The organism is Oribacterium sp. oral taxon 078 str. F0262 (genome assembly GCF_000160135.1).
In the GTDB taxonomy this organism is placed as follows: Bacteria; Bacillota; Clostridia; order Lachnospirales; family Lachnospiraceae; genus Oribacterium.
The window spans coordinates 139823-185361 of record NZ_GG729933.1 but is presented as its reverse complement, the minus strand read 5'-3'; the positions used below and the strand labels follow the sequence as shown (position 1 = coordinate 185361).

Annotated in this window: 35 protein-coding genes, 2 pseudogenes and 1 CRISPR repeat array (1 of these 38 cut by a window edge); of the genes and pseudogenes, 5 read left to right on the top strand and 32 right to left on the bottom strand. The window is 54.7% G+C overall.

Annotated elements, in window-relative coordinates; translation table 11 throughout:
• Positions 1 to 479 (top strand): annotated as a pseudogene (locus GCWU000341_RS00795) (transposase); the annotation flags it as partial.
• Positions 480 to 533: 54 nt separating this feature from the next.
• On the opposite strand, the gene GCWU000341_RS13360 reads toward GCWU000341_RS00795, so the two are convergent.
• The 4 genes from GCWU000341_RS13360 to GCWU000341_RS14425 form a co-directional block, all read right to left on the bottom strand.
• A complete protein-coding gene (locus GCWU000341_RS13360) occupies positions 534 to 701 on the bottom strand; it encodes a hypothetical protein (protein WP_155812539.1) in 168 nt (55 codons plus the stop codon).
• Positions 702 to 1798: 1097 nt separating this feature from the next.
• The gene (locus tag GCWU000341_RS00785) at positions 1799 to 2437 is read right to left on the bottom strand and encodes a helix-turn-helix transcriptional regulator (protein WP_009213726.1); all 639 of its coding nucleotides are present in this window, start codon (positions 2435 to 2437) and stop codon (positions 1799 to 1801) included.
• Positions 2403 to 3095 carry a DUF3990 domain-containing protein gene (locus GCWU000341_RS00780; protein ID WP_009213725.1) on the bottom strand — a complete coding sequence of 231 codons (693 nt, stop codon included), beginning with the start codon at positions 3093 to 3095 and terminating at the stop codon, positions 2403 to 2405. Before GCWU000341_RS00780 ends, GCWU000341_RS00785 begins: the two co-directional genes overlap by 35 nt.
• Before the next feature lie 117 nt (positions 3096 to 3212).
• Positions 3213 to 3437, bottom strand: a complete 225-nt coding sequence (locus GCWU000341_RS14425; protein WP_442852096.1) for an IS3 family transposase — start codon at positions 3435 to 3437, stop codon at positions 3213 to 3215.
• A 335-nt stretch (positions 3438 to 3772) separates the two neighbouring features.
• On the opposite strand from GCWU000341_RS14425, the gene GCWU000341_RS00775 reads away from it, so the two are divergent.
• The gene (locus GCWU000341_RS00775) at positions 3773 to 5338 is read left to right on the top strand and encodes a transposase (protein WP_009213723.1); all 1566 of its coding nucleotides are present in this window, start codon (positions 3773 to 3775) and stop codon (positions 5336 to 5338) included.
• Here GCWU000341_RS00775 and GCWU000341_RS00770 read toward each other — a convergent pair whose 3' ends face one another.
• The 9 genes and pseudogenes from GCWU000341_RS00770 to cas3 form a co-directional block, all read right to left on the bottom strand.
• A complete protein-coding gene (locus tag GCWU000341_RS00770) occupies positions 5339 to 6073 on the bottom strand; it encodes an IS3 family transposase (RefSeq protein WP_196794776.1) in 735 nt (244 codons plus the stop codon).
• The gene (locus GCWU000341_RS14420) at positions 6070 to 6252 is read right to left on the bottom strand and encodes a transposase (protein WP_442852095.1); all 183 of its coding nucleotides are present in this window, start codon (positions 6250 to 6252) and stop codon (positions 6070 to 6072) included. The genes GCWU000341_RS00770 and GCWU000341_RS14420 overlap by 4 nt, the downstream gene beginning before the upstream one ends.
• Positions 6253 to 6605: 353 nt before the next feature.
• A CRISPR array of direct repeats spans positions 6606 to 12409; the repeat unit is 33 nt; unit sequence ATTTCAATCCACGCTCCCCTCGCGGGGAGCGAC.
• A gap of 184 nt (positions 12410 to 12593) precedes the next feature.
• Positions 12594 to 12884 carry a CRISPR-associated endonuclease Cas2 gene (gene cas2 / locus GCWU000341_RS00765; protein WP_009213705.1) on the bottom strand — a complete coding sequence of 97 codons (291 nt, stop codon included), beginning with the start codon at positions 12882 to 12884 and terminating at the stop codon, positions 12594 to 12596.
• 139 nt (positions 12885 to 13023) lie between these two features.
• Positions 13024 to 14052, bottom strand: coding sequence for a type I-C CRISPR-associated endonuclease Cas1c (cas1c, locus tag GCWU000341_RS00760; RefSeq protein WP_009213703.1), 1029 nt, complete (start codon positions 14050 to 14052; stop codon positions 13024 to 13026).
• Positions 14049 to 14714, bottom strand: coding sequence for a CRISPR-associated protein Cas4 (gene cas4, locus GCWU000341_RS00755; RefSeq protein WP_009213702.1), 666 nt, complete (start codon positions 14712 to 14714; stop codon positions 14049 to 14051). Before cas4 ends, cas1c begins: the two co-directional genes overlap by 4 nt.
• Positions 14714 to 15607 carry a type I-C CRISPR-associated protein Cas7/Csd2 gene (gene cas7c / locus GCWU000341_RS00750; RefSeq protein WP_009213701.1) on the bottom strand — a complete coding sequence of 298 codons (894 nt, stop codon included), beginning with the start codon at positions 15605 to 15607 and terminating at the stop codon, positions 14714 to 14716. The genes cas4 and cas7c overlap by 1 nt, the downstream gene beginning before the upstream one ends.
• Positions 15604 to 17385, bottom strand: coding sequence for a type I-C CRISPR-associated protein Cas8c/Csd1 (cas8c, locus tag GCWU000341_RS00745; RefSeq protein WP_009213700.1), 1782 nt, complete (start codon positions 17383 to 17385; stop codon positions 15604 to 15606). The genes cas7c and cas8c overlap by 4 nt, the downstream gene beginning before the upstream one ends.
• Entirely contained in the window at positions 17382 to 18038 is a 657-nt protein-coding gene (cas5c, locus tag GCWU000341_RS14290; RefSeq protein WP_242651607.1) for a type I-C CRISPR-associated protein Cas5c, read from the bottom strand. Before cas5c ends, cas8c begins: the two co-directional genes overlap by 4 nt.
• Before the next feature lie 570 nt (positions 18039 to 18608).
• A pseudogene (gene cas3, locus GCWU000341_RS00740) lies at positions 18609 to 20279 on the bottom strand (CRISPR-associated helicase Cas3'); the annotation flags it as partial.
• A gap of 542 nt (positions 20280 to 20821) precedes the next feature.
• Between cas3 and GCWU000341_RS00735 the strand changes: the two are divergent.
• Positions 20822 to 21349 carry a cysteine hydrolase family protein gene (locus GCWU000341_RS00735; RefSeq protein WP_009213696.1) on the top strand — a complete coding sequence of 176 codons (528 nt, stop codon included), beginning with the start codon at positions 20822 to 20824 and terminating at the stop codon, positions 21347 to 21349.
• 127 nt (positions 21350 to 21476) lie between these two features.
• Here GCWU000341_RS00735 and GCWU000341_RS00730 read toward each other — a convergent pair whose 3' ends face one another.
• The 14 genes from GCWU000341_RS00730 to GCWU000341_RS00660 form a co-directional block, all read right to left on the bottom strand.
• Positions 21477 to 22043, bottom strand: coding sequence for a biotin transporter BioY (locus GCWU000341_RS00730; RefSeq protein ID WP_040653123.1), 567 nt, complete (start codon positions 22041 to 22043; stop codon positions 21477 to 21479).
• 567 nt (positions 22044 to 22610) lie between these two features.
• On the bottom strand, positions 22611 to 22880 hold the full coding sequence (locus GCWU000341_RS00725) for a DUF3343 domain-containing protein (protein ID WP_009213692.1): 270 nt from the start codon (positions 22878 to 22880) through the stop codon (positions 22611 to 22613).
• Positions 22873 to 24147, bottom strand: a complete 1275-nt coding sequence (locus tag GCWU000341_RS00720) for a double-cubane-cluster-containing anaerobic reductase (RefSeq protein ID WP_009213691.1) — start codon at positions 24145 to 24147, stop codon at positions 22873 to 22875. Before GCWU000341_RS00720 ends, GCWU000341_RS00725 begins: the two co-directional genes overlap by 8 nt.
• A 61-nt stretch (positions 24148 to 24208) precedes the next feature.
• Positions 24209 to 25339 carry an aminotransferase class V-fold PLP-dependent enzyme gene (locus tag GCWU000341_RS00715; RefSeq protein ID WP_009213690.1) on the bottom strand — a complete coding sequence of 377 codons (1131 nt, stop codon included), beginning with the start codon at positions 25337 to 25339 and terminating at the stop codon, positions 24209 to 24211.
• Positions 25336 to 26103, bottom strand: a complete 768-nt coding sequence (locus GCWU000341_RS00710; protein ID WP_009213689.1) for an acyl-CoA dehydratase activase — start codon at positions 26101 to 26103, stop codon at positions 25336 to 25338. The genes GCWU000341_RS00715 and GCWU000341_RS00710 overlap by 4 nt, the downstream gene beginning before the upstream one ends.
• Before the next feature lie 300 nt (positions 26104 to 26403).
• On the bottom strand, positions 26404 to 29187 hold the full coding sequence (locus GCWU000341_RS00705) for a transglycosylase domain-containing protein (protein ID WP_009213687.1): 2784 nt from the start codon (positions 29185 to 29187) through the stop codon (positions 26404 to 26406).
• Between the two features lie 260 nt (positions 29188 to 29447).
• Positions 29448 to 30992, bottom strand: coding sequence for a ribonuclease Y (gene rny / locus GCWU000341_RS00695; protein ID WP_009213685.1), 1545 nt, complete (start codon positions 30990 to 30992; stop codon positions 29448 to 29450).
• Positions 30993 to 31481: 489 nt separating this feature from the next.
• Positions 31482 to 31928, bottom strand: a complete 447-nt coding sequence (locus GCWU000341_RS00690) for a MarR family winged helix-turn-helix transcriptional regulator (protein ID WP_009213683.1) — start codon at positions 31926 to 31928, stop codon at positions 31482 to 31484.
• Between the two features lie 92 nt (positions 31929 to 32020).
• Complete coding sequence (locus tag GCWU000341_RS00685) at positions 32021 to 32935, bottom strand: NAD(P)/FAD-dependent oxidoreductase (RefSeq protein WP_009213681.1); 915 nt, start codon at positions 32933 to 32935, stop codon at positions 32021 to 32023.
• Between the two features lie 27 nt (positions 32936 to 32962).
• Positions 32963 to 33271: a thioredoxin gene (gene trxA, locus GCWU000341_RS00680; RefSeq protein ID WP_009213680.1), complete on the bottom strand. Its 309-nt coding sequence runs from the start codon at positions 33269 to 33271 to the stop codon at positions 32963 to 32965.
• Positions 33272 to 33489: 218 nt separating this feature from the next.
• Positions 33490 to 34020, bottom strand: a complete 531-nt coding sequence (locus GCWU000341_RS00675) for a regulatory protein RecX (protein ID WP_009213679.1) — start codon at positions 34018 to 34020, stop codon at positions 33490 to 33492.
• Positions 34007 to 35125: a recombinase RecA gene (gene recA / locus GCWU000341_RS00670; protein WP_009213678.1), complete on the bottom strand. Its 1119-nt coding sequence runs from the start codon at positions 35123 to 35125 to the stop codon at positions 34007 to 34009. Before recA ends, GCWU000341_RS00675 begins: the two co-directional genes overlap by 14 nt.
• Before the next feature lie 102 nt (positions 35126 to 35227).
• Positions 35228 to 36478, bottom strand: coding sequence for a hypothetical protein (locus GCWU000341_RS00665; protein ID WP_009213677.1), 1251 nt, complete (start codon positions 36476 to 36478; stop codon positions 35228 to 35230).
• Positions 36479 to 36744: 266 nt separating this feature from the next.
• The gene (locus tag GCWU000341_RS00660; RefSeq protein ID WP_040653120.1) at positions 36745 to 37968 is read right to left on the bottom strand and encodes a TolC family protein; all 1224 of its coding nucleotides are present in this window, start codon (positions 37966 to 37968) and stop codon (positions 36745 to 36747) included.
• Positions 37969 to 38296: 328 nt separating this feature from the next.
• Here GCWU000341_RS00660 and ispE point away from each other — a divergent pair, with 328 nt between their 5' ends.
• Both ispE and GCWU000341_RS00650 read left to right on the top strand, forming a co-directional pair.
• Positions 38297 to 39247 (top strand): 4-(cytidine 5'-diphospho)-2-C-methyl-D-erythritol kinase, encoded by a 951-nt coding sequence (gene ispE / locus GCWU000341_RS00655; RefSeq protein ID WP_009213674.1) that lies wholly within the window; start codon positions 38297 to 38299, stop codon positions 39245 to 39247.
• Complete coding sequence (locus GCWU000341_RS00650; protein ID WP_009213673.1) at positions 39240 to 39947, top strand: GntR family transcriptional regulator; 708 nt, start codon at positions 39240 to 39242, stop codon at positions 39945 to 39947. The genes ispE and GCWU000341_RS00650 overlap by 8 nt, the downstream gene beginning before the upstream one ends.
• 345 nt (positions 39948 to 40292) lie before the next feature.
• Here the strand turns inward: GCWU000341_RS00650 and GCWU000341_RS00645 are convergent, their stop codons facing one another.
• From GCWU000341_RS00645 to GCWU000341_RS00615, 5 genes are all read right to left on the bottom strand, one after another.
• Positions 40293 to 40787, bottom strand: a complete 495-nt coding sequence (locus tag GCWU000341_RS00645) for a hypothetical protein (protein ID WP_009213671.1) — start codon at positions 40785 to 40787, stop codon at positions 40293 to 40295.
• A gap of 344 nt (positions 40788 to 41131) precedes the next feature.
• Entirely contained in the window at positions 41132 to 41425 is a 294-nt protein-coding gene (locus GCWU000341_RS00635; RefSeq protein WP_009213669.1) for a hypothetical protein, read from the bottom strand.
• Between the two features lie 35 nt (positions 41426 to 41460).
• On the bottom strand, positions 41461 to 42306 hold the full coding sequence (locus GCWU000341_RS00630) for an Rpn family recombination-promoting nuclease/putative transposase (protein ID WP_009213668.1): 846 nt from the start codon (positions 42304 to 42306) through the stop codon (positions 41461 to 41463).
• Between the two features lie 174 nt (positions 42307 to 42480).
• Positions 42481 to 43350 carry an Rpn family recombination-promoting nuclease/putative transposase gene (locus GCWU000341_RS00625; RefSeq protein ID WP_009213666.1) on the bottom strand — a complete coding sequence of 290 codons (870 nt, stop codon included), beginning with the start codon at positions 43348 to 43350 and terminating at the stop codon, positions 42481 to 42483.
• Positions 43351 to 43617: 267 nt separating this feature from the next.
• On the bottom strand, positions 43618 to 45539 hold the 3' portion of the coding sequence (locus tag GCWU000341_RS00615; RefSeq protein WP_009213664.1) for an N-acetylmuramoyl-L-alanine amidase family protein. 2959 nt of this gene lie beyond the right edge of the window; 1922 of the gene's 4881 nt are visible here — the last part of the coding sequence; its start codon lies beyond the right edge, outside the window — the gene reads right to left on this strand; its stop codon occupies positions 43618 to 43620.

Genomic DNA, 45539 nt, shown 5'->3' with positions numbered 1-45539 from the left:
CTTATAAGGCTTACAGCAAGCGGTGGGAGATCGAGATCGTCATGCGGTTCTATAAATCCGCCTGCGATTTCGATGAGACCAGGGTCCATGATGGCTACTCCGTCATTGGCAGCGAGTTCTGCGATTTCCTTGCTGCCGTCCTGACCTTCCGCCTGCTGAAGACCTTCGGCCAGGCGGGACTGCTGGAACGCTGCACTCATAAGAAACTGCTTTCTATCCTGGTCCGGGCCAAGAAAGCCCGCCTGGATCAGAGGGACTGGCAGTTGATCCGGATCACCCCTTCCCATACGGTGATCTTTCAGACACTGGGACTACTTCCCAAGCCGGAAGAACCGCCCAAGAAGAAGCGTGGCCGCCCGAAAGGAAGTAAGAATCAGCCCAAGTCCCCGAAAGAGAAATCGGAGCAGCCGGTCGTAAAGCGGAGACCCGTCAGGCCCAAGGGAAGTAAAAACAGACCCAAGTCTACAGGGCAATCATAGTCGACTACATGCCCCCTTGGAGATGTATAGTCTCATTGATTGGGAAAGTTGTAATCAATGGTTTTTATCAAAAAACTTATATCTGTTCAGGAGGATTAAGTGGCAAACTCCGGAGGGACAGATCCCGCAGATCGTGTCGCTGTCGATCTGGTCCCGGGAGCTCAGAAGAGCGGAGCTTCCGCCGTCCGCATAGACGCCGTGATCCGGATAGAGAATCTGCATGGGTTTGCAGCTTCCGTTCCTCTCCTGGCAATACTTGCGCCCCGCTCACGAGGTAATCGGAGCCCCCGGGCGGGTGTTCCTGATAGTATTCATTCACAAGCCGGCAGATTTCCCTCTTCTCCTCATCACTGAGAGGGGGGATGGGTTCTCTCTCTTCGAAAAAGCTGTCGATTAGGGTCTGGGAGAACTGCAGCTCAGGAGCTGTGGAGTCCACGGAGCGGCGTCCTGCGTTTTTCCGCTTTTCGCCTTTTCCGCCCTGGCTCTGACTTGCTTTTCGCTGATCCCGCTCCTTTTCTTTCTGCCCCCGGTATTTTGCGCCCTCTTTTTTCGCCTTATCGAGCTGCGCGATGCGGGGGAGCCCGTGCTTTGGAGCCTCCCATTGAGGCTGGGAAGGAAGGGAGGAAGTGGATCTAGCAGCATCAGAAGTCGAGAAACCCGCCTCCGAGATTTTTCCCCTCCCGGCGGAATCCTGCCTTTTGTTTTTTGCGGTATCCGACAGCGACAATTTTCCGTTCTTCGAGGGTTTTCGGCTGGACATAATGATCTCCAAAAATGCACAGGGCGGGCTCCCCGGGTGAGATGGAAATCCTGAGCTCCTGCCGCCCTGTGCAAAAGAAAGAATGGTTTTAAGCAATCGGGAAAGCGGCTTCCTCACTCTCCGAAGATCTCGAGGAGACGCGGCCCGAAGCTCGGCCGGGAAGACGGAAAAGCTCCGTCTGTTTTGGGACTTTCAGACTGTCCCGAAGGAAAGCCGATATCAAAAAACAAGGGGGAAGCGGCAAAGGACCGGATGAAAAAGGACCGTACCGGAGACCCCGGCATTACAGATCGAAAAGCTTTAAAAAGCTCCCGGGAGATATCGGCTCCAAAAGCTGCCGTCGACAGTGAAAAACGAATTCGTTATCCCTAGTATAAGGGATGGAAAGAGCTAAAGCAAGTGCTGAAATTATTTTCGTGAAAACAGCGTTTTTTCAGGTATTTTGCCATGGGAAAAGCACAATTTCTCTTCCGGAGTGGTAGAGAATCACCGACAGCGGCACAGACGATAAGCCGATCTTACTTCAGGCTGATATCCACCCTGACTGTTTTGAACTTTCTTACTTTTCTATCAGGTCCTCCATGCTGCAGCCCAGTGTCTTTGCAATGCGGTACAGTGTTTCCGCACCGGCCTTGTTGATGTCCTTTCGGCGCTGCTCGTACATCTGGATGGAGCGGAGCGTTGAACCGGACTGCTCCGCAAGGGCGGCCTGTGTGCAGCCGTAGGCTCTGCGGATGCGTTTCAGATTGGTATCCTTGAAATGTTCTCTGATCCTCTCATCCGCAATGTCCGCGAATTTAGAAATATCGGCTTCATGGAGCGTATAGTACATTCTCTGAAGCTCATCAAAGGATAGTGCTTTGAATATTTCGGAATAGCTTCTCGCCGAATACCATTGGTAATAGGCCACGGCCCAGCCGATCCAGTATTCCCTTGAGCAGCCGAGCTTCCCCGCAGGCTCTGCGCCAAGGCTTTTTCCTGTAGTCTCAAGCATCACGTCCAAAGCAAGCTCTATCCCGCTTTTACCCGCAAGAACGGACGGCTCGCCGTTTTCCATGCGTCGGCTTATCGTGCTTGTGATAAAGAGCTTAACGAAATCCTCACCGGGTATTCCGCAGGCGTTCACAGCGTAGTCGAAGGCATCGCCCAAGGCGGCCTGTGCCTTACTCAGATAGATTTCTCGGTATGCGCGGGTCATCGTTCGCAACGCCTCCTCTCATGATATCCTGTATATACAGACCGTCCGCCTCTTCCTCAAGAATATTCAGATAGGCCTGATTGGCATCGTCACCCCTTGCCTTCCGAAGGACGTAATAGGCATCCTTTTCCGCAGCCTCAAAGCCCTCATACTTGATTTTTGAAAAAGCGAATTTTGACTTGATCACGATCTGCTCCCCCAGCTTTCCGAGGCGCATGGCGCACGAAAGCTGCTCCACAGTGATTGCGTTGTTTAAAAACGCTTCTGCGTAATCAAAATAGGAATCATCGGCTCTGTATCCCGTGATTAGATCGTAAGCATTGACGTCGACTCCAAAATTGTCGATCAGATAGGATTTAGCTCTTCTCGCTACGGGTGTCTTAATGGAAAACAGTCGGTGTGCAACAAGGACTGCCATCCAGTTGAGTATGGTATAATCCGGGCTGTTTAGCTTAAGAATGTTCAGAAACTCCGTGTCCAGCGTATATCGGTTGGAAAATCCGTCTCTCAGAGAAGAAACCGCCCATTCCTTGGCAAGGTCGTTGCTTTCGGTGCAGTAAAAGCCAAGCCCGAAATCATTATTCTTTCGCCCTTCTCCGAAGGTCGGTATTTCTACGATCTGCTTTGAGCCGTGGTATATCGTCAGCAGTTTATCCATTTTAAATCCCTCCGCTTTTTTAATTATATCACTACAGTGATATAATTAAAAGAACGATGGATGCATTACGCCAAAATAACGATCTCCAAGGTGATGCTTAGGGGGTGCGGACATTTTTTAGACAGCCGCCCCCAACTCCTTTCTATACTGAAGAGGACTGAGTCCTCCGAGTGTTGATTTGATTCGATCTGTGCAGTACCAGCGAATATAACTGTCGATCTCATATTTTAACTCAGCAATCGAACAGCCTTCCCAACTGCGGTTATAGAACATCTTGTTTTTTAGATGTCCGAAGAAGCCTTCACAGGCAGCGCTGTCTGGGGAACAGCCTTTTCTCGACATAGATCTTGGGAGTCCTGCGTCATTAACTATTTTGATCCATTCCGGCCATCGGTAATGACATCCGCGATCTGAATGGATCATGGGTTTCTCTTCCGGATCCAGTGTATTAATACTTCCCCAAAATTCCGGACTATAGGAACAGGTCCGAAATCCGGGATTTGCTAACGATTATAGCCGAAATTCAGGCGCCGGACGAAAAAGGTGTCCGGCAAATCGCTGCTTTTCGACTGTTTGAGGAGCCTTGTACCCCAAAGTTCTTTGACAAAATGTGTATAAAAGCCTTCAATATATAGTCCGTATATGATATTATAGGACTATATTCAGGAGGCAGTTTTATGGCTGTTCCTGCTGAGATCCGGGCCGTGCCAAGACCGGTCAATACTGTCGTCGATGATAATGGCAAAGACGGCCCAAAGCGTTATGCAGTCCGCCAGAGAGGTGTTTCAAAATACGTCTCCGGCGGAAACCCGCAGCCTCACAATGGTAAAGTGATCGGACACATCATTGACTTTAAGTTTGTCCCGATCGAATCCAATGTGAGAGACAGGGAAGCTTCTCCATCAATGCTTTCCTATGGAGCATCAGCGCTGGTCAAATCCGTCACCGGAGACATTTTTGAGGATCTACTGAAGGTCTATGATCCATCGGATGTCTATGCGATGATGTCCATCGCAACGCTCCGCGTGATCCGGCCCTCCATCGCATCCAACAGGTTCTCGACGCATTACAACCGCACTTTTGTATGCAGGGATTATCCTGGTGCGGCGCTTTCAAAGAATTCTGTCGGCAGTCTGTTCCAGCGGATCGGCATCGACGGCAGCAAGCGGAAAAAGTTTTATCAGCTCCGCTTGCTTCGGACCGTCAAGGATCACCACATCGCTATTGATGGGATGCTGAAGCAGGACAACAGCATCGTTAATGATCTGTCTGCTTACTCCCGTAAAGCGAGAGTACGCAGCTGCCGTGAGGTCTCTGTTCTCTATGCCTATGACATTGAGAAGATGGAACCGGTATGCGCCGAGGTGTTCCCCGGAAACAGCATCGATGCCAGTTCCTATCCGGCCTTTATCCGTGACAATGATATCCGCAAGGGGATCATCGTTGCCGACAAAGGCTTTCCGCCCAGCAAGATAAGGGATGAGCTTCGGGAGCGCCCGGATCTTCACTTCCTTACTCCAATCAAGCGGAATGACGTACGCATTTCTGACAATGGAATGCTTTCTTTTGAAGGCATCCTTGATGGAATCGATGCGCATGTCGTCTACAAAAAGAAACCGATCAAGGGCGGGCGGTTCCTGTATGCCTTCAAGGACACAAAGAAAGCAGGCTGCGAAGAGGCTTCTTACCTGGCAAACGCCCAGAAGAAAAATACCTTTTCCCCCGAGAAGTACGCCATCAAGAAGGACCTCTTTGGCGTGATCGTCTTGGAATCCGATCAGGACCTTGATCCAAAGACCGCCTACCTTTGCTATGATGATCGGTGGCTTCTGGAAGTGGTATTCAACCGTTACAAGAACGATGAATGCCTGGACCACACCGACTGCCGGGGCGACTTTTCTGTGATGGGAAGCGAGTTCATCAACTTCCTCTCTACAGTTGCCACCTGCAGGATCATCAGGAAGGCAGGGAAAGCCGGCCTTCTCGATAACATGTCCTATGCAGAACTGATGGACGACCTTTCCTCTGCATGGAGACGGATAGATTCCCCGGCCGAACCAGCAACAGACGACGGCTGCTGGGTGCATACCCTCAAGACCGTATTTGCTGAGCTGGAGGCTCTTGGATTATCCAAACCGGTTCCAAAACCAGAACCTAAGAAGCGTGGGCGCAAGCCCAAGCCGAAGGACCCGGCAACTATGAAGCCGAAACGTCCGCGGAAGAATCCATTACCTGCCGGCTAGCTATAGTCCGGCAGATCGGGAAACTATTAGTGTATTGACAGCATCTCTCAGCATTGCGTTTACCAGATTGCCATTAGGAGAGACTTCCATCCTCCAACTGACAGGCATTCCATCAAAACAGTCAATGACAGGGGACAGATATCCCTTCCCGGACGGAATGGAAAACTCCGTGATATCCGTGAGCCACTTTTCATTCGGTTTATCCGCATGAAAATCACGATTGAAGAGATTCTCCGGGGCCATGCTGAGTTCACCCTGATAAGAGTTGTATTTACGTCTCCTGCGTATCTTGACAACAAGGGATTCCTCCTTCATGATTCTGCGGACGATCTTTTCGGAAACAATTGTTCCCTTCTGCCTCAGAGGCTGATGGATTTTTCTGTATCCATAAACACATCCGTTGTCCTGAAAAGCCTTGATGATTCGGCTCCGCAGTTCGCGGTATTTATCATCTGCCCGTAATGCAGCCTTCTGATAATAATAGCTGCTTCCAGGGATTTCCAACTTAAAGCAGAGTTTTGGCAGTGAGTATTTATTCTTCAGGGCGCCGATGATCACTGCCTTCTCTCTGTTCCTGAGAACTGTCTGATCGACGCCGGGGTCTTTTTTTAAGACATGGATTGTCTCCTTTAGGATATCGATCTCCATCTGCATATCAAGCATTTTTTCTTTCAGATCCTCGATATTGTCCACCGCCTGAAGATCGGAGGGAGTCGTTTTCTTTGCTTTTTTCATGTTGAAGCAGATTCCTTTTCTCTGTAAGACCGCAGCCATTGATATACAATGGACTCAGTGTATCCGATATCTTCTGCTATTGATCTTACAGGCTCGCCATCAAGCAGGCAACGACGAATTGCCTGCTCCTTCCATTCGGCTGTTGCTTGCTTATAGTGTCGAACATGTGGCTTAGATATAAAGCATTGGATTTGAAAGATATCCCAGTGTTTGTTTGACCGTATTTGCCGAGCCCGCTATGCTATATAATGTCAGTGCGACGATAATCTGCTCCTTGGTGTACCTCATCTGTTCTCACAAGGGTATCAGGTATCATGGTGTCCAGGTTTTTGTCCGCACCCCCATCCCCTCGCGGGGAGCGACGTAAGCTCCCCCACCTCGATGATCCACTGCCCCTATTTCAATCCACGCTCCCCTCGCGGGGAGCGACGGGCCCCCGTTTCCTGAGAGAGCGAATAAAAACCGATTTCAATCCACCTCCCCTCGCGGGGAGCGACTCTTAAAGAGGATATACAATCATACTTGCAACAAAATTTCAATCCACGCTCCCCTCGCGGGGAGCGACGATCCGCACGACACACTCGACGCGGTGCAGCTTAAATTTCAATCCACGCTCCCCTCGCGGGGAGCGACCAAGTTCTCGCTTTCCTGATACTCTCCATCTCCAATTTCAATCCACGCTCCCCTCGCGGGGAGCGACCACCGCTGCAGATCGTCCGTAGGAGCACCGGACAATTTCAATCCACGCTCCCCTCGCGGGGAGCGACGAGACTTCCTGTCACATCGATTCCGAATTTTCAATTTCAATCCACGCTCCCCTCGCGGGGAGCGACTCTTCCGTCGGCCGTCCTTTTGTTAAATCATCCATGATTTCAATCCACGCTCCCCTCGCGGGGAGCGACTTCATGACTTTCAAGATTGCATCATCGTTGTATTATTTCAATCCACGCTCCCCTCGCGGGGAGCGACGGGATATTTTGCCAATACCGCTTCCGCTGGATATATTTCAATCCACGCTCCCCTCGCGGGGAGCGACAATCCTCTCCCTTAAGATTCCTCGCGGAGGCAAATATTTCAATCCACGCTCCCCTCGCGGGGAGCGACGAAAGCTATCGAGGCTTCTATTAGTCAATAAATACATTTCAATCCACGCTCCCCTCGCGGGGAGCGACTCGCGGCAGCACTCCTTGCAAAGACGGAGGACCTATTTCAATCCACGCTCCCCTCGCGGGGAGCGACTTGCAGGGGATGAAGGCCGCAAAGGCAGAAAGGAATTTCAATCCACGCTCCCCTCGCGGGGAGCGACTAGGCTGTCCTATGGGGAGTTACTGGGGGAAGAATTTCAATCCACGCTCCCCTCGCGGGGAGCGACAGTCGTCAAGATATCCTGCAGCTTGCTCTTGATCTATTTCAATCCACGCTCCCCTCGCGGGGAGCGACGGGAAGACGATGCACAAGTGGCGTCGGAGATCACAATTTCAATCCACGCTCCCCTCGCGGGGAGCGACCGAAGAGATGAGAAAATGGATTAGCTGTAAGGAATTTCAATCCACGCTCCCCTCGCGGGGAGCGACATATACGGCCCTTGAATGGGATCCGAATAATCTAAATTTCAATCCACGCTCCCCTCGCGGGGAGCGACGGTATTCCTCATGGTAAGAGAGTACAATACTTTGCTATTTCAATCCACGCTCCCCTCGCGGGGAGCGACCTCAATAAAAAATTAGACAAGGCATCGCTGTCTGTTATTTCAATCCACGCTCCCCTCGCGGGGAGCGACGCGAAGAGATGAGAAAATGGATTAGCTGTAAGGAATTTCAATCCACGCTCCCCTCGCGGGGAGCGACAGTTCTACGCGCTTCATTAAAACTTTCCTGCGGTATTTCAATCCACGCTCCCCTCGCGGGGAGCGACATTCGGATCTCAAAGCCTTCATCGGCAAAAAAGGTATTTCAATCCACGCTCCCCTCGCGGGGAGCGACTTGCGGGGGATATTCTTGAAAACATGCGTTCATGGATTTCAATCCACGCTCCCCTCGCGGGGAGCGACATGGGCGCTTCCCTGAAGCTGGAAGTCCTCTATGAATTTCAATCCACGCTCCCCTCGCGGGGAGCGACGCTATGCTTTGGCTTCGGAACTGGAAGCAGAAACATTTCAATCCACGCTCCCCTCGCGGGGAGCGACGGGCTACGGTAAAACACAGTACCCCTATCAGTGGATTTCAATCCACGCTCCCCTCGCGGGGAGCGACAGCTATTATGATGACGGGGATATCCGCATTGTGATTTCAATCCACGCTCCCCTCGCGGGGAGCGACTTAAATATTCACAAGTTTAGTGATAAATATATCCATTTCAATCCACGCTCCCCTCGCGGGGAGCGACATTTACGGAATACCTATATTGCGGGAGATATCCTTATTTCAATCCACGCTCCCCTCGCGGGGAGCGACATCGGCCCATATTTATTCTTTTTACAAAACGATAATTTCAATCCACGCTCCCCTCGCGGGGAGCGACAAATATAAAGTAACATTCAAGGAAATAAAGGATGTTATTTCAATCCACGCTCCCCTCGCGGGGAGCGACTCACAGAAGCTTATCCCACTATACGAAGGGTATTATTTCAATCCACGCTCCCCTCGCGGGGAGCGACTCTGATTGAGCTTGCTACACGCCTGAAGGAGGAGATTTCAATCCACGCTCCCCTCGCGGGGAGCGACCCAGTGCTAGTTTTGACGATGGATGGGTATGTTTATTTCAATCCACGCTCCCCTCGCGGGGAGCGACGATATTACAAATTCGGTCTATGGACATGCACTCTTAATTTCAATCCACGCTCCCCTCGCGGGGAGCGACGGGATTCGCTTCTGATGGATGCCATGAGCGGAGAATTTCAATCCACGCTCCCCTCGCGGGGAGCGACTGAGGCCGGTCTCTATACCTTAGTCCTCAGTTCCATTTCAATCCACGCTCCCCTCGCGGGGAGCGACGGATCGGTAAGGATCTGATCTGCGAGGTACTTGAATTTCAATCCACGCTCCCCTCGCGGGGAGCGACAAATTTGCTCCCCCTAATTGCCTTAACGACTTGATATTTCAATCCACGCTCCCCTCGCGGGGAGCGACTGCGGGGGATATTCTTGAAAACATGCGTTCTTGGATTTCAATCCACGCTCCCCTCGCGGGGAGCGACGCGAAGAGATGAGAAAATGGATTAGCTGTAAGGAATTTCAATCCACGCTCCCCTCGCGGGGAGCGACATATGACGATATATGCGAAGACTGGGAGACACGGATTTCAATCCACGCTCCCCTCGCGGGGAGCGACCAGGAGCGGATTTCCCCGTACTTTAGTCCTCCGCGATTTCAATCCACGCTCCCCTCGCGGGGAGCGACGTTGATGCAGAGATTTATTGATCGCGAAGGAATCTATTTCAATCCACGCTCCCCTCGCGGGGAGCGACCCTACAAAAAACGGATCGAGGTCCAGAATCGGGAATTTCAATCCACGCTCCCCTCGCGGGGAGCGACAAAGGAAATCGAAAAGACCTATCCGAAGGAATTTATTTCAATCCACGCTCCCCTCGCGGGGAGCGACGAGGTGCACAATGTTATCAAATTGCGGACATGATATTTCAATCCACGCTCCCCTCGCGGGGAGCGACGAGGTGCACAATGTTATCAAATTGCGGACATGATATTTCAATCCACGCTCCCCTCGCGGGGAGCGACGAAACACTTATGATTTTAACCAGTTCGGACTTCAATTTCAATCCACGCTCCCCTCGCGGGGAGCGACAATTATAATGCACAGGTTGACAACTACCGGGAGATTTCAATCCACGCTCCCCTCGCGGGGAGCGACATCGTACAATTCACCGAATACGGTACATGTACGATTTCAATCCACGCTCCCCTCGCGGGGAGCGACCTATTAGCTCTTTCGGTAATTCTTTATAAATTCCTATTTCAATCCACGCTCCCAACGTTGCCCGTTGTGACGCCGCTAACATTTCAATCCACGCTCCCCTCGCGGGGAGCGACCTAGACTTCTATTTGTTAACAAATATGAACAACATTTCAATCCACGCTCCCCTCGCGGGGAGCGACCATATAGCACAAAGTTCCGAATATATTTATCACTATTTCAATCCACGCTCCCCTCGCGGGGAGCGACTTAAAATTGCTTCCATAAAAGCTTACTCCATTGTATTTCAATCCACGCTCCCCTCGCGGGGAGCGACGATAACAGATTCCCCGCCGATTGCAATCTTTCCAATTTCAATCCACGCTCCCCTCGCGGGGAGCGACTCTATTAGCTCTTTCGGTAATTCTTTATAAATTCCTATTTCAATCCACGCTCCCCTCGCGGGGAGCGACGGAAATAGGTATTGGTATAACCTCCAGCGGCATTATTTCAATCCACGCTCCCCTCGCGGGGAGCGACTCTATTAGCTCTTTCGGTAATTCTTTATAAATTCCTATTTCAATCCACGCTCCCCTCGCGGGGAGCGACGGCAAAAGTGCTCAAACTTGTGCCGATTCCTAAAGATTTCAATCCACGCTCCCCTCGCGGGGAGCGACATAGCAACATGCTACAATCGGAAAACCGATTGTAATTTCAATCCACGCTCCCCTCGCGGGGAGCGACCCCGAAAATTCGGAAGAAATCCTATCAACTTTCTGTATTTCAATCCACGCTCCCCTCGCGGGGAGCGACAGAGATCGATAAAGTATCATGTCAATATCACAGGATTTCAATCCACGCTCCCCTCGCGGGGAGCGACAAAATGCACAAAAGAGGAGCCGGGAACTTGAAGGATTTCAATCCACGCTCCCCTCGCGGGGAGCGACCCACGGGAAAAGACGTTGATTTAGAACTTATGCCAATTTCAATCCACGCTCCCCTCGCGGGGAGCGACAGGTTTAATTTCTGTCTACTTGTCTATTAGGGGATTTCAATCCACGCTCCCCTCGCGGGGAGCGACCATATATTTCGCAAACAGATCATCTAGTTTCTGTATTTCAATCCACGCTCCCCTCGCGGGGAGCGACGAAAGTTGATAGGATTTCTTCCGAATTTTCGGGAATTTCAATCCACGCTCCCCTCGCGGGGAGCGACAATCGGCATCCCGAATACGACAGAGGATAAAAAAATTTCAATCCACGCTCCCCTCGCGGGGAGCGACAAAATGTATCAAAAATGTATTCTTTGGACTCGACATTTCAATCCACGCTCCCCTCGCGGGGAGCGACTGTATAATGGAGGCACATCTGATATGTACCTCTTGATTTCAATCCACGCTCCCCTCGCGGGGAGCGACGCCAAACGTTTTCTATGGCGGGGACTTCATTGCCGTATTTCAATCCACGCTCCCCTCGCGGGGAGCGACCTCCGCGGGTTACTCCTCATAGTCATCTTAACTATTTCAATCCACGCTCCCCTCGCGGGGAGCGACCATTTACCGCGAGGACAACAATTTCATCGCTAGATTTCAATCCACGCTCCCCTCGCGGGGAGCGACCTGTCCAGCGACGCCTTAAATCCATTTAACGCGATATTTCAATCCACGCTCCCCTCGCGGGGAGCGACGATCATGCCAAAGGGAGATCTCTATCAGACCCTTAATTTCAATCCACGCTCCCCTCGCGGGGAGCGACTGTGCCCTCCCAAGTGCTCATGTAAGGACTTGATAAATTTCAATCCACGCTCCCCTCGCGGGGAGCGACGACAAAAGAATCAGCACAGTGACAAAATCTACTGTATTTCAATCCACGCTCCCCTCGCGGGGAGCGACCGCGTATTGCGGCCCCGTGCCCTCTCAAATATTCATTTCAATCCACGCTCCCCTCGCGGGGAGCGACGTATGCCTTAAGGTTAGTGTCTCCCTTAATCTTAAATTTCAATCCACGCTCCCCTCGCGGGGAGCGACTACAAGTACCATAATTGTCTTGCCATACTCATTACATTTCAATCCACGCTCCCCTCGCGGGGAGCGACTGTCCGCCTTTTTGGTATTACCGTTTGGCAAAAATTTCAATCCACGCTCCCCTCGCGGGGAGCGACCATTTACCCTTTGCGGGGAATCTTATCACTCTCATTTCAATCCACGCTCCCCTCGCGGGGAGCGACTGTCTCCGCGGTTACTCCTCATAGTCATCTTAACTATTTCAATCCACGCTCCCCTCGCGGGGAGCGACAGATACCTGGCCGGTCCCGTATATTAGTCTGTCAATTTCAATCCACGCTCCCCTCGCGGGGAGCGACCGTTAAGGGTAATGTCCATTATATGGGAGTTTTTATTTCAATCCACGCTCCCCTCGCGGGGAGCGACAGTGAAACAGATGAATATTACCTCTTGTTTCGTGATAAAAATAGCATGTTTTCCGCGATATGTACAGCGAAATCGATAAACCCTTTTCTTAAGCCGCGGTTTCGAACGCGATATGTTCATTTTTTTTAGTGCGAATCCTTCGGTCATTTCATGATCTCTTCACTCTCGCACCAAAATATCGAGATTAGAAAATTAAGGCTTCCTCCACTTGGATTCCCTGCTTTCTCCCGATATGCTCTACTTTGCCTTTATAAGAGTTCCCGAGATTATAAAAGCGCAGGCTGTCTATTTTCTCATCAATGATTTCTGCAAGAATATTTTTCAACATCATATACTCCGCGTTATTCAATATACATTCAAACACTGAGTTCTGCACCCTGCTTCCATAATTCACGCATTCTTTGGCGATCTTCCGGAGCCGTGTCTTCCCTGCAGACGTCTCTGTATTGACATCGTAGCACACTAGTATCATCATACTTTTCCTCACATTCCGTGCAGGCGGATCCTGTCTGCTTCACCAAAAAGAAATTGTTTGACTGTTTGAACAGCCTAGATGAAATATTCGAAATACTTCATCCCATTCTTTATTCAATCAATAGAGGAGATCAGCTTCTCTATTTCCAAAGAAACGGCGGATAACTCTCCAGATCTCCTCTTAAATACCGGCTAAGAAGCAGCGCCTGAGCATATGGCACCATTCCCCACTCCATGGTCTCTTCAAGGTAGGGATGTTTCAGGCTCTCCTTCTTGTGCTTCTGCCACTCTACGAGGACCCTTTTTCTGCCCTCATCCTTTAAAAGCACTGCGCCATTTTCCTTATGTATGAAGTCTCTCCGATCCACAATTCTCTTATTGACCAGGCGAAGCACGAAGCGGTCCGCCATCACAGCTCTCAGCTCTTCCATCATGTCCAGCGCCAGCGACGCCCGCCCGGGTCGATCCGCATGCATCATCCCGATATAGGGGTCCAGCCCGACTGCCTCCAGGGAAGCACTCATCGAATTGCTCAGAAGAGCATAGATAAACGACAGAAGCGCATTCACAGGATCCATCGGCGGTCTTCTGCTTCTCTTTCGAAAGAAAAAATCCTTTTTCTGCTGAAGGATCAACTCATCAAATACGGAAAAATAGCAGTTTGCGGCCTCTCCCTCTATCCCTCTGAGGCTGCTCTCATCGATGCAGTCCTGTGCTTTCAAAGAGGCTTCCCGCAAAAAAACTGATATCTTCTTTAGCTTTTCGGTATCCACCTGCAGCTCATGGTCTCTCGTAAATCTCTCCAGCACCCAGCGCGCGTTATATAGCTTTCCGAAAATGCAGTTCCTTGCGATTTCAAGTCTTTCCTCCGAAGCGGCGACAGCATACTGCTTCCGACGAAGGATCACATTACCCTTCGTCCGCCCTGTGACTCTCGCCAGAAACCTCCCCTGCGGGCTCAGATAACAAAGCGATATTCCGCGCTCCGCACATGCTCCCATCAGAGCAGGGCTGGTGCCCCTGTACCCAAGTGACACCACGCCTTCCAGATTATGAAGGGGAACCCGCGCCAGCTCTGCATTTCCCTCCAGGATTACGATATTTTCTCCATCCAGAGCCAGATAACTGTTTTCCGAGCTGATATAAAGCGTGTTCAGCAGTCTTTTCATGGCTCTTCCTCGTACATCCGATTCTCAATATAAGTCCGCACGCTTCTCAATTTCTCCAATTCCGGGAGACAGATCTCCTTCAGGGAGCAGGCTCTGCATTTTTTCCCTCCCTTTACCTTCGGTGTATACCCTCGCTCATAATATCGCCGCATCTCTGAACATACCGCTTCCGTTCTCTCCCGAAGCTCTTCCGTAATTTCCACGGTCTCCCTTCTCCGGGTCTCCCCATAAAAAAGAGCGCCCTGCGGAATCTCCGTAGAAAACATCTCCTCCAGACACAATACTTGTGCGCTGAGCTGCAGGATGTCCTCTTCTCCCATCTTAGGCCGCCCTTTTTTATACTCCACAGGATAGGGGAGATATTCGCCTCTGTGCCCGTAGAGCCGGATCCCTCCCTCTCTCCTGTGAAATTCAACGATATCACATTCTCCGCTGATCCCCAGTCTTTTGGATGAGACCGGCAAAGCCCTCACGATCAGCATATCCTCTCTCTTTTCCCGCAGCAGGGGATCATGAGCCCTCTTGTGCATCAGATCCCCCGCTACGGTATGCTCATTATCCTCCCACTGCTGCTCCACATGAATCAGGGCCCACTGCCTTCTGCAAAAAAGGAAATGCTGGATCCCGGAAATCATAAGGTAATCTTCTTCTCCCACGTTCATTATATTTTCTCAATGAACTCGACGCTGTCCGGAATCGACGCATCCTTCCTGATCTCAATCTTGTAGTCGCTGTACTTCCTCGGGAACTGCACCTCCGGAAGCTTCTCCGCATGGACTGTCTCAAACAGCTTATAGGCCGGGCAGTCCCCAAGCTCCGTGCTGTGCTTAAATACAATCAAACGTCGAGTCGACATCTTCCCTCTCGCCGCCGAATGATCATTCTCAAACATATTGATCAGCGCCTCCCAGAAAAGCTCCAGATCCTCTTCTGAGAAACCGGTCGTCTTTCTCGCGAGATTTGCGGAAATGAATCCCTCCGCGCGATACAGCGCATAGGGAACAATATTCTTTCTCCCCATCTCCGTGCCCTTCTTCTCTGCGTCCTTCTCCGTCGTGATGGCCACGCGGGTGATCGTCACCTCCTGACTCACAATGGGATCGACGCTTCTCGCAAAGCAGAGCTGGACCGGGCCTCTCACCTGTCCGCAGTTCAGATGTTCCTTGACAAAGGTGGTCATCACGGCCCCGAAGCTTCGGATATCATAGAAATTTCGGCACATGAATTCCAGAATCTTTTTGTCGGCATCCGGATCGCTTTTCTTTAAGTCCTTACTGCCCTCAGGCTTTTGCCCGATATAGGACAGTGCTCTTTTATCGCTGACATTCAGAGGGACATTTTCCTTGATATAGATCCCAAAACCCTCTTGATCCTCCTTCACGGTCTCCACATAATTTCGGATCTTCCTCTTCAGGCAGACATCCGTCACAAGCCCGTATCCGCTCTCCGGATCGATGCGAGGCAAATTTCCCGCATCGGGATCCCCATTCGGGTTCCCGTTCTCGACATCGAAAAAGAGCACAAACTCATACCGGTTCTTAATCGGCTCACTCATCTCACTTCTCCTCCTTCTTTCTTTTCATAGAACTTCTGCCTCTGATGGTAGTACCCCAGGATAAACATGCCCTGTTCGTTCAGGGATAGGCGAGAGGGAAAGGCTCCGACCAAATCCGACACCTCAAGCATTCCCTGAAGCTCTGTCAATATTCTCTCGTAGAAAACGGCCATCCCGGGATTCCCGTTTCTTATTTTTCTGAGATGGCTTTCCTTCAGCCGAAAGAGAAGCGGAAAAACCATCGCCGGCGTGCCGCACGCCGAATTAAAATACCGATCCCGAATCGTCGCGTTTATCCCCGGATTTGCCGCTTCCTGTATCTTCTCCAGGACGGCGAACTCCCTTCCGAGTATATACGCCCTGTCCCTGCAATTCTCATTCAGTGCCACAAAATCCTCCCCCTTTCCCAAATAAAGCTCTCCGTAATTTCTGAGAAGAATCGCCTTGATCAGCGCCGCACGCCTGCCGTTGATCTTATTCTCCCCCTGGTCGGCGCGGATGCGGATCAGGATGCCATGATATAAGCTTGCGGGAAACTTCCCGTGCATCAGGATCGCCCGCAGGCATTCGGATCCCAGTGCAGGCGGTATTGATTTGTCCCGGGAATTCTGATTGACGGTTTCCCCCAAGAGCTTCCAAAGCGCCGGCTGCTCTTCCTCCCATTTCGGCCCTGCGATTTCGAGCTCTTCGTAAAAACGCTGAAAATTCCGAAGGATATTACCAAAAGAATTCTTTAAGAAGAGACGGACCGCAAGTCTTCCCGCATTGCCCGAAAGGCCGAGGATGCAAAAATTCTGCTCCGGATCCAGATGAACTCCTTTATAGTCCACTCCTTGCTTCCCCGCAATATTCCGGAGGACGTTCCTGACAATCTCCTGATTATCCTCTCTCCCCCCCATGCATGAAGAAAAAATCTCCCCGTATTCCTCCTCTCCGCTCTCCGCCCAGAATAGCAGGCACAGATCTCCAAGCTGCACCTTCTGCTCCTTTTGGGATAAAAGAAACTGCAGCGCCGTCGTATAGGCAAACATCGCATGTCTTCCGACCGGGGCGTTAAAGCTTTGCTCCTTCCCATAGGAGGAGAAAGCCGGAGCATTAAAGGAAACCAAAGCAGCACCGCTCGACTGAGCATTCTTTATCCCCTTGATCGAGGTATGTGTTTTTGCAATCTCCGAGAGTTCCCCCGTCACAAGACAGCGGCCGCGCTCCCTGCCATTCTCTTTCTTCTTTCTCCAGCTCTCCCAGGCCTGCTTCAGTTCCGGAATCTCCTGCGCATATTCTCCCTCGATGGAAAAGACCAGATTTCCGGCTTTTGTAATCTCGTCCCGGTACTCTTTGTCCTTCAGTTCAGAAAGTTCCTCCGCCCGGCTTGGGTCCCAGCTTTGAAAGAATTTTTTCAGCGCACTCGCCGCGGGGCCGTCACAATCCTGAAGGATGTCCATCAGTTTTTCTTTGGTCGCGGTAAAGCATTCCTGGCTTTTCCTATCCGAGGCGTCGCCGCTGATGCCGAGCATATACTTTGCGTTGTCACAGAGAAAATTGGCGGAAACTCCGGAGGTCCGCGATACTCTCTCCGGGACTTCCATCAATTTAGGCTTCCTCACCGTTTTCCCTTTTCCATTCTCCTCCTCCACTCCGAGGGAAAGGATTTTGAGAGGTTTTCCCTCCCTATCGAGTTCCAGAGAATAGCTCACCTTCTCTTTACTCCAACCATCCAGAGCGATCTCTCCCCGCTCTGCGAGCGCCTCATAGTATTTTACAAGCTCCTGTAAGATCATCGCAGTACCTCGCAATTTCTGAGGTCTATGACCCCGTTTTCCATCTTCGCGCGAAAAAAGGTTGGACGGATATCTTCCGGATTCGAATAATCCATATCATAAAGCATCAGCCCGAAATCCCGGCTTTCTCCGCCTCTATGCTCCTCTCCCTCATCCCAGGGACAGAAGAAGGCCGGAAACTCCCGACATCCCAGGTACGGCTGATGGTAACACTCTCCCTTTCTCAGACGCCTGGACATAATATCCTTGAATTTTCCGGGATTATCCCCGGGGCTCGCCTTTTCCGTCATCTCAAAATGTGCCTCTATCCCATAGGCCACATCCTTCAATATAATAGATGAGCGCTGCACAATGTCCGCTTTTGTATTTAAAAATAAACCCTCCCCTTTTCCCCCATTATAGGCGGTCAGCAGCTTGCCGCAGAGGATTTTTGATTCTACCTCATTCCTCCGGATCGAAGTAAAACAAATCGGCTTCAGCACATGGATCCGATCAATTTGCCACCTCAGGCCGGGATGCCAGTAGATGGCTTCCAGGATACCCCTGGCCGCCGACGGTGTAATGACATCATAGCTGTAGCGCTCGACCCGGAGCTCCGGGCGGGAAAAAAGCGCATAATCCCCCCAGATTTTTACCTTCACCCCCACGCTCATTTCACTTCCCTCCCCGAGCTCTGCCTCCAGCAAGATTCCCTTTTCCTCACTATAATCCTCCTTCTCCCTCAGAACATAGAGATTCCCCTTGGCACCGGATTCCAAGGCCCGAAATTTTCCCGCATCAAAAAGCTGCCGAAAGAGGTTCTCGTAGAGATTCACGGAGTACTGCTGCATGGCCCTCGCTCTTTTTCGGCTCATCCCCTCTCGCTCAATCTGAAAAAGTAGCTCTCTTCCCTCCTCATCCCAGGGAACGAAGATGGTCTCTCCGTTTTGTTCGATCAGTCTGAGATCCTCCGCCTGTGTCGGGAAGGAAAAGGGATTCTCCTCGATTTTCTTCAGGATAGCCTTCTTGTCCGTCTCCTGCATCCCCAGGACGGCTTTCCTATCCGACCGTTCCGTTCCCGGAATAGCTTTCCTTCCCGGTTTGCCATAAAGCATCCAAAAATACTCCCGTATCGTATCAGGATCTGCCGGATCTCTCCCCTTCTCTAAAAGCCAAGAGCCGATTTCAATCCTCTGTTTCTGAGAAAGCGGCACTGACTTGCTGTCCTCCAGAGAAAAGACATGACAGATGCTCTCCTCCCTCTTCCTTCTCCCTTCCCGATTGCACCTCCCGACCGCCTGGATGATCGAGTCCAGCCCTGCGATCTCGCGATAGACAGAGGCGAAGTCCAGGTCCACCCCCGCTTCCACGAGACTGGTGGAGATCACGATGCAGCGCTTTCCATCCCCCTTCTTTAATCTCTCTCGGATATCTCCCAGCACCTTCCGCCGATGCTTTGGGATCATCAGCGTGGATAGATGATAGAGTCCGTCCTCTCCCCCGTCCTTTCGGAGAAGCTCATAGATTTCCTGAACCTCTCTCCGGGTATTCAGGATGCAGAGGGCCTGCGTCTCTCCACTCAGCCTCTCGAGAAGCGTCTCCTGCTCGAGCTTCCCCAGGAAACGGATCTCACAGCGCCGGAAAAACGAGAACTGCTCCGCCATATCCGGGCAGAGCTCTCTCACTTCCCCGGCGGATTGCAAAAAGGGATCAATGTCGGGCTGTGTCGCGGTACACAGGACCGCGCTGCAGTGGTATCTTCGGATCAGCTCCTCAATGGATGAAATGCAAGGCTGGAGATAATCCTTTGGCAGCATCTGCGCTTCATCAAAGATCAGCACGGAATTCGCAATGTTATGGATCTTCCTGCATTTGGAGGGACGATTCGAGAAGAGCGACTCAAAAAACTGCACATTCGTTGTGACGATGAGCGGCATATCCCAGTTTTCCGCCGCAAGCTGCATCGGGCAAAGCTCCTCATCGTCCTCATAGTCCACATTGCTGTGATGCTCCAGTACGTTCTGCTCCCCCAGTATCTCCTTAAAGACAGCGGCATTCTGCTCGATGATGCTGGTATAGGGAATCACGTATATGATCCTCTTCATTCCGTGACAAAGCGCATGCCGGAGTGCGAAGGCCAGCGATGCGATCGTCTTTCCGCCGCCGGTCGGCACACTGAGACGGTACAGCCCCTTCTCCCCCTCCCCGGCGAGAAGACAGCTCTTCAGGATCTCCGTCCTTCTCCTATTGATCTCCGATTTGGGGTCGTCCCTGAGCCACGGCTCAATATAGTGATCCAGACGCTCCTTCAGCTCTTTCAGGCTTTCTCCCTGCCCGCGCCCCCGGGGCTTTTCTCCCCGCATGAAGCTCTCCGTATCCAGATAATCGGCGTCCACCAGGCAGGAGTACAGAAAGCGAGTGATAAAATTCACTTCAAATCCAGGCGTCTTCGACCCTTCCGAAAGGTTCACCTCGGTTCGGATCAAGGGAAGCTTTACCTCACTCTCGTATGCGCTGTAATCCTCCAGTTTTTTCTTCATCCTCCCAGAAAATGTCTTTCTCTCCGCCGTATCGGAAGACCCGCCCCTGTCCGGAAGCCCCGCATGATGCCCGGCGATGCAGTAAGATGCGATGGCATAGGCAAGCCGAAGCGTTTTCGGCCCCTCCCCCGTTCTTTCATAGGAAAGCTTCGCCCCTGCCGTAGAATGATCGACACGGACCGCGCTGCCCCGCAGTCTCCTCTGAAAGGCCTCACTGTACTTTCCGATATCGTGCAGCATCCCTACATAATATCCCCAGTCCTCACAGCCGAATTCGGAGGCAAAGCCTCCGGCCAATTCAGCCGCCCCCTTTAAATGAGAGAGCACGCTCTGCTCCCTTGTCTTATCCTCACTGATGTGCGCAAGATAGTTCATACTCCAATCCCCCAAAAAGCTCACAGCCTCCCGTAAAATCCAAGATCTCCCTATCCAAATATAATACCGGGACCCTTTTGATGTATTCCATCAATCCGCAAAATCCGAGATCTTCCCTCCCCCGCCAATATAAGCCTGCGCCGTCTTGATTACAAGATAGGAGGAAAGACGAAACATAAATACAGGAAACATAAACGCATATTCCCTGCACGGCCTCCTGATGAGTACAGAAAGGAAAGCCGCGGAAATTATGCTATACTAATTCCGTCGCTAAGGCTCCGGCTTCCGCAACCCGCACGTGCGGGAGGGAAGGAAGGAAATGGATCGGGCCGCCTGCCGCTTGAAACCTATCTTTTCCGCAGCATACATCGGAGGAGAGAAGGACACGACCGTCCTATACGGAAGCAAGGAGAAACTCGGCATTTTCTGCATAAAGGGAAAATGCAGCTTAGACCCTTTTTATTCCTATAAAGTCCTATAAAGACCTGTAAAGACGGAAAAAGAAAGAAGGAATCTCATGATGGAGACGGAAGGAGAGCAAGATGAGAAAAATACTGCTGGTAATTGATATGCAAAATGACTTTATCGATGCGGCTCTTGGAAGCCGGGAGGCGGAGGCCATCGTCGATGCCGTAAAGGAAAAGATCCGCTCCTACCCGGCGGAAAATGTCATCGCCACTATGGATACTCACGGGGAAAACTACATGGATACGCAGGAGGGAAGGAACCTCCCCGTCATGCACTGCATCAGGGGAACGCAGGGCTGGCAGCTCCAGGCGGACATCGCGGAGCTCCTGAGGCATGCAAAGATCTATGAGAAGCCGAGCTTCGGGAGCATGGAACTAGCCGAGGAGCTGAAGAAACTTTCGGAGAAGGAAGAGATCGAGCTGGAGTTAGTCGGTCTGTGTACCGATATCTGCGTGGTCTCCAATGCTCTCCTCCTAAAGGCGGCGATGCCGGAGGTAAGGATCAGCGTAGATGCCGCCTGCTGCGCCGGTGTGACAGCGGAAAAGCACCGGGCCGCGCTGGAAACCATGCGCTCCTGCCAGATCCATGTCGTAAACGATTAAAATATGCCGGGCACGCTTCCATCCTCAGCACCGGCAGAAAGGACTACGATTCCAAGGGCCCGCAGCGCTCTGGCGTCGTCTGTGCGCTGCGCTCTTCTCCGCGCCGACAGGGGCATTCCCTCTATGCTTATCCCTGAGATGCAGCGGAGAGGGAAGCGGGCAGACTGCGGCGGATCCTTCTCCCGAGCCAGAATGCGAGGCCGATCTTGCAAAGGTCCCCCGGAATAAAGGGGAGCACACCCATCATCAGAGCGTCCCAAAGGCCAAAGCCCGGTTTCTTGGGGAGCAGCAGCGCGCGAAGCCACAGTGTGCCGAAGAGATAGCAGAGCAAAAGTCCGATCAGCATGCCCAGAAGCTGAAGAGCGGGCTGATCCGGGAAGCGCTCCAGGAAAAATCCCGCGCATAAGGCGCAGAAAATCATGCCGAAAAGATAACCCCCGGTGGGGCCTAGCAGCTTCGCTGCCCCTCCCGCGTAGCCCGAAAAGACCGGAAGGCCGAAAAAGCCCAGAAGAAGGTAGAGAAGAAAGGAGAGAGTCCCGAGCTTCATCCCGAGGATCTCCACGGAGAGAAAGAGCACAAAGAGCGTGAGAGAGAGGGGCACCGGGCCGATCGGGATCGCAAGCGGGCCGAGTATACATAAAAGAGCGCACATCAACGCACATATACTCATCTTTCTCACAGAAATCTGTCTCATCCTCTTTCCTCCTCCCGGGAAAATAAAAAATTCCGTCATTATAAGCGGCGCCGGAATCCGTATACGCTTCTCAGTGAAGTCAGTATACGGATTCCGGTGAAATCAGTCAACTATTATTTTCCATAAGGTTTACAATTATCCCAAAAACCATTCCGAAACGAATCCCTGGAGATCGCTGCCTGAAGCAGACATGGCAGGCCCTATGAAGACAGGGCGCAGATCCCCCACTTCCGGAAGCTTATCCGCAGCAGAGAACTGCCTCCCGGAGGGAGGTTTGCTGATGCGCAGATCCCCGCTTCCGGAGGCTTATCCGCCCCTTCCGGAAAAGCCAAAGCATAAAGCATTAAAATGCACTCCGGAAAAGAGAGGGAAGAGCAGTGCCGCGGGGGAAGCGGTGCATCCATCCTGTACTAAGAAGCTGCCATAGCAGGACAGCAGTGGAGAAGAACAGCTCCGCAGGGAAAGCGGAGCATCTGCCCGGGTATAAAGCAGAGAGCACTCTCCCCCTTACCCTAAAAACAATCATGGTGCGGCTTACAGCAGAGGGCACTTTCCCCGCGCGGGCACTCAGCAGAAGCGGTCCCTCTTCGGATCGATCTGTCCCTCCACGGAGATGAGGTCCATATACTCCGCGCCCTCCTCCGAGAGGCACTGCTTTACGCGGGAAAGCCATTCCTCCTCAATGAGCAGAGACATCCCGCAGGCAAGCTTCCTCCCGTAGCCGCAGCGGGGTGTCGGCGCAATGCGGTTCTCCAGTCCGTGCTCATCGAGGAGGGCATGGAGCGCAAGGCCCTCCTCGTAATTTCGAAAAAGGATATAGTAGCGCGTCTTAGGCATGAAGCATTTCCACGAAGGCTCCGATTCTCGTCCGAAGCTGCTCCGCGTCCGTATCCGCATAGTCCGTCTCCAGGCTGAGGACCGGGACTCCGGCCTCCTTCAGCGCGCGGGAGACCACGTACTTCTCCGTATCGTAGAGGCAGCAGAATTTTAAACTCGTGTCGATGACGCCGTCGACCTTATACTCCTTCACCATCCGGAGAAGATCGTCGATCCTACCCTTATTCGGCGTGAAGCAGGCGCAGTTCGTCTTCATATAGCGCTCGGAGAGAGCCATGAACTGCTCCTCCAGGGTCTTCCCCCCCTCATCCACGAGATTCTCAAAGTAGCGGGTGCCGGTGCACATCTCCTCACAGACGACGGCAGCCCCGCTGGTCTCTATAATCTGGTGGAGCTTCCAGTTCGGGATCGACATCGGGGAGCCCGTGACGAGGATTCTCTTCGTCCCCTTCGGCACGACGCTCACGCCGTTTCGGATCCTCTCCTCGAGCTCATCCGCGAGACGATTGCACATCTGCGTACAACGGGCGGGATCATCGAAGAAGGCGATCTGTATCATAAGGAGCACGTCCCTCCCGGAGATCGGAAGGCATTCGGACTTACGGCAGTCGTAGACCCTCTGGATTGCCTTCCTCTTCTCGTTGATGAGATGAATCGCTTCCTTGAGCTTCTCCACCGTGATCCGGTTTCCCGTGACCTCCTCGACCTTCTTCGCGAAGGCGGCGATCTCATCCTTCCAGCGCGCAATATCCTCCGCCCGCTTCATCTGCGGCACATCCATGACATACATCGGCACATCCTCGCCGAGGATCTCATAGGCCTTCTTCTTCCCGTCGCAGGTGGTCTCTCCGACATACATATCCGCGATCCGGAAGAAGGGACAGGTCCGGGAGAGTCTCGCGCCGACCGAGGCCTTTACGAGGGGACAGGTGCTCTTCGGAAGCACGGCCTCCCCGGCGGGGACCCAGAACTGGGATCCGCTGCACAGTCCCGTCACGATGCCATTTGCCGCGATCACCACCTCATCCGGCACATAGACACAGAAGGTGCCGAAGACCTTTCTCCCCTTTTTCTGCTCCTCGATGAGCTCCGCGGGGCGGATGCCGTGAACCTCCGAGATGACGAGATCCCAGAAGTCCATCGCCTTCGGGCGGTTCTCCTGACTCAGGAAGACATCCCCCACCGCAGTGGGAAGCACCTGGCAGAGGGTGTCGTGCATATCCACGTCCATCCCGATATTTTTCCACATCTCTACATAATCAGCCATAACGCACATTCTCCTTTTCCGTCGGCTCCGCTCTCCAATGCGGGACAATCCGACTCAAAACTCAGCGGGCGAGCTCCCTGACCGCCCGAATTGCCGACTCAACTTCATCCTCGGTATTAAAAATGGAAAAGCTGAAGCGCACCGCTCCCTGCTCCTCCGTCCCGAGCGCCTCATGCATCCTGGGGGCGCAGTGCGCCCCGGGCCGGGTGGCGATCCCGTAGTCCTGAGCGAGACAGTCCGAGATCTCCGCGGAGCTGTAATCCCGGATATTGAGAGCCGCGATCGCCGCCCTCCGTCCCTCAAAATCCCCATAGAGCGTGACGCCCGGGATCTCACGAACTGCCTCACAGAAACGTCTCAGCAGCCTGCTTTCCTTCTCCTCGATCTTCTCAAGCCCCATCCGATCGATGAAGTTCACCGCCGCTAAAAGCCCCGCGATGCCGTGGCCGTTCAGGGTCCCGGCCTCCAGTCTCGTGGGATAGTCGGAGGGCTGCTCCCTGAGGTAGGAATGCACGCCGGTCCCGCCCCGCTTAAAAGGCCGAAGCTCCACTCCGCTCCGAAGGCACAGTCCCCCTGTCCCCTGCGGGCCCAGCATGCTCTTGTGCCCCGTAAAGCAGAGGATGTCGATCCCCTGCTTTTCCATATCCACCGGCAGGGCCCCGGCACTCTGCGAGGCATCCACAACGAGAAGCGCGCCGGTGCGGTGCGCGATCCCGGAGATCCTTTCGAGCTCCAGCATATTCCCCGTCAGATTCGAGGCATGCGTGCACACGATTGCCTTCGTCTCCTTCCGGATCAGCCGCTCAAAATCCCGGTAATCGACCTTCCCCCTCCGATCCGCCCGCACAAAGTCCAGGAGCAGTCCCCGGCTCTCTAAGTCATAGAGGGGGCGGAGCACGGAGTTATGCTCCAGATCCGTCGTGATCACATGCTCCCCCGGGGAGAGAAGGCCATAGAGTGCGATATTCAAAGCCTCCGTGGAATTCTGAGTGAAGATCACATGATCCGCCCTCTCGCAGTGAAAGAAGGCAGCCAGCCTGCGGCGCGCCTCGTAGACGGACTGGGAGGCGGAGATGGCCGCGCTGTGGGTCCCGCGGGAGGCATTGCCGGAATGCCGCATGGCCTCCATCACCGCTTCCAGGACCTCCTCCGGCTTACGGAAGCTCGTCGCCGCATTGTCCAGGTAAATCATGACTCCAGCTTCGACGCGACAAGCGCCGCTCCGATCGCCCCGGCATATCTCCCGTTCGGAGAACTCACGACCTCCCTGCCCAGGGCCTTTCCGAGGGAAGAGCGGAGATACTGAAACTCGCAGAGACCGCCCGTCAGTACAGCCTCCCCCTCCGGCGGGAGCAGGTGCATCGCCTGCGCCGCGACCTTCTTCACGATGGAGTCCACGACCGCAAAGGCAATGTTCTCCCTCTTCTCCCCTCTTCCGATCAGACTGATGACCTCCGACTCCGCAAAGACCGTGCACATCGAGCTGATGCTCGCGTCCTTCCCTCTCGAAGCCAGCTCGCAGAGCTCCTCCGTCCGAAGCCCCAGAGTATTCGCCATGACCTCCAGGAAACGGCCGGTTCCGGCGGAGCACTTGTCATTCATCAGAAAATCCGTCACATTCCCCGACTCGATCCGAATGATCTTCGTATCCTGTCCTCCGATGTCGATGACCGTCATGCTCTTTGCCTGATAGAGATAATCCGCCCCCTTTCCGTGACAGGTGATCTCCGTCACGGACTTATCCGCATAGGGCACACAGACCCTGCCGTAGCCGGTCGCGACGACAGTTCCCTCCTCAATATAGGAGGCGAGCCGCCGTCTGATCTCCTCCGCCGTATCCGCGCTGCTCCAGCCCGTCGGAAGCAGCAGCTTCTCCTTCAAGTCCTTCTTCTCGTCCAGCACCGCGGCCTTCGCGCAGGTCGAGCCGATGTCGATGCCGATTGCAAATTTTTTCATAAAGCCCCTCCAGACCAACTCAAATTATTATAAATTTTTGCTCTATTTCTGTCAAATTATATGCAGTATTTAAAGCTTTTTTGTATTTATTGCTTGAATTATAATAAATCTCTATCAAAGAAAAAGAGAGGGGGAAGCGTCTTCTCTTTGGCGCTTCCCCCTCTCCCTCTCTGAGATCTCTCTCAGCGGGGAAGGATGGATTCTATTTCTGATCTGCGACTGCCTGCCAACGGAAAGGATGCCGATCACCCTGTAAGAAGATCCCCCTCGCAAGAGCCGCACAGCCATAGGCATCTCTTCTCAGCGGCCGCCGATCACCCGGGACTTTCCGCCGTTCGGGCCGGAATTATCCGATCCGCCAACCTCCGCCCCCGCGCTCGGGTGCTTCATGAGATTGGGGTCTCCGGGCCCGATCACGCCGGGCCCTCCCTGCTGGCCGTCTGTACTCGCAGACTCCGGATTGAGCTGCCCCTGCCCGTTTTCGTCCGGGCGCCGCGGGAGCTTCTTCACACGCTCTATCGCATTCTCAAGCTCCTCCGTGAGGTCCTCCTCTCCGTCCCTCGGCTTATAATCCGCGAGGATCTTCTGGGCCGTCAAAAGCATGGCATCCGTATCCTTATCCTGATACTCCGCCTCCTCCAGCTTCTGGATCAGAGCCCGAATCTCCGCGAGGCGCCGCTCCCGCTCCCTGGCGATACGGCTCTCCTCTGCCCTTGAGGCTGCGATGGAGCTCTGCACTCTGGACTCCTCCTCGCTGGATTCCTCGTAGCTTTGGATCTCCTCCCGCATGCTGTCCTCGATCTTGTCGAAATACTTCTTTCTCTCCGAGAGGCGGGAGAAGATCTTTCTCCTGCTCTCCGCGTCGCTCACGATATCCGCGTCACTCTTGATCTGCTGATAGAGCTCCCTCTCTGTAAAGATATCCTCCACCCGGCTGATTATCATGCTCTCGTATTTCGTGAGCAGCTCTTCCGCCTCCGCCTTCTTCTCCTTTTCGGTCTTCTTCCGGAGGGAGGCCGCGGCACGGACCTCGGCTGTCGTAGAGACAAGATCCTCAATCCCCGTCTTTTTGTCGGTCTGCGTCTCCACCGTGGACGGCTTGTCCCAGTCCTTCACAGGGAGATCCTTGTGGAGGACATTCATGGCATCCCTCCAGATCTTTCCGGCATAGGTCGCGCCGTAGATCCCCGGCATCGGCGCAGGCAGATCATGTCCCACCCAGACCGCCATGGTGTAGTATCTCGTATAGCCGCAGAACCAGGTGTCCTTTGAGGCGTTGCTGGTCCCGGTCTTCCCTGCGCAGGGCATGCTCTTATCCAGCGCGAGGCCGCGCCCGGTGCCGTAGGGCTTCGTGATCGTCCCCTTCAGGATGTCCGTCATCATGTAGGAGCTGTCCTCCCGGTAAATCTGGACATCGCCGGGATGATAGTTCTTCGTGATCTCTCCGTTTTTCTGGTGCACGATCTTCTGGATGCAGCTTCGCTCGCTGAAGCGCCCTCCGTTTGCGAGAGCGGCGTAGCCCTTCGCCATATCCACAATCTTCGTCCCGTTGGTGAAGCCTCCGATGGATACCGCCGCCGACGTATTGTCCACCCAGCTCAGCCCCTGAAAATGCATGCTCTTCAGATAATCCAGGCCATAGTCCACCCCGATATCGGAAAGCACCTGCCAGGCCACCGTATTCAAAGAGCGGTTCACCGCCTCCCGGAGCGTCACCTGTCCGTAATAATGATCCCCGGAATTCGAGGGCCCGTTCTCGAACTTGTGGTCATCGATGAGACTGCCCGGACTGTATCTCCCGCTGTCCAGCGCCGGGGTATAGTCCAGGAGCGGCTTGATGGAGGAGCCGGGCTGACGGACGCTCAGGTAGGCCCGGTTATACTTGTCCTCGGTCCCTCTTCCCCCGACCGCCGCCACGACATAGCCGCTCTCATTGTCCACGACCGCCGCCGCGCCCTGCATGGAGAACTTGCCGTTCTCCTGCAAATCCTTGAATTTCTCGAGATCCTTGTCCAGCTTCTCCTGCACGATCCTCTGGATCTCCGGGTTCAGCGCGGTGTAGATCTGATAACCCCCTCTGCGGATCTCCTTGTTGTAGAAATCATAGCTCTCGTTATACTTCTCCTCGTAGGCCTTTTGCTCCGCCTCATTCTCCCAGAGGTACTCGAAATGAAACTCATTCAGATCCATCAGCGTGAGTGTCGCCGAGTAGAGGGCGTAGGAGGTGAGGTAATCCTCGTCCGTCTCTCTCTGAATATTCCGGGAGACGCCGAGATCCATGGCCTTGTACTGCTCGCACTCCTCCGCCGTGATATAGCCGCAGACGCTGAGGGAATTGAGCACCCGGTTCCGCTTCGCAAGACAGGCGTCCGGATGCTTCAGCGGCTCGTAGCGCGAGGGGGCATTGGAGACCCCGGCCAGCATGGCGGCCTCCGGGATCGTGAGATCCGCCGCGGATTTATTGAAATAATAGAGGCTCGCGGACTCCACGCCGTAGCAGTTATTGCCATAGAAATTCGTATTGCAGTAGAGCTCCATAATCTCGCTTTTGGAGTAGCGCTTCTCCAGCTCCTGGGCGAGCATCATCTCCACGATCTTTCTCGTATAGACCTTCTCGGAGCTTAAGTAGGTATTCTTTACCAGCTGCTGCGTGATCGTCGAGCCGCCCTGCGTGATCCTGCCGCGATGGCGGATGAGCTGAATCAGGGCCCGGAGCGTCCCCATATAATCCACGCCGTGATGCTTCATGAACTTCCGGTCCTCCTGCGCGATGTAGGCATGCTGCAGGTTCTCCGAGATCTGGTCGATCTTCACATAGACATAGTGTCCCGCATTGACAATGCCGAGAATCTCCCCGTTCGTGTCATAAATGACGGTGTCCGAGAGGCGGGTGAGGTCCTCGACATTGCCGGAGGCCAGCTTATCATAGGCGATCTTCTTCAGGCGCTCATACTCCGGGCGCAGATAGAAAAACCAGCCCACGGCCATAAGGACGAGGCCGACCAAAAAGCCGCCGAGAAGGAAGCCGCCGATCCAGCGCAAAATGCGGTGCGGCTTTTTTCTGGTTCTCCCCATTCTCTTCATTCCTCTCCCCTCACGCCCTTCCCCGGGGCCTTAAAATCCTTCCGGCTCAGTCCGCTCCGTTTCCGAAATAACGCTCCGCGCGTTTCTCCTCTTCGCCTCCACAGAGAGCCCCGGAAGACGGACCCGCTTCGCAGCGCGAAAATCGCCAGGATGAGTGCGGTCCGGCAGAAAGGCCCTCTCCGTAAAACGCTTTTTTGCCGCAGAGGGCCGGCACAGTCCCTCGGGGGATTTCTGCGCCGACCCTCATATTCTCTTCTCCGTCACTTCGCGTAGCCTACCGCTCTGGACTCCCGTATGATATTTACCTTGATGACGCCGGGATACTGCATCTGATCCTGGATCTGCTTTGAGATATCCCTCGCCATGATCGCCATCTCATCGTCATTTACGAGCTCCGGTATCACCATGATCCGAACCTCCCGGCCGGCCTGCACGGCGAAGGACCTCTCGACGCCGCGATAGGAGTTCGCGATATCCTCCAGCTCCTTCAAGCGATTCGTGTAGCTCTCCAGTGACTTTCTCCTCGCTCCGGGTCTCGCCGCGGAGATCGCATCCGCCGCCGCGACCAGGCAGGAGATCAGACTGCTCGGCTCCGTCCCTCCGTGATGAGACGCGACGGCATTGATCACAAGCTCCGGCTCATGATACTTCTTGCAGAGCTCGACGCCGAGGTCCACATGGGTCCCCTCCATCTCGTGATCGATCGCCTTTCCGATATCGTGCAGGAGCCCGGCCCGCTTCGCCATGCGGACATCCAGCCCCAGCTCCTCCGCGAGAAGCCCCGAGATCTGCGCGACCTCCATGGAATGCTGCAGGGCGTTCTGTCCGAAGGAGGTTCTGAACTTCATCCTGCCGAGCAGATAGACAAGCTCCGGATGGATCCCGTGTATCCCGAGCTCCAGCACCGCGGACTCGCCCTCCTCCTTGATGCTGTCCTCCACCTCTTTCCGGCTCTTCTCCACGACCTCCTCGATGCGGGCGGGATGGATCCTTCCGTCCACAATCAGCTTCTCGAGGGCAATGCGGGCCACCTCGCGGCGGATGGGATCGAAGCCGGAGAGCACCACGGCCTCCGGAGTGTCGTCCACGATCAGCTCCACACCGGTGAGCTGCTCCAGCGTGCGGATATTCCGGCCCTCCCGGCCGATGATGCGGCCCTTCATCTCGTCGTTTGGCAGCTGCACGACAGAGACCGTGGACTCCGTCACCTGATCCGCCGCGCAGCGCTGGATCGCTTCGACGATATATTCCCTCGCCGTCTTCTCCGACTCCTCCTTCGCGCGGTTCTCGTATTCCCGGATCATCATGGCCGTATCGTGCTTGATATCGTCCTCGACGGAATGCAGAAGCTCGGACCTCGCCTGATCCCTGGTAAGCCCCGAGACTCTCTCAAGCTCTGTCAGCTTCTGTGCGTGCAAAAGCTCGATCTCCGCCTCTCTCTCCTCGAGTCCCTTCTCTCTCCTCCCGAATTCCGCTTCCCGCTTCTCCAGAGACTGGGCCCTTCGCTCCGAGGCCTCATCCCTCTTCAGCATCCTCCGCTCGAGCTCGGAAACCTCCTTCCGGCGGTCCTTGACCTCCCGGTCCAGGTCGTTCTTTGCCCGGAGAGCCTCTTCCTTTGCCTCTAAGAGCGCTTCTCTCTTTTTATTCTCCGCTGTTCGAATCGCATCATCTATGATCTCCCGGGACTTTTCTTCGGCTGTGCCCACCGTCTTCGCATACTCAGCCCTTGCCTTGCTCTGCCCGAGGATAAACGCGACGAAACCCACTGCGGCCGCCACGACAACCGCGGCGATAATGATGCCCACTGGGTTCAACTCTGTACCTCCTCCGCTCTCTCCAACTGACAAAAACAGACATGACCCGCCCCCCGGCGAATCAGTCTCATCTAAGCATCGATCGCTCCGGGTCCGCGGCACTGCCGCAGTAAATCATCCGAAGCTGCTAATTCGTTTCAATACAATTTATAAAAATATTGATATCAGGCGCGTCTTAACGTCTCTCTTCCACTCTCGTGCACGCACGTCGCGGTCGTGAGACTTCTTTTCGCCTTTCAAAGGATTCCCGCATGCTTTCGCCGCTTCGCGTCTCCCTGCATGCTCCCGTCATTCGCATTCCCGGGGGAGTCCTGCTCCCCCTCCATGCTCATGCCGAGGCGCGTCTTAAAGTCTCTCTTCCGCTCCCGTGCCCGCACGTCGCGAACGAGAGACTTTAAGACGCTGGAATCATTTTATAAAAATAAAAAAGTCCTGTCAACTTGATTCATTGGCAGGGCGCTGTCTGCGGGGCCAAATTCTTTAGTCCTCCATCGAATTTTCGATGCTGTAGAGGGTTTTATAGAGCAGTGAGTAGAGTGTCCGAAACTCCTCTCTCGTTAGCTTTATGCAGTCTCCCATATCCCTCGGTATTGTGAGTGCGAGGTCCCGGAGCTTCGTCCCCTCTTTCGTGATTCGGACCTCCAGGGAGCGCTCGTCCCGCTCGGAGCGCTTTCTCGTGAGAAGTCCCTTTTGTTCCAGGCGCTTTAAAAGCGGTGTCAGGGTGCCCGAGTCGAGATAGAGGCTTTCTCCCAGCTCCTTGACGCTCAGCTCTCCCTTCTCCCAGAGCACCATCATCGTGATGTACTGCGTATAGGTCAGGCCGATCCGGTCGAGGAAGGGCTTATAGCGTCTTGTAATCTCCTTTGCACAGGCGTAGAGCGGAAAACAGAGCTGATTTTCCAGCTTCAAAGCATCATAATCCGACATCGTCACTCCCTTCTAAGCTTCGCTTCCGGGGAAGCGCAGAAAACCGCCGCCCGCCGCACCAAAAGGCGCGGCAGACGGCAGAAATTCCGGTTTCAGCGAGGTTCTTCATCGAGGTAGGAAGCCGCCGCGAGTGCCGCAACTGCCCCATCCGCCGCCGCTGTGGCAAGCTGTCTCACTGCCTTCGTCCTGCCGTCTCCCGCGGCAAAGATCCCGGCTGTCTTGGTGAGGCAGTCCTCCCCGGCCACAATATACCCCTTCTCATCCAGCTCCACCAAGGAGGAGAAGGCCGCGTTGTCCGGGCTCTGCCCGATGGCAACGAAGAGTCCGTCCACCGGAAGCTCTCTCTCCGCCCCCTCCTTATCCTTTAATTCCAAGGCTGAGAGTCCGCCCTCATTCTCTTTGAGAGCGGAGATCGTGGTATTCAGGATGAACTCCACATTCTCCCTCTTCCTCAGACGTTCCAGATCCTTCTCCGCCGCGCGGAAGGCATCCCTCCTGTGGATCAGATAGACCTTCTTCACGTAATTCGAGAGAAAGAACGCGTCCTCCACTGCGGTGTTTCCTCCGCCGTTCACCGCGACAATACGGTTTCGGAAGAACATCCCATCGCAGGTCGCGCAGTAGGACAGTCCTCTTCCGACGAGAGCCTTCTCATTCGGAAGGCCGAGCTCGCGCTTCCTGGCCCCCGTCGCCAGGATCACAGCCCCCGCCTCGTACTCTCCTCCCGTTGTCCTGACCTTTTTCGTCTGCCCAAGGTCCTCGATCGAGAGCACCTTCTCGATGCGAAGCTCCGCTCCGAGTTCCTTCGCCTGCTGATAGAGTCCTGTCGCGAAGTCATAGCCGGAGATATGCTTAATCCCCGGATAATTCTCGATATCCGGCGTATTGACGATCTGCCCCCCGTAGGAGCTCCCGTCGAAAAGGAGCACGGATTTTCCGGCCCTGAGTCCGTAAATCGCAGCGGATAATCCCGCCGTCCCCGCTCCGACAATGATAATATCAAACATGGTCTTTCCTCTCCCTGCCTCCGGCTCTTACTTTAAGAGCTCGAGAATCTGCTCCTTGGGAATGACGCCCACGGACTGCTTCGCGATCTCTCCGTTCTTAAAGACCAAAAGACTCGGGATGGAGCGGATGCCGTAGCGGCTCGCAAGCTCCGGCTCCTCATCGACATTTACAGCATATACCTTAAAGTCCTTCGCCTCCTCCGCAATCTCAGCTACAACGGGAGAGAGCATCTTGCAGGGCCCGCACCAATCCGCCCAGAAATCCACCAAAACCGGGAGATCCGAACGTAAAACCTTTGCCTCAAAATCGCTTCCTCTAAGCTTTTCTGCTGCCATGAGAGCTATCCTCCTTTACTGACCGGCGCCCGGAAGGCGATTTCGCTCACCGCCGCTCTCCCGGACGCGTCCACCGGCTCTGCCGGAATCTAAATTCTGTGCATTTATTATTCGGCGCCGAGGATCCTTCATTTCCTTTGCGCAACTACATTGTACACAATTTAGTTTCCTCTGTCAAGCCCCTGCCGAAAACATTTCTTCCGCATTCTTTCCCCCGCTCAAGGATCCAAGTCCCAGATCTCCTCCGCGCAGAGAGCCGCTCTGACTCTCTCATAGGAAAAGCCCTTCCGGCAGAGGGAGGCGCAGAGCTTCTGCTTTTCCCCGGGATCCAGCCTGCGGGGATCTTCGCAGCGCTTTCGGATCTGAAGGAGAAGCGCCTCCTCTTCCCGCTCGGAAAGAGCCTCCTCCTCTCGGAGCTCCTCCTCGGCGAGCCGGATCTCCTCCCGGGAAATCCCTCTCTGAAAGAGCTTCTGCTCGATCTCCCGGAGGGACTTCTTCCCCGCATAGCTCTGGATCATCCTCTTCGCATAGCGAAGATCATCGAGGTAGTTGTATTCCTTCAGGAAGGCGATCGCCTCCTCTATGATATCCTCCGGGTACTTCCCGGAGCGGACAAGCTTCTCCCGTATCCTCCGCTCCGACTTCTCCGAATCCGTGATGAGATAGAGGCAGCGCTCCCTGCAGCGCCGGAGGAGGCCTTCTCTTTCCGGCGAAGGACTCCCCTCCGCCCCCGGCTTATTGTCCCGCATCGCTCTTCTCCGAATCCGCGGGATCCGGGACCGCCGCGGCGGCCGCCTCGTAGGGATCCGGTTTCAGTCCGAACTTCTCCCGGACCTTCCCCTCGATCTCCGCCATCACCCGGGGATTCTTCTTCAGATACTCCTTCGCATTCTCCCGGCCCTGACCGATCTTCTCTCCCTCATAGGCGAACCAGGCTCCGCTCTTATCGACAATATCCTCATTGACCGCAAGATCCAGCACATCGCCCTCTCTCGAGATGCCGCTCCCGAAGCTGATATCAAACTCGCACTGCTTGAAGGGCGGCGCGATCTTGTTCTTCACGACCTTCACCTTCACCCGATTCCCAGAGGGCTCTCCGCTGGCGCTTTTGATCGGCTCTCCCTTTCTGATGTCGATGCGGATCGTCGCATAGAACTTCAGCGCGCGGCCGCCCGTCGTGGTCTCCGGGCTTCCGAACATCACTCCCACCTTCTCACGGAGCTGATTGATGAAAATGAGGATCGCGTTCGAGCGGGAGATGATGGAGGTCAGCTTCCGGAGCGCCTGCGACATAAGACGGGCCTGCAGTCCCACATGGCTGTCTCCCATCTCGCCGTCGATCTCCGCCTTCGGAACCAGAGCCGCCACAGAGTCGACGACCAGGATGTCGATCGCGCCGGAGCGAATCATGGTCTCCGCGATCTCCAGCGCCTGCTCTCCGGAATCCGGCTGCGAGATATAGAGATTGTCGATGTCCACGCCGATCTCCTTCGCATAGCGGGGATCGAGCGCATGCTCCGCATCGACAAAGCCCGCGATCCCTCCGCGCTTCTGTACCTCTGCGACCGCGTGGAGCGCGAGAGTCGTCTTCCCCGAAGACTCCGGACCATAAATCTCGATGATCCTCCCCCGCGGAAATCCCCCTGCTCCGAGCGCGATGTCCAGAGAAAGCGCCCCGGTGGGCACCGTCTCGATGTCCTTGTTGACGCGGGACTCGCCGAGCTTCATGACGGATCCCTTCCCGAAGTCCTTCTCGATCTTTGTCAGCGCGACATCCAGTGCCTTCAGCTTCTCCTCGTGATCCGTGATCGCCGTAATCGCACTGACCGGCGCCTTATTCGCTTTTCCTGCCATGGCCTTTCTTCCTCTCCCCCTTCTCCGCCTCTGTCCTCAGACGAAAATATCCCGATTGAAATTATTATAAGTCATTGCCGAAGTCAGCGGCAGCAGCGTCTCCTAGATCTCCATAACTCCCTTCGTGACAGCCTGCTCGTAATCATAGATCGACTGCTCGTAATCGAGCTTCGCGGTCTTCGCCTCGCTCTCCTTCTGGAGTGCGGCGAGCTTCAGCTTCGCCGTATCCTGGCGGCTGCTCATGCCCACTGCCGCGAGATGCTCCGCCTTCTCCGCCTGCGCCCTTGCGATCTCCGCCGTCGTCTCCGACGCCTCCCAGGCGGCCGCCTTCTCCCTGGTATTCCGGGAAAGCTCTCTCACCGCAGCGCGGACTCTCTGCTCCGTCTCCGCGATACTGATTTCTCTCTTGTCCCAGGTCGTAAAATCCTTGTCCGCGATCCTCTGCGCATCCCCGAATTCCTTGTTCTGCTGCAGGGCACTCTTCGTGTCCGCCTCGAGATTCCTGCTGTCCATATAATTTCTGGGGTAATCCGGCGTATCCCCGAAGGAAATCCCCCCGCAGTTCTCCGGCTTCCAGCCCAGGGAAACCCCGACCGCGCGGCGAAGACTCGAAAGGCCGTTCTCCGCGGTCTGAAGATCCGCCTTCGCGCCGTTCAGATCGACAAGCGCGCTCTGCAGCTCCTGCTCTGTCGCCTGACCCAGCGCCTTTTTCTTCTCCGTCTTCTCGTACTCCGCCTGATAGAGCGCTACTCTCTGCTCCTGCAAAGAGCGTGCGAGCTCCTGCTTTTTCACGCTGAAAAACTGCTCCTGCATTCCATTTTCCAGAAGCTTCTTCCCGGTATAGAAATTCGCCTTCACGGCGGTCTGCGCACTCCTCCGTGCCTGTGCCACGGAGTCCTTCGTACTGCGAAGCTGCGAGAGCGCCTCGCTCACCGCGCCCAGACTCTGATCCAGTCCGCCCACCAACTTCCTGCTGTCCCGGACTCTTTCCATCTCCCGGATCCTGGCGGAGAGACTGTTTCTGAGCGACTCATCCCGGCTCTCCGTCCTCTGCGCCTTGAGCTCCGAAATCTCATCATTGAGCTCCGCGACGATATCCTTCCTCTGCGCGTCCACCGCATTGTCCACTGCCCTCATCCCGGCGGTACTGCTCTCCATCACGGCCTGCTCCAGCTTCGCGATACCGCTGTATTTCTCCGTCAGCGCCGGGACCTCATAGAACTCAATCGTATTGTCCTCCAGATTCCAGGAGCTCTCCTCCGCAAGCGCCGCGCCCGTCTGCGAAAGCGCGAGACAGGAAAGGAAGAGCGCCGCTCCGGCGCACAGAGCGCCCCTTCGTCTCCATTTCTTCATTCGTTCTCCTCCTGTATAATGTTTCTTGTGCCTTCCGAAGGGCTGCCGCTTTTTCTGCCGTTTTACCCGCCCGGCAAAGGACGCTCTCGCTCCGACTGCCGCGACCAACGGCGCGTAAGCGATTTACAGAACCAAATCGCTAAGCGCCGGGGCGGCAGACGGCCTGTGCCCAGGCGGATATAAACGGCAGAGCGGCAGGCATCCCTGTGGATCCCTCTGAGCTGCGGATGCAGCGAAGAAAAAGCGCAGAAGTCCGAGCCGGATGCTTACTGGCTTCCTCCCGCCTTCGCGAGACCCTGCTTCCCGGCCAGATAGTCATAATACGCTTCCGCGAGGCTGAGCTCCGCGATCCGCTCCGAGCGCTTTGCGCTCTCCGCCTGGTTCTTCGCGGTCTCCATCTCTCTCCGGCTCTTGCTTCCGACCGAATAGGCGCGCTCCGCGCTGCTCTGCGCGGCCTGGAGGTTCGAGCTCTGAAGCCGAGCCTGCTCAAGTCCTGTCCGAGCCTGCTTCACGGCCTGATAGCGCGAGATCATATCGGCGCGCACAGACTCCTTCTGGTTCTGGAGCGTCGTATTCAGACTCGCAAGCTGGGTCTCCGTCTGGGAAACCGCAAGCTTTCGCTCCGTGATGCGGATTGGATAATTTTCCTTCAGTGCGGTCTCCGTATCCGCCTGGAGATCCAGCGCGTTGAGCTGCTCCTCCCCGGGGATCGGAGCCTCCGGGAGCTCAGGCTCATCGTTATAGCGCCATCCGAGGTCTACGCGGATGAGCTCTGTATTCTTTTCCACAGAGGCATTCTCCTGAGAGAGGGAAAGCTGCGCTTTCTCTCTCGCCTCCTTCGCATTCAGGACGTCGAGATTCGTGCCCTGCCCCGCGTTGAGCTTCCGCACAGCCGCATCGTAGTTCGCACTCTCCTGATCGATATTTGTCTTCGCCGTCTCCGCCTTGGCCCTCGAGCTGTACATGGACAGGATCGACTTCCGGATCGTCTCTGTCGTCGTGAGCTCAGACTGCTCGATCTGAAGCTTCGCCGCCTCCCGATCGGAGCTCTGGGCATTGCTGTCCACATCGGAGCGGGCGGAATCGCTCTGGTAGCGCATCTCCGCCAGCGCCTCCGCGACCTCATTTCCATCCGCGGCTTCCATGGCCTTCTGATAGGCATCCTCGATCTTCTGCTCCGCCTTCTCATAGTCGATATGATAGGCTCCGCGGTGATCGTTCTGCCGGAAGGAGATCCACATGCTCGCGATCGTGGGATTATACTCGTGGACCAAAGTCTGAATCTCATCCCACTCGATCCGGTTGTCTCTCAGCTTCGCCCACTCCTCCGCGCTTCTCTCCCTCTCAAAGGAGGTCTGATGCGGGCTTTCCGAAACATTGTCCGCGAAGACCTTGCGGCGCGGTGCGGCATACGCCGCCGTGGAAAGCGCGGAAAAAAGAAGCGCCGTACTCATGCAGGCCGCTGTCCATCTCATCTCTTTTCTTATCATATGATCCTCCGTAAAACGAAATTCGGCCTCTGCCGGAATCATCATACCACATATTTCTGTTTATATTCCTTACGACTTTTCCATGTCTATTCTGTGATCATTTCCGCTTTGTACTTGCAAAAATGCAAGAAATCGTTTAAAATTCGCTTTGTATTGTATACAGGATGTGAAAAAGCCGGAAGCGTTGGCGCGCAGAGCTTCTATTTAATCTATTTACAGCTTATCTTGGCTTATCTTTCTGATACCGCAAAAGCGACAGAGGCATTGACAGAGCGGCATTGGCATCAAATATGGCGTAAGCATCCGGAGGAGGGGAGCGGGAAGAGGCATGGGCATTGTCACAGATGGGCTGAAGCTTCAGGCCTACGCAAAGATCAACCTGTCTTTGGATGTTCTCCGGCAGCGGGAGGACGGCTACCATGAAGTCCGGATGGTCATGCAGACCATTCAGCTGCATGACCGGATCGATCTTTTCCCGAAGAAGGAGCCCGGCATCGACATCCACACCAATCTGAGCTTTCTCCCCGTAAATGAGAATAATCTTATGTTCCGGGCCGCAAAGCTCCTGATCGATGAGTTCGGGCTGGAAGGCGGCGTTCGGATGAGGCTCCAGAAGATCATCCCGGTCTCCGCCGGTATGGCGGGCGGCTCCAGCGACGCGGCCGCGGTATTGGATGGGATGAACCGCCTCTTTTCCCTCGGCCTGAGCCGGGAGGAGCTCCGAAAACGGGGGCTTAGACTCGGGGCTGATGTCCCCTTCTGTCTCATGCGCGGCGCGGCGCTCTCAGAGGGAATCGGAGAAAGGCTGAGTCCCCTCCCCGGGATGCCGCCCTGCTGGATCGTGATCGCGAAGCCGGCCTTCTCCATCTCCACGCGTTTCGTCTACGAGAATCTCCATGTGGGCCGTCTCCCAAGGAGCGCTCATCCCGACGTGGATGCCGTCATTTCCGCTCTCAATGCGGGGGAGATCCCGGCCCTATCAAAGAATATGGGAAATATTCTGGAGACTGTGAGCTGCCGGGAGCACCCGGAGATCCGAGCCATCAAGGAAAGGATGCTCTCCCTCGGTGCCCTCGGCACTCTGATGTCCGGCTCCGGTCCGTCCGTCTTCGGGCTCTTTTCGGAGAAAAGTGCCGCGGAGCACTGCCGCCGGGATTTCCGCTTCGGGGAGGGACGGAGGCTCGCAGGGCAGGCATTCCTGACGGAGCCCTGGCTTCCGAAAGCGGCGAAGGGAAGGAAGGGCCGCATGGCAAAATACAGCAGGAGGTTGTATGAGTGATTTCACCGTGAATATGAATGAATATCTTCCCCTCAGGGATCTGGTTTTCAATACGCTCCGACAGGCGATCCTGAAGGGGGAGCTGAAGCCCGGGGAGCGGCTTATGGAGATCCAGCTCGCGGAAAAACTCGGAGTATCCCGGACACCGATCCGGGAGGCGATCCGAAAGCTGGAGCTGGAGGGCCTTGTTTTGATGATTCCCCGCCGCGGTGCCGAAGTCGCTAAAATCTCTCATCAGGCCCTGCAGGATGTCCTGGAGGTCCGCGGCGCACTCGAGGAGCTCGCGACCGATCTCGCCTGCCAGCGGATCACGGAGGAAGAGCTCCGAAGCCTCCGCGCCGCCGAGGATCATTTCAAAAAGGTTGTGGAATCCGGCACAGAAATGCAGATCGCCGAAGCAGACGAAGCCTATCACGACATCATCTACAAAGCGACCGGAAACAAGCGCCTGATCCAGATGATCAATAATCTGCGGGAGCAGATGTACCGATACCGTCTCGAGTATATCAAGGATGAGGCGCAGCGCGGAACGCTCATCAGTGAGCATGAAAAGATCCTCGAGGCCATCCGCATCCGGGATATCATCCGGGCGAAGGCGCTGATGAAGGAGCATATCGACAATCAGGAGCTGACTGTATCCCGAAATCTCGATGCCACAGAGCACGACAGCAGGAGCAGCGGAAAGAGACGCGGCCGCTGACGAAAGGCAGAAGGCGGCAGAGCATTGGGAGTGACAAGATCCATCTGCCTGGAGACACGGCCGCCGAAGAAAGGCGGAGGGCAGCAGCAGGGCGCTGAAGATACATAATTATCATTCCTCCGGCTCGAGACACAGCCGCCGAAGGAAGGCGGAGGGGAAATGCAAACACGCATGAGGCAGAGAATAATAACGCGATAACAAAAAGCAATACAGGCTTTCAAAGGCCCAGGAATCAAAACAAGACAGCGCCGATACCCGCAAAGTCAGAATGCAGATATCGGCGCTGTTTTTGATCCCTTGATTCTTTGATCCCCTGATTTTTCGATCCTTCGATCAATTCCTCGGTCAGTGTGAGCCCTTACTGTCCTCCATGAGGTCGATCGTCAGTGTCTTCTCATCCTCGTTGCAGTTCAGCAGGTAGTGATGCTGGTCCACGAGATAGCTTCCCTCCACCGTGCGCTTCAGGAGATCCTCCATGAGGAGCTGCATATCCCCCATCTCGGCATCGGGACCGGCCTTCAGGAGATTCACGCTCTCCATGAAGTATGCGGCGAGCTTCTGCGCTCCCAGCTTTGCCTCATTGCCGTGCAGCGTGACACTTATGATCTTCCCCTTCTTTGTCTCGTAGCTCGCCCAGCAGCCGCTCTCCTCGCTGCCCACCTTGCCGTCTTCCGCCTTCGGCGTCTCCGAGCCGTAGTTTCCGTGCGTCTTTACAAAGTCGGTGAGCTCCTCCACGCTGAGCTCTGTCAGCTTCGCGGAGCCTCCCTTCCCGCCGCAGGACAAAAGCAGCATAGAAAGCAGCGCTGCCGCAAGGATAAAAATTATCGTTTTTCTTCTCATAACACCCCCATGCTCAGGACAGAAGCAACTCCATCTGCGCTTCCCGGAAGATTCCATTCGTGTTTCACCCCTCCGCCCGCATAATGCTGCCGAAAAACGCGACCGATCTTTTCCAGACAGCGGACATTGCGAAGCCCCTTTTCTATCTCATGATAACGACTCAGAGCGAGCAGAACAAAATTTCTGCCCCCCATCTATCCCTGATACTGTACTATATCCTATGCGATATCACAAGCAGTTTCAAGCCTCAGCTCAGCGTATCTGGATGCAGGACAAAGGAAGCAAGCTATAGAGCCTAAGATATGGAATGCAGCTCCCTGCCCGCGATCCATCCGGATGTTCTTTTAATTTCCGGCCGGGGCAGCGGGCGCTTCTTCCAGCCATTCCCGGATCCTCTCCAGCTTCTCCTTCATAATCCTCGCGATGCGCTCCGTCGGCATCCCTTCATCCCGGAGAGACCTCGCCATCTCCCTCTTGGTTTCAGCGACTCCCTCCTGTCTGCCTTCCCGTCTGCCTCTTTGCATGCCTCGTTCTTCCGCTGTCACCATCAGCTCTTCCAGTTCCCTGCACATACGCCTGACCCCTTTCTCGGTCTCCTTCAGTTCACAGACTCGTCTCGCCAGCACCTCACTGTGCATCTCTGAAGCCTTTTTGCAATGCAGAGGCTGTTCTTTTAATTTCCGGCCGGCGCCGCGGGCGCTTCTTCCAGCCATTCCCGGATCCTCTCCAGCTTCTCCTTCATAATCCTCGCGATGCGCTCCATCGGCATCCCTTCATCCCGGAGCGACCTCGCCATCTCCTTCTTGGTCTCGGTAACTCCCTTTTGTATGCCTCGTTCTTCTGCTGTCACCATCAGCTCTTCCAGTTCCCTGCACATACGCCTGACCCCTTTCTCGGTCTCCTTCAGTTCACAGACTCGTCTCGCCAGCACCTCACTGTGCATCTCCGAAGCCTTTTTACAATGCAGATCATGCATCAGCTTCCCAAGCTTCGTATCGTCCTGAATCTTCGAATTCACATAAATGATGTGGGTCCCGTCCTCAAACTCCGCGCCCCGCTCCCGGATGATCCTCTCTATATGATAGATTGGAAGCTCATGACCGAAGGCGTCGCTTCTCGTGATGAAGATCACATAGCTCTCCCTCAGCTTTTGAAAGTCCTCTCCGGCCTTCAGAGAATGCATATCCAAAAGTCCGCTGTAATACCTCGCACGCTTCGGGGATGCTCCCTCCTGGTCTCCCTGAATTTCGATGTCGTAGAGCCTTCCCCTGCTGTCTCTCGCGACGCAGTCCATGATCGCAGAGCGCCCCTGCATGTTCTTATAGTCCTTCTGGATCTTCTGCTCTATCAGCTTAAGCTCCTTCTTCTCCAGAATTACCCGCAGGATAAATTCCGTGCAGCGCTCGTCCTCCAGGACATTCCTCATGAAAAGATCGTCCATGATTGTGAGTCCCTCCAGCGCCCTCTGCCGAAGCTCCTCCTCTGTGAGAAACGCCTTCCCATCCTCTCTCTGTTTCATTCCCACCCTTCTTCTCTTTTAATCTGATCCAGGCCCTCCGCTTTCTTATACCCCGCTGGATTCTTAGCAAGCAGCAGTTCAGGGCCCTTCCTACAGCAAACAGGGGGCAAGAGGGCCAAACTGTAAAGCCACAGATACAGGATGCCAATCCCTGTCCGCAGCCAATTCAATTACTTAATTGCCGGCCGGCGCCGCGGGCGCTTCTTCCAGCCATTCCCGAATCCTCTCCAGCTTCTCCTTCATAATCCTCGCGATGCGCTCCGTCGGCATCCCTTCATCCCGGAGAGACCTCGCCATCTCCCTCTTGGTTTCAGCGACTCCCTCCTGTCTGCCTTCCCGTCTGCCTCTTTGCATGCCTCGTTCTTCCGCTGTCACCATCAGCTCTTCCAGTTCCCTGCACATACGCCTGACCCCTTTCTCGGTCTCCTTCAGTTCACAGACTCGTCTCGCCAGCACCTCACTATGCATCTCCGAAGCCTTTTTACAATGCAGATCATGCATCAGCTTCCCAAGCTCCGTATCGTCCTGAATCTTCGAATTCACATAAATGATATGAGTCCCATCCCCGAACTCCGCGCCCCGCTCCCGGATGATCCTCTCGATATGATAGATTGGAAGCCCATGACCGAGGACGTCGCTTCTCGTAATGAAGATCACATAGCTCTCCCTCAGCTTTTGAAAGTCCTCTCCGGCCTTCAGAGAATGCATATCCAAAAGTCCGCTGTAATACCTCGCACGCTTCGGGGATGCTCCCTCCCGGTCTCCCTGAATTTCGATGTCGTAGAGCCTTCCCCTGCTGTCTCTCGCGACGCAGTCCATGATCGCAGAGCGCCCCTGCATGTTCTTATAGTCCTTCTGGATCTTCTGCTCTACCAGCTTAAGCTCCTTCTTCTCCAGAATTACCCGCAGGATAAATTCCGTGCAGCGCTCGTCCTCCAGGACATTCCTCATGAAAAGATCGTCCATGATTGTGAGTCCCTCCAGCGCCCTCTGCCGAAGCTCCTCCTCTGTGAGAAACGCCTTCCCATCCTCTCTCTGTTTCATTCCCACCCTTCTTCTCTTTTAATCTGATCCAGGCCCTCCGCTTACCTACACCCTACTATATTCTATACATTTTCACAAGCAGCTTTCATCGGTGCTTGTCCTATTTCCGCTTTTTCAAGGACAGAAAAAGAGGAGCGGCATTTGCCGCTCCCCTTTCCCTTTACCCCCCCGTCCGCCCTGCCTTCTGTTTGAAAGGCCGGGCGGAGATTCGGGCTTTTGTCTGCCCCGCCTGAGGCGGGGCAATCCATCTGTTGGATCTTTCTTCCTTTACGGTCTCATCTGGATCCAAGCGCCGTCGCGGTCAACATCGTGGTTGTCCGGTGTGCGCTCTCCCATGTAGAGAGAACCATAAGGACGTGCATTCTCCGGATTGTTGTAGACCCACTTCTGCAGATTGTGGTCATAGCTCCAGGTCGTGCGCGGAGTATCCGGGTTCAGGAAGTACCATCTCCCGTTGACGAACTGCCAGTTGATCTGCATCGCGCCGGTCACGGTATTCAGATAATACCATCTTCCGTCACTCTCATCATGGTGCCAGCCCATCATCGCTCTTCCGAACCAGCCGTCGTGCGTCGTGCAGAGGAAGTACCAAGTATCGTCGACGTCCTTGAACCAGCCGGAATCCATGATCGCGTCATCCGCGAAGTGGTAACGGTAGATCACCGTCTTTCCGTCAAAGGTGTAGGAGAGGTTCGCCCAGGTCCCTCTGAGGAGGGTCTTGTTCTTGAGCTGGAACTCCCACTTGTGGTTTGCCGGGTCGATGTTGATCCAGTCTCCGTCAATTCCCACACGGTAAGCGTTATTGTCCTGGATGGCACTAGCTGTGATGCGGCTTCCTCCGGAATAGGATCCGCCGCCTCCGCCACCGCCGCCACCGCCGCGATGGCGATCCGGAGTATTCGGGTTCGGTCCGGGTGTCACGCCGCCGCCTCCCGTGAAGGAGTCGATCAGTGCCTTCAGACGGGCCAGTGCCGCCTCCTGCTCTGCGATCGTCGCAGAAGGATTATTCTTGTTGAATACAGCAAGGGCATCGTTTAAGGCATCCTGAAGCTGTGCCTGCTGATCTGCTGTGAGCTTGCCGCCGTTCAGGAGATCCTGTGCCTTGTCGATTCCGCCCTTCAGATCTGTGTGCGCCTTGTTCCAGTCCGGATTCTCCTCGTACCAGACATAGAGCGTCTTCTCACCATTGAGCGGATTCGAAAGCTCATAGGCCTGATAACTCGTCGCAGACTTCGAGAAGCCCTTCCGGATGTAGCGCTCATTGTCGAGCTTCTCCGGAATCGAAGCGGCCAGGAGAGCGTTGAAAGCATTGCTCATGGAGAGCGCCTCGCCTCTTGCCACATCGTTGATGGTCTGCGGAAGTCCCGGAGCGTCCGCGCTGTCCCCCGAGGCATTCGCGATCGTGACCGAGTAGGACCTCTTATAGGTCAGGACATAAGTCGCTCCAACCTTTGCGTTCGGGATCTCCACCTGTCCGGTCGCCGGGTCGATCGAAAGACCGGCCGTCGTCAGATTGTTCACATTGTCGTCCGCATCCACCTCGACCAGCTCGAGATTGCTCGCGCCGTTTGCGAGGAGGTTCGCCGGGATCGCCCCGTATACCGTTCCGATCACGAGGTTCTTCCGCTCCGCCGTCACATCGCGGCTGGAGCCCGGCACTCTGGTTCTCCGAAGACGAACCCGCATCGCCCAGGCATACTCGAGGTTATTGCTGTCTGTGACAGCGCCCTCGACCAGCGGCTTCATGGCAGCGTTCGGTCCCGCCTTCTTCTCCAAAAGGATACTGTAGTTGATCTGATCCCCCAGGTTCTGAATATCATTCAGATCATCCGTTGTGATCAGGTCTCCCTGCAGGAGATCCTGGAGAGACTTGCTCGATACACCGAATTCCCCGTTCTTCGGACCGAAGTCAACATTGAACATTCCCGCCGGCGGATGCGGATTCCCCGGCAGATTCGGGAGAGTGGAAGATGTCGCAAGCGCCGGGGTCTCATAGACCGGAGCTAGACGCACCGTCTCTGCCGGCATCGTGAAGCTCGAAGACCTCGTACCCGTGAAGTTTCCGGGATTTCCGAGAAGGATGTTCCAGCTCTTGAAACTCGTTCCGTTATTCGTGCTCGCCGCGTTGATCATGACCTGATCGCCCGCCTGGAGCCGGATGTGCTGATACTCTACCGTCGTGACGGTTA

Bases quoted from the DNA above. Each gene is read 5' to 3' on its own strand.
- cas2 (WP_009213705.1), bottom strand. From the start codon at position 12,884: ATGATGATACTAGTGTGCTACGATGTCAATACAGAGACGTCTGCAGGG.
- GCWU000341_RS00725 (WP_009213692.1), bottom strand. From the start codon at position 22,880: ATGCCTAAGACGCGCTACTATATCCTTTTTCGAAATTACGAGGAGGGC.
- GCWU000341_RS00630 (WP_009213668.1), bottom strand. From the start codon at position 42,306: ATGAAACAGAGAGAGGATGGGAAGGCGTTTCTCACAGAGGAGGAGCTT.
- GCWU000341_RS00775 (WP_009213723.1), top strand. From the start codon at position 3,773: ATGGCTGTTCCTGCTGAGATCCGGGCCGTGCCAAGACCGGTCAATACT.
- GCWU000341_RS00645 (WP_009213671.1), bottom strand. From the start codon at position 40,787: ATGAGAAGAAAAACGATAATTTTTATCCTTGCGGCAGCGCTGCTTTCT.
- ispE (WP_009213674.1), top strand. From the start codon at position 38,297: ATGGGCATTGTCACAGATGGGCTGAAGCTTCAGGCCTACGCAAAGATC.
- GCWU000341_RS00730 (WP_040653123.1), bottom strand. From the start codon at position 22,043: ATGAGACAGATTTCTGTGAGAAAGATGAGTATATGTGCGTTGATGTGC.
- cas5c (WP_242651607.1), bottom strand. From the start codon at position 18,038: ATGAGCGTGGGGGTGAAGGTAAAAATCTGGGGGGATTATGCGCTTTTT.
- GCWU000341_RS00710 (WP_009213689.1), bottom strand. From the start codon at position 26,103: ATGAAAAAATTTGCAATCGGCATCGACATCGGCTCGACCTGCGCGAAG.
- cas1c (WP_009213703.1), bottom strand. From the start codon at position 14,052: ATGAAAAGACTGCTGAACACGCTTTATATCAGCTCGGAAAACAGTTAT.
- GCWU000341_RS00660 (WP_040653120.1), bottom strand. From the start codon at position 37,968: ATGATAAGAAAAGAGATGAGATGGACAGCGGCCTGCATGAGTACGGCG.
- GCWU000341_RS00675 (WP_009213679.1), bottom strand. From the start codon at position 34,020: ATGCGGGACAATAAGCCGGGGGCGGAGGGGAGTCCTTCGCCGGAAAGA.
- GCWU000341_RS00780 (WP_009213725.1), bottom strand. From the start codon at position 3,095: ATGGATAAACTGCTGACGATATACCACGGCTCAAAGCAGATCGTAGAA.
- GCWU000341_RS00705 (WP_009213687.1), bottom strand. From the start codon at position 29,187: ATGAAGAGAATGGGGAGAACCAGAAAAAAGCCGCACCGCATTTTGCGC.
- cas7c (WP_009213701.1), bottom strand. From the start codon at position 15,607: ATGAGTGAGCCGATTAAGAACCGGTATGAGTTTGTGCTCTTTTTCGAT.
- GCWU000341_RS00785 (WP_009213726.1), bottom strand. From the start codon at position 2,437: ATGACCCGCGCATACCGAGAAATCTATCTGAGTAAGGCACAGGCCGCC.
- GCWU000341_RS00650 (WP_009213673.1), top strand. From the start codon at position 39,240: ATGAGTGATTTCACCGTGAATATGAATGAATATCTTCCCCTCAGGGAT.
- GCWU000341_RS13360 (WP_155812539.1), bottom strand. From the start codon at position 701: ATGCAGATTCTCTATCCGGATCACGGCGTCTATGCGGACGGCGGAAGC.
- cas8c (WP_009213700.1), bottom strand. From the start codon at position 17,385: ATGATCTTACAGGAGCTTGTAAAATACTATGAGGCGCTCGCAGAGCGG.
- GCWU000341_RS00690 (WP_009213683.1), bottom strand. From the start codon at position 31,928: ATGTCGGATTATGATGCTTTGAAGCTGGAAAATCAGCTCTGTTTTCCG.
- GCWU000341_RS00685 (WP_009213681.1), bottom strand. From the start codon at position 32,935: ATGTTTGATATTATCATTGTCGGAGCGGGGACGGCGGGATTATCCGCT.
- cas4 (WP_009213702.1), bottom strand. From the start codon at position 14,714: ATGAACGTGGGAGAAGAAGATTACCTTATGATTTCCGGGATCCAGCAT.
- GCWU000341_RS00625 (WP_009213666.1), bottom strand. From the start codon at position 43,350: ATGAAACAGAGAGAGGATGGGAAGGCGTTTCTCACAGAGGAGGAGCTT.
- GCWU000341_RS00770 (WP_196794776.1), bottom strand. From the start codon at position 6,073: ATGAAAAAAGCAAAGAAAACGACTCCCTCCGATCTTCAGGCGGTGGAC.
- GCWU000341_RS00735 (WP_009213696.1), top strand. From the start codon at position 20,822: ATGAGAAAAATACTGCTGGTAATTGATATGCAAAATGACTTTATCGAT.
- GCWU000341_RS00715 (WP_009213690.1), bottom strand. From the start codon at position 25,339: ATGATTTACCTGGACAATGCGGCGACGAGCTTCCGTAAGCCGGAGGAG.
- trxA (WP_009213680.1), bottom strand. From the start codon at position 33,271: ATGGCAGCAGAAAAGCTTAGAGGAAGCGATTTTGAGGCAAAGGTTTTA.
- GCWU000341_RS00635 (WP_009213669.1), bottom strand. From the start codon at position 41,425: ATGCACAGTGAGGTGCTGGCGAGACGAGTCTGTGAACTGAAGGAGACC.
- GCWU000341_RS00665 (WP_009213677.1), bottom strand. From the start codon at position 36,478: ATGAAGAAATGGAGACGAAGGGGCGCTCTGTGCGCCGGAGCGGCGCTC.
- GCWU000341_RS00720 (WP_009213691.1), bottom strand. From the start codon at position 24,147: ATGGCTGATTATGTAGAGATGTGGAAAAATATCGGGATGGACGTGGAT.
- GCWU000341_RS14425 (WP_442852096.1), bottom strand. From the start codon at position 3,437: ATGTCGAGAAAAGGCTGTTCCCCAGACAGCGCTGCCTGTGAAGGCTTC.
- recA (WP_009213678.1), bottom strand. From the start codon at position 35,125: ATGGCAGGAAAAGCGAATAAGGCGCCGGTCAGTGCGATTACGGCGATC.